We start from the raw sequence: 57,671 nt of genomic DNA, 5'->3' as shown, positions 1-57,671 counted from the left end.
CGTTTTTCTTTTTCTTGGTACGAAAAGAGAATGTGATATATGATATTTCCCTTGGATTTTAGTTAACTAACAATAATCATTTGAGAAATAAAGGAGTGAACACTTGTGCGGATTTATTGAATTGAATAATGATTGGGGAAGTTAGTCGGTCTTTGAATTTTTTGAATCTGTAAGTGATTGATTATTAATGCGCAATAAATGTACATTTTTCCTTTAAAACCAACGGGTCGTTCCTTTAAAAGAAACGACCCGTTGTACACCGAGAAACACACTGTTGCTTTTAAAGGAACGTGCTTTTTCATCTTCGGATGCGTAGATTAATATAATAATGTTTATATTTATTGTTTTATATCTACGTTGCAAACATTATTTTAATGCTTCGATAACCTGTGGCATCATTGTCCAAATGGTGTTTTCATCTTGAGCAGTAAAAAAGTTGCCATCTATCTCTGATTTCTTATCGGTAGCTGTTCCGTTTTGAATAGCTGGTTTAGCTAATGGGTGAACTGCTACTTTCTTCCCTTTGGTAATTCCGGTAAAGTCAAACATCATTGCACCGGCACAATGTCCGATCATCATTTTCCCTTTAGCTCCGAAAGTTTTAATGACTTGCATCAAATCTACGTTATAGGGTTTATCGGCATTCTGCTGAAATACAGGTACTGCATCCCCACAAGAGAAAACGAGTGCATCGAATTCATCTTCGTGTCCCTTCAAATTAGCGATCACATCGTCTGCTGTCAGGCTGATTCCTGAATTTGTTTTAATCTCCTTCGTATCCGATACGGCAAATACTTTATATGAAATGCCATTCTCGAAAAACGCTTCCAAATATTGGAATAATCCACAACCATTTACCGGATTCACTGCTAAAACTGCAACTTTCTTTGCCATAATCATAATTATTTAAATGAAACAATAGTTATTATTAGTAAGTTTATTACTTTTGTGATGCAAATGTATCTTTCTAGTTTGAGAAATGCAATAACGTACTTGAAAATAAGGAAGTTACATAGAGGTAACTATTGTTGGAACTCAATAAAATACAAAACGTTAAAGAATGAAAAACTTTCATCCGATAGGAAATTGTCCGATAAGAGATGTGCTTAGCCGCTTGGGAGACAAGTGGTCGATGCTGGTGCTTATTACGCTGAACGCAAACGGCACCATGCGTTTTAGTGATATTCATAAAACGATAGAAGATGTTTCACAAAGAATGTTGACTGTAACATTGCGTACTCTGGAATCAGATGGATTGGTTGAACGGAAAGTATATGCTGAAGTACCTCCCCGTGTGGAGTATTGTCTGACAGATACGGGTGGCACTTTGATTCCTCATATTGAAGGACTGGTGGGATGGGCTTTGGAGAATATGGATACTATTTTGGACCATAGACAAATGAGTCGGTAACATTTTTATTTTATGATAAAATAGATAATATGGAGATAAAGCTAGTAACTTCAGATAAAAAAGAATTTCTCGAATTATTACTCTTGGCTGATGAACAGGAAAGTATGATTGACCGGTATTTGGAGCGCGGCGATATGTTCGTTCTTTATGATAACGGATTGAAAGCTCTTTGTGTAGTGACTCGTGAAGGGGAAGGTATTTATGAAATCAAGAATATTGCTACCGTTCCTTTCTTTCAACGGCAGGGGTACGGAAAACGTTTAATCGAATTTTTATTTGAATATTATCAGGGAAAGTGTTCTGAAATGTTAGTGGGTACAGGCGATGTACCTTCTTCCAGATCTTTTTATGAACACTGTGGTTTCACGGTTTCTCACCGGATAAAGAATTTCTTTACTGACAACTACGATCATCCGATGTATGAGGATGGTGTGCAGTTGGTGGATATGATATATTTGAAGAAAACATTTTAGTGTGTAGTGAGTGAAGGAAGTTCAATCGTTTGGATGAAATAAAGAATTTTGTTTGTTTATGTTACTGTATGAATGAACGGCTTATTTATAACCTCCTATTGTATGAAAACGTGTTTGTCAATTTTTACAATTAAAGACTACGTTCTTAATAAACGTACTTTCGGTTTATAATAAACTTTTTGATAGTTTATTATAAACGGTATCAGAGTTTATTAAAAACTATTTTGAGCATTTTTAGAGATTCTATAGAATGAGTTAAGTAAAAATATAAACAAAATAGGGCAATGATCGTTAGATCATTGCCCTATGATATATCTGTATTAATACTAAAATGTATCAGTTTAAAGGTCCTTTATGTCTCTATTTTTCCTAGATTTTTCATTTCTCTTATTGCTTTTGTTTTCTCAAAGATACAAAATAAAAAGCCATTTGTCAAGCGTTTCAATAGAAAAGCCGATTATTCATTAAACCAGTCTATTTTCTTTGAAAAATACATCACTATTGCCAGAATGATAAACAGTCCTAAGCTGCCTGCCAATAATGCGAAAGTCTCTAGTTGGATAAGAACAAATATATAAATATAGAGTATACCTAACAATCCGGACATGATTAATGACGGTTTCTTTTTCTTGGTGATTCCGAACATATATCCGCCTACCAGTGTAATGGTCAGTGCGGAAGATAATAAATAGGCAGGGTTGAAGCCGATGTGTTCGGAGAAGGAGAGGAGCAAACTGTAGAATAGACAGAGTGCCAGTCCTACCAATAAATACTGCAAAGCATGAATACGAGTCTTATTCATTATTTCGGTGAAGAAGATCACTCCGAAAGTCAGTAAGATAATCAGGATTGCATATTTTGCAGAACGCATGGACTGCTGGTACTGTTCCACCGGAATTTTGAAATTCACACCGAAACTGGAGTTTTCAATATCTTTGATGTTCAAGGTGTTGTAGTCAGCCATCACCTGCGAATAATTCCGATTCAAGTTTAAAACCTGCCATTGCGCGGAAAATTCCTTCTCCGTAATATTCCGGTTGTTAGGCAGATAGTTTCCGGTAAAGCTCGGTGTATTCCAGTTGGCTTTCAGATCTACACGGGTTGTTTTACCCAACGGAATAAAGTTGAGTGACTGTGAACCTTTCAGTTTGATTTTTATTTCATAAGGGAGTTTTTTATTCTGCTTCAATTCCGACAAATTAGCGATCGCATGAACTCCGGTATTATCTATGCCTCTGTTGTCCATACCCGGCTCGAAGATGTAAACTGAATCTCCCAAAGTGATGCTGATTTGTTCGCTGATGCCACGCATATCGGTCAGATTCAGGCAAATAGCTGCCCTGTCAAACTGCAGCTGTTCCATATCTATTCTGCTCTTTTTCAATTCTTCCGAACTGAATGACCCTTTCAATGTCAGTTCCGATTGATATACATTGACCTCATAGATACTTCTTTTCAGGATTTCAGTCTTCAGTTGCCCGTTGACCATAAGCTCGTCAGGAAAAAGTATCAGGTCTTTGATGGAAACTTTCTTCTCGCCGTTGTTTTCAGTGACAACCGGATACTGGAGATTCAGGTAAGGGCCAGTGATGGTCTGTGCAAGACTCCATTTTTCACTTACCTCGTCGATAGCTTCTTCCTGGGTTCGTCCCCGTTCGGAAATAAGATTCTCAATCATGAACATGGGGATCATCAAGAGAAGGATTAATAATCCGATGATGACAACCTTGATTGTTTTGGAGAAACGGTGGAGACATCCCATAGGTTGCTGCGCCTGTTGCTCATTTGAATTTTCATTGAAAGCGTCCATAAGCCAGTAGTGTTTTGATGAATTATTTATTTTGATTTTAGAAATTTCTCTAAAGCTTCAATATGAGATTTGAAAGCTTCTCTGCCTTGCGGGGTTGCTTGAAAAACAGTTCGTGGCTTTCGTCCGACAAAACTTTTGTTACATACGATATATCCCAGTTCTTCCAGGGAACGGGTATGGCTGGCAAGATTGCCGTCTGTCAGAGAGAGCTGCTCTTTCAGAAAATTGAAGTCGGCTTCCTCATTTACCATCAGAATAGCCATGATACCGAGCCGGACCTTGCTTTCGAATGCTTTATTAATATATTGGAATGCTTCTATCATTTATGATCTCTTTCTTTCGTAGTGTAAATAGAACAATATGCCATAAAGAATATGGAAACCGCCGAAACCGATGGTCCAGAACAGCAGTGAATGACCTTCCCAAAAACAATCTACGACTCCCAGGCAAATGAAAGCATATCCTAACCATACGATACTGGAGTAAGTGAACTTGGATACGTTGACCAGTGCCAGTCCGTAAAATAAAAGCATGACGGAAGCCAGGATGTCATAATACTCATGCATCATGATGGAGATGCATAAAACACCTCCGGTCAGCATCGGAAGAGAAAAGTTCCACAATGCCCGGTAGGTGAGGCGGCTGAAAAATTTCTGTCCTGTCTTCTTGGATTTATAATAGGACAGGATGCAGGCGGTGACCGCAGCTGCTACCAATACGAGCGAAGCTATAATAGCCATTAGTTCGAGAGCAACAATTAAATGTGTGCCCGGGGTAATAACTTGTGTAGCGATGTATGCGCCAGCTAATGCGTAAATGCCCGCCATGATTGCAGCGAGACCACTTAGAGAGATAAACTTGGACGACTTTTCCATCAACTCTTTTATCTCATTTACCGATTCTAATGCTTTATCTTTATCCATATAAAAAGTACTTTGTGATACAAAGTAAAATAAAAGATTTCAGATGAACAAACTTTTTGCCTGAATATTTTAATGATAAATATTTGAATGGTATGATAAGGCGTTAATATACAGTTGTTTAATGGGTGAATGAACGAATAGTCAGAAATTATATAAAGAGGGTTTGAAAATGAAATTAGTCAAACGTTTGACTAATTCGGAGGAAATACCTAACTTTGCCGCCGAAACGAAACAGGTAAAAAGAGTATAGAAAATGAGAGAAGGAGCAGAGTTTAGAGAACTCATGTTGCAGATTGTTCGTACCCGTATGGCTTTCCGCCGGTCTATGCAACGGACATTGAGAAAAAATAATGCGGGTATTACGTTTGAGATGCTTCAGGTATTAAGTAGTTTATGGCATGAGCAGGGAATTAGTCAGCAGATATTGGCGGAACGCATTGCAAAAGATAAGGCATGTCTCACCAATTTGATGAATAATCTGGAAAAGAAAGGGTATGTTCATCGGAAAGAAGATCTTGCCGACCGTCGTAATAAACTGGTGTTCCTGACTCCCGAAGGGGAAGAATTTAAAGAACAGATTCGTCCGATTCTCGATCAGGTTTATGTATATGCAGAAAAAATTGTTGGTATAGAGAGCATTGAAACTATGTTGTCTGAATTAAAGAGTGTATGCGATGTACTTGAAAATGTATAAGAAGTATGGGGCGGTTTTATCTAGCCTGTTTTTGGCTGCTCAATCCATAAATGCACAAACAGATTCTTTGTTTCTCACTATCGATCAGCTTTTTGAACGGGGGGTACAGCATAGTCTGCAACTTCAGGCGGATGTAATGAAAGAATCTATGGCGCAGGAGCGGATACGGACCGCACGGTCTGCACAGTTACCGGAACTGCAGATCGGACTGAAAGGGGGATTTGTAGGGCAGCCTGTTGTTTGGGAACGGGGATTATCCGATCCTTCATATCCGGAAGCACCGGACTGGTCACAAAATTATGCGATTGATCTGGCACAGCCTCTCTATCAGGGTGGTAAAATCCGAAGTGCTATTCATAAAGCGGATATAGAAAAACAAGTTGCCGAACTACAAACGTTGACCGATGAGGCGGAAATAAAGTTACGGTTACTCAATCAGTATATGAACTTGTTTAGTCTGTTTAAGCAGCATGAGATACTGACACGGAATATTGAAGAGTCGGAACTCCGGTTACGCGATATCCGGCGAATGAAAAAAGAGGGGCTGATTACCAATAATGATGTATTGCGGAGCGAAATGCAGCTGACTAATGACCGACTGTCTTTGGAGGAAGCGGAAAATAGCATTGCGCTTGTATCGCAGCAACTCAATATCTTGTTGGGGCAGGATGAGAACTTGTTATTACAACCGGATACAACCATTCTCTATCAGGCAGTTGCTTTGCAGTCCTATGATGACTATATTGTTCAGGCGTATGAAAATGATCCGGCGATGAGGCTGCTTCGCGCACAGACAGAATTGGCAAGGAATGAAATCCGTTCTGCCCAATCCTTATCTCTTCCCAGTGTGTCGCTATATGCATCGAATACATTGGCACGTCCCGTTTCACGTACATTGGCGGATATGTATAACAATAACTGGAATGTGGGAGTATCGGTTTCCTATCCTTTATCTTCACTGTACAAGAACAATCATAAAGTAAAAGAGAGCAAACTGATGGTGTCTTTGCGGAAGAATGAAGAAGAACAGAAAATGCAGGGAATCCGCATGGATGTACGTTCGGCATTTTTACGCCACAGGGAAGCGTTGCAGAGGGTAGAGGCTCTAAAACTGTCTGTCCGGCAAGCGGAAGAAAATTACCGTATTATGCAGAATCGTTATCTGAATCAACTGGCTATCCTGACTGATTTACTTGATGCGAATTCCGTCCGTTTGAATGTGGAATTGCAGTTGGTCACTGCACGCACTCGTGTGATTTATACTTATTATCAACTTCAGAAGGCTTGTGGACGTCTTTAATAAACAGAACAGATATGGCAATTGAATGGAAAGAAAAACAGAAGAAACTGAAAAAAGTAAGAGTTCGTAATATCGTTTTAAATTTAGTATGTGTCTGTTTGGCTGTCTCCGGACTTTGGTGGACTGCTAATTACTTCTGGCGTTATGTGAATTACGAAGTGACTAATGATGCTTTTGTAGATCAATATGTAGCTCCTTTGAATGTCCGGGCTTCGGGTTATATCAAGGAGGTTCGTTTTAAGGAACATCAATATGTCCATCAGGGAGATACTCTGCTGGTGCTTGACAATCGTGAATATCAGATTAAGGTAAAGGAAGCGGAAGCTGCATTGTTGGATGCACATGGCTCGCAGGATGTTCTTCATTCGGGTATTGAAACTTCCCATACGAATATTGCCGTACAGGATGCCAACATCGCTGAAGCGAAAGCGAAACTCTGGCAATTGGAACAGGATTATCATCGTTTTGAACGTTTGTTGAAAGAAGAATCTGTTCCGGAACAGCAGTATGAGCAAGCGAAAGCTGCTTATGAGGCAGCAAAGGCACGTTATCAGGCATTAGTTGCACAGAAACAGGCGGCATTATCACAATATGCGGAGACAAGTAAGAAAACAACCGGTACGGAGGCTGCCATTTTGCGTAAAGAAGCAGACCTGGATTTGGCTAAGCTGAATCTGTCTTATACGGTTCTCACTGCTCCTTATGATGGATATATGGGTAGGCGTACGCTTGAACCCGGTCAATATGTGCAGACCGGACAGACTATTTCTTATTTGGTGCGTAACAAGGACAAGTGGATTACCGCTAATTATAAAGAAACGCAGATTGCTAATATCTATATTGGCCAGCAGGTGCGTATTAAAGTAGACGCAGTGCCCGGAAAGATTTTTCACGGGGAAGTCACTGCAATTTCCGAGGCAACCGGGTCTAAATATTCCTTGGTTCCTACAGATAATTCTGCCGGCAATTTTGTAAAGGTGCAGCAGCGAATCCCTGTGCGTATCGACTTGGAAGATGTTTCTCCGGAAGAAATGGCACAGTTGAGAGCCGGGATGATGGTGGAAACAGAAGCTTTACGCAAATGATTACCATGAAGGAATTGGAGGCACCTGTTCGTCAATGGGTGCCCGATTGGCTTGGACTTATCAGCATTTTCATCGTGATTCTTCCGGTCACTATGCTCAATGGCTCGTATACAGGCAGTATGCTGGAAGTGTCGAACACGCTGGGTACTAATTCGGAAGATATTACGATGGGGTATTACGCTGCTTCGGCAGGTATGGCTATCGCATACCCGATTATTCCTAAGGTGTTAGCAGCCTTTTCCGTGAAATCTCTGTTATTGATTGATTTAGTACTGCAATTCTTCTTGAGTTGGGTTTGTGCACGTACGCAAAACGCAGATATTTTGATTGTCTGTAGTTTTGCTGTCGGTTTCTTGAAAGGGTTTCTTATGTTGTGGTTTATTCGTTATGCCCAGAAGATTTTCAGTCCGAAGAATGTGCGTAGCGAGTTCTATTCTTATTTTTATCCGTTGGTTTACGGTGGGGGACAAGCTTCGATGCTGGTAACGGCTTTACTGGCGTATCATTATAACTGGAAGTATATGTACTACTTTATGATGGTATTGATCTTGATTTCCATTCTGTTTGTTATCATCTGTTTCCGGCATAATCGTCCCATAAAAGCTGTCGCATGGTCTGATCTGCATATCCGTGAGATGTTTGTTATTTCGGCCGGGTTGCTGATGTTGATGTACGTTATCAATTATGGCAAAGTGCTCGATTGGATGGCTTCCGGTAAGATATGTATTTATATTGTAATAGCACCTATGCTGATTGCGCTGTTCATCTGGTATCAGAGCCGTTTGGAGAATCCTTATGTAAGTCTGGCTCCTTTGTTCCAACCCAAAGCAATTGTGGGCTATTTTTATATGATGCTCGTGATGTTTTTCAGTACATCAACCACTTTGCTGACTAACTATCTGACTGTTATTCTGAAAGTAGATACTACGCATACCTATTCTCTTTATATTTATTTGCTTCCGGGATATGTAGTCGGCGCCTTTATTTGTTTTTGGTGGTTTCGCTGGCAACGGTGGCGTTTCCGTTTTCTGATAGCGGGAGGAATGAGTTGCTTTGTGATTTTCTTTGCCATTTTGTATTTTGGCATTTCTCCGGATAGTACGTATGAGATGCTCTACCTGCCTATCTTCTTTCGTGGTTTGGGTATGTTGACTTTGATTATTGCTTTTGCCCTGTTTGCCGTGGAAGACTTGAATCCGAAATACTTATTGTCGAATGCTTTCTTCCTGATTATTTTCCGTTCCGTGCTGGCACCTATCATGGCGACTTCTTTTTATAGTAATGTACTGTATCGACTGCAACAAAAATATATGTATTCTTTGTCGGAGACTATAACTGCTACTGATCCATTGTCGTCAGCACGCTATAGCCAGTCGCTGAACAATGCGATGACACAGGGATATCCGTATGATGAGGCTGCGCAGTTGGCAACCAACTCCTTATATAATACGTTACAACAACAAAGCCTGTTGCTGGCACTGAAAGAGATTCTGGGTTATTTGTTGGTTATATCTGTTGTCATAGCTGTGATTTCTCGTTTTATTCCTTTCCATAAAACAATCCGCGTTACGTTTAAGAAAACAGGCGATGATATGGTATAACAAAAAAAGAGTTGCTATCCTTCACTCAATGATAAGTTGAACGGGATAGCAACTCTATTGTTTTAACAATGTATCTTTTATCTTCGATATATTTGTTGTATCAGATAGCGACCTGTTTACAAGGTTACCCCTGTTTTAAAGATAGCAATTTCGCGATAGCCTTTCTTTTCGTTGTTTACGAATTCACCGCTTGCCACTTTGATGATATAATCAATGAAGCGTTCACAAGTCTTTTCCATCGGTTCGTTTTCTACGATCACACCGGCGTTGAAGTCAATCCATCCCGGTTTGTTTTTAGCCAAAGTTGAATTGGTGGAAATCTTCATGGTCGGAACAAAAGTGCCGAAAGGAGTACCGCGTCCGGTGGTGAAAAGTACCATGTGACATCCACTTGCTGCAAGAGTAGTGGCTGCAACCAGGTCATTGCCCGGAGCAGAAAGCAGGTTGAGTCCTTTTTTCTGTAAACGTTCGCCGTAAGGCATTACGCCGGATACATAACTCTTTCCACATTTCTGGGTACATCCCAGTGCTTTTTCTTCCAGAGTAGAGATACCACCGGCTTTGTTGCCCGGAGAAGGATTTTCACCTACAGGCTCTCCATGTGACAGGAAGTATTCTTTGAAGTCATTAATCAGATGGACAGTCTGTTCAAACAGCTCTTCGTTTTTACAACGGTTCATCAGGATTGTTTCTGCACCGAACATTTCCGGAACTTCAGTCAATACGCTTGTACCTCCCTGTGCAATCAGGAAATCGGAGAACATACCCAATAGCGGGTTTGCCGTAATGCCGGAGAAACCATCGGAACCACCGCATTTCAATCCCACACGCAGTTCGGACAAAGGAACATCGGTACGTTCATCTTTAGAGGCCTTTGCATACAAATCGCGGAGGATTTCCATTCCTTCTTCGTATTCGTCACCTACCTTTTGAGTAACCATGAACTTCACACGGTCTTCATCAAACTCGCCCAGGAACTCACGGAATACATCCGGCTGGTTATTCTCACATCCTAAGCCTACTACCAATACAGCACCTGCATTGGGATGAAGCACCATGTCACGAAGAATCTTTTTTGTATTTTCGTGGTCGTCACCAAGTTGCGAGCAACCGTAGTTGTGTGGGAAAGCAACAATGGCATCCACTCCCTTGCCTTCGGTTTCGCGACGCAGTCCTTCAGCCAGTTGACCGATGATACCGTTTACGCAACCTACCGTCGGGATAATCCATATTTCGTTTCTTACCCCTACATCACCGTTTTTGCGACGATAACCTTTGAATGTAAGATCTTTATGAGGAATATCCAAAGAAACCTGAATCGGGTTGTAAGTGTAATCCAACAATCCGGCGAGGTTGGTTTTGATGTTCGTTTCGTTCATCCAGTCACCCTGTTTCTTAGCCATTCGTGCATGTCCGATAGGATAACCGTACTTGATTACATTTTCGCCTTCAGCAAAATTCTTCAATGCGAATTTATGTCCGGCAGGAATGTCTTCGTTCAATGTAATTTCAATGCCATCTACAGAAAGATGCTCTCCTGCCGGGAGGTTAACAATGGCAACGGCAACGTTGTCGGCAGGATTAATTCTTAAATACTTTGTTTCCATGTAATGTACTTGTAAAGTTGTACTTTGTTGTTATTTGCTATGGTAATAGTCTATTGTTTCTACTGTTAACAAGTCGATGGGCATATAGTTGATGCAGGTCACTTCTTTCTTGAAAATAAGGTGATCGCAAAGAGCTTTGATGCCATTGGCGCCTTGCAGTTCCGGTTGCTGGGCAATGAGGAAAGAGATACTTCCTTCTTTCAGGCAAGTGACATTCCGTTCCAGAAGGTCATAACCTATCAGATTGAAATCTTTCTTTCCGCGACTTTGCAGGTATTCGCCGACGATATAGGCTTTAGAGTTGAATGTGATTCCGTTCTTCACTGTTGGATAGGTACGGAAGAATTCATCCAGCATCTCATTGTCTTCGTCGTTGCGTTCGGCATGCAAGTCGAGCTCCAGTATAGTACAAGACGGATGATGTTCTTTCATGTACTGCCTGAAACCGATTTCTCTGTTCTCTTGCTGGTTAGAACCTACAATTCCTTCATGTATTTTGCGGAAAATAACGATTTCCTTTTCATCCCGTGCCAGTAACATCATCATTCTGGCAGCGAAATATCCGCTTTGGCGTGAGTTCTGACCGAAGAAGGCGAGGGGAGGAACGTCTTTGATATTGGAGTCTATATATATATAAGGTATATCCAATGCTTGCAACTGATCGGTGAAACCTTTCGTATACTGCGGAGCGGTAGGAGCTACCATCACTCCGTCCGGCTGTAAAGCCAAAATGGCTTCGCTGGCATTTTCGAATGAATGATAGTCGTACGGATCGTAATAGTTGATTTTCACCGAAGTATTGAAATCCGAATAGGTGGCAATAGCTTCGTGGATACCGGTTTCTACCGCTGTCCAGTATTCGCCTTCCAGATGCTCCGGCAGCAGACAGATAAACGTATACTTCTTATTGGAAGCCAAAGCGCTGGCATACATGTTGGGCTGGTAGTCAAGCTGTTTCAGAATTTCTTCTACGCGTTTCTTGCTGGCTTCCGACACTCCGCTACGTCCATGGATAACGCGGTCTACTGTTCCCACTGATACATCTGCCAGACGGGCGATGTCTTTGATCCTGATCCTTTCGGGCAATTTATTCATACGATAACCTTTATTTATATAGGTTTTTGTGCTCGCACACAATAATAATCTTAATATTTTCGATACAAATATATAACAATTTTTGTAATTACGAAAATTGTTGTATCTTTGTGCCCGCACACGAAAGGTATGTGATGTTAGTCTTTTTATAGATTAATAGTCGTATTATCAGTGTGTTAACCCCTAAAATAGGGCTGAAATGATAAATTGAAAGTTCATAATATTAATAACTTAGAAATTGAAACATAAGATTATGGGAAAGAAAGTCGTTACATTAGGCGAAATCATGCTTAGATTATCAACTCCGGGTAATACTCGTTTTGTTCAATCTGATTCTTTTGATGTAGTATATGGTGGTGGAGAAGCTAACGTTGCAGTAAGCTGTGCCAACTACGGACATGAGGCCTATTTCGTAACTAAATTGCCGAAACATGAAATTGGACAGTCTGCTGTTAACGCATTGCGTAAATATGGTGTTAAGACAGACTTTATTGCTCGTGGTGGCGACCGTGTAGGTATCTACTACTTGGAAACTGGTGCTTCTATGCGTCCTAGCAAGGTTATTTATGACCGTGCTCACTCTGCTATTGCTGAAGCTGACGCTGCTGATTTCGATTTTGATGCAATCATGGAAGGTGCTGACTGGTTCCACTGGTCTGGTATCACTCCGGCTATCTCTGACAAGGCTGCCGAGTTGACTCGTCTGGCTTGTGAAGCTGCAAAACGTCACGGTGTAACTGTTTCTGTTGACTTGAACTTCCGTAAGAAACTGTGGACTAAAGAAAAAGCACAGTCTATCATGAAACCGTTGATGCAGTTTGTAGACGTATGTATCGGTAACGAAGAAGATGCAGAACTTTGTTTGGGCTTCAAGCCGGATGCTGACGTTGAGGCTGGTCACACAGATGCTGAAGGTTACAAAGGTATCTTCCAGCAGATGATGAAAGAATTCGGATTCAAATATGTAGTTTCTACTTTGCGCGAATCTTTCTCTGCTACTCACAACGGTTGGAAAGCGATGATCTACAACGGAGAAGAATTCTATACTTCAAAGCGTTATGATATCGATCCGATTATCGACCGTGTAGGTGGTGGTGACTCTTTCTCCGGCGGTATTATCCATGGTTTGATGACTAAACCTAATCAGGGTGCTGCTCTTGAATTCGCTGTTGCTGCATCTGCATTGAAACATACTATCAATGGTGACTTCAACCTTGTTTCTGTAGAAGAAGTAGAAGCATTGGCTGGTGGTGACGCAAGCGGTCGCGTACAGAGATAATTTGGAGAGTTGAAAAGTAAAGAAAATCAATTCATTTAAATAGTAAATAATAAGATGGCAAAATTCGATAAAATAGCCGTATTGAATAAGATCGGCTCTACAGGAATGGTTCCTGTATTCTATCACAAAGATGCAGAAGTTGCAAAGAAAGTAGTAAAGGCTTGTTATGACGGTGGTGTTCGTGCTTTCGAATTCACAAACCGTGGTGACTTTGCACAGGAAGTATTTACTGAAATCGCTAAATTCGCAGCAAAAGAATGCCCTGAAATGGCAATCGGTATCGGTTCTATCGTTGATCCGGCTACTGCTGCTATGTACCTGCAACTGGGTGCTAACTTCGTGGTAGGTCCGTTGTTCAACCCTGAAATTGCTAAGGTATGTAACCGTCGCTCGGTAGCTTATACTCCGGGATGCGGTTCTGTGTCAGAAGTTGGTTTTGCGCAGGAAGTAGGTTGCGATCTTTGCAAAGTATTCCCGGGTGATGTTTACGGAACTAACTTCGTGAAAGGTTTGATGGCTCCGATGCCATGGTCTAAGCTGATGGTAACAGGTGGAGTAGAACCTACTAAAGAAAACCTGACTGCATGGATTAAAGCCGGTGTATTCTGCGTAGGTATGGGCTCTAAACTGTTCCCGAAAGATAAGGTAGCAGCAGAAGACTGGGCTTATGTCACTGCAAAATGTGAAGAAGCTCTCGGCTATATTGCTGAAGCTCGTAAATAAGATTAGAGAGCGAAAGCTATCTACAATAAAAAGAGGTTGATGCGACAGTCTCTTTTAAAATATGCCTCGAGGGTTAGTTAGTTTAGTTAGTATATGAGGCATATTTTCATTTTGTTTAAAGGTGTTTAAAGGGGATAGGCCATCGGAATGAGTGACTCATTTCGGTGGCTTGTTTTTTATTTCCTTTTTATATGTTGTCGATGTTCGAATACATAAATGGGCAGGAATATTAACAAGAAGCAGAGAACACTGATGAGGAGCAGATAACGGTTGTAGAGATACTCTCCCTCCTGGGGAGGAGCACTTAACAGGCATCTTAAGCAATCGCAGTCCATATCCTGACTGTCGTGCTGGCAAAGCAAAAAGCAGAAAGTAATGAGAACGATACCTAATAACAGGCAGATGATTAGTAGATTTCTGCGATAATGTGTGTGTCTTTTGTCGGGTTTTGATAAAGAAGAAACCATGTTTTGTTCTGATAGTTATCAATGTAAAATGAAAGAAATAAAGGGCAGACAATGCCTGAATAGGATTGTCCTGCCCGATACTATTGATTATTGGTAGGAAATATACTTTTAATGGTTATTCCGGAACATAAATAATCTCACCGTTATCCAGTTCGTAGGCTATCCCTACTTTTCTTCCTCTTTTCCCTGAATCCTCCTCTTTCTGACCGGAAGGCTTGTAAGTGTTGATTTTCTTTCCTTCCTTGGAGATGATTTCCATATTTTCTTTACCAGGATTCTTCACGATGGTGAAATCTTCCTGTCCGAAAACTTCCGTCATATTCATGTGCATCACCATTGCTACCATCAATGCCACGGCAAATACCATCGCTACGTCGAACAAGTTTACTACTACACTTAGCGGGTCGGTATCCTCTTCTTTGAGGAATTTGCTGACTCTTCTATTTCTTTTCATTATTGGACTCTCCGGTTGTTTCGTTTAATACTCTTGATACATAATCGAGGTTGTTGACATCTTTGGCATACCAACGTTGTTTGAACTGCATGGATATCAGTCCCACAGCACTAATAACCAAACCTACAACAGTCGTTGCAAATACTACCTGCATATTATATGCCATTCCGGAGATATCTCCTGTAGAAAGTCCCACAAGTGCCGGACTCATGGAAATCAATGTTCCTATCAATCCGAGAACCGGACCTATCTTAGCCAGCATTTTAGAAAGAGACACATCTTTCTCTGCTTCATTCTCGAATTTTGTTATCAGGAAGTCAGAGTAATCTGCACTGGCCGGATGGTAGAGCAGATCGCGGAGATAACCCATATATAGTGAATTGTCTTTGTCGGGTAAAGCTGCTTTCAGATCGTCTATCCGTGCATCTTTAATGAGTTGGTCCAGTGCTTTGTCATTTTTACGTTTGGTCATGTACATGTTGTAGGTGCCTCCGATCAAAATAAGTGAACGAACGAACAGGCACAGCAAAATAATGATATCGGGTATAAGTAAACTGTTCGCTACCCAGAATAAAAGTTTAGAGATGAGTTCCATATAATATTTTATTGATTGATTTTACTTCTTTTTTTTAATTCTTTACGTTGTAATAAAGGCCATTTCAGCTTGTTCCAGGCAAATCCAATGAGAAACAGGACAACGAACAGACCGATGGACAAGATAATCGCTTTCCAGTTGAGTGCCTCCTCGGTGGCAGCATAGGTCGTTTTCCCATTGACAGTGGTCAGTAGTCCGAGGATACAGATGAATAAGCTGACAAGGAAATGAACTTCCAACCGGAGATCGTCTTCGGGTACAAGATACTTCATCAGCCGGCTTAATAATGGGATGGCGATAACCACTATCCCTGCAAGTGACCAGGCTGTCACTGAAAAGTCTACGCCAGGTAACCGGAAGATAGCTTCTGTGAGATAGTAGAATAATACGGGGAAGAGCAACAAGCTGGGATACCAGCGAAGTAATTCCGCCCACCATAAATTCTTCTTACCATAAAGTCCGCGCAGGAAAGCCACGCAATAGCCGAAGCAGAGTGCTGACTCAAGCGTTATGATAATAGCCATGTTTTGCAATGCTTCCGTGTTCTGCAGATAATCAGCAATCTGTGTCTTTGACTGGAGAATAGCATACTGCCAGGTGCCGGCTACAAAAAGACCGGCTATCAGGCTGTATATTACGGTTTGCCAAAGTTTCCAGAAACTGAGTTTGAAACTGCAGTTAATCACGATAAACAGCATTAATATGTGAATGATTAACTCCATATTACATTACTTTTTCCGTTTCTTTTTAAGTATTAGCAACATGACAACAAATGCTACCAGAACAATACCTGTGATAAGGCCTCCATTCAAAGAATTTTGCTCTTCCTGTGCCCCTTGTACGGCATCGCTCGATTGTTTCTTCAATACCATGCCTCCTTTGGTCGCTTCTCCGTCCAGGGTGGCTTGTTTCATTTGTTTCAGTTCCTTGTTGTAGTTGGCTGCGGTTTGCGCATCTACTTGAGAGGCGATGAACTGCTGTAATTTGGCATTGTCTCCGGTAAATCCGCTGCCCGAAGGACCGAATTGTCTGACAAGGTCTGTATGCAGTTTGGCAATATTGGAGAGTTGTTCCGGAGAAGCTTTCCAATATCCTTTGCGGGCAGTTTCCATCATAACGGCAGTCACTTCCTGTAAAGCTGCGGGATTCTGTTTTTCAAAGAAGTCTTTTACATTCAGTTTGTATTCGTCTTTGACATATACATCATATATATTATCCCAAAGTTCCTTGTCGATAGCGGCAGGTTTCATCACGTTCCAGCCATACGTATTGGTTACAGTCTGGGCAACTTCGCTTGCTGCAGAAGCACCGCCTTTCATTTTCTCTTTGATATAGGTAGGATTCAGAATCGTTGTACGGCTTTCTACACCGACTGCTTCTTTAAGTTCCTGCATTTTCATGTTGTTGCGGTTCCGGTAGTCGCTAAGATAAGCGTCCGGGTCTTTACCGGTAACATTGCGTACGGCAAGATTCATACCTCCCATGAATTCATATACGTGGTCGAGGCTCAATGCTCCCCAAGTGTTGCTTTGGCGGGGCTGAACGACAACATCAGTACTGTTCAATGCTGCTTCAAAGGCAAATTTCTGAAAGACTTCCCAGTGTTTTTCGTCACCGTAGAAGGCTCCCATATTGTTGAGGTAAGTATCTGCGATTTCCGATTCACTTTCCCAACGGTCGCCGGATTCCACCATTCCCTGAATTCCTGTACCATACATGCCATTAGCACCTCCGAATACTCGGAAAGAAGCCATTTCGCGGGCATTTTTCGGACTGACACCTTTTTCGGTCAACACTCTTTCAGCTTCTACCACACTGGCGGCTACCTGATTTTCAAACTTGTCGTCTTTCGCTGCCGCAGCCATTTCTACTGCACGGTTAATCAGGAAGAGGCGGGAAGCGGCGATATCACGGAGTTGTCCGGAAGTCTGGACCACTACGTCGATACGTGGACGTCCCAGTTCGGCTGAAGGAATCAGTTTCAAATCGCTGACACGACCGAATGCGTCACGAACAGGTTCTACTCCCAGCATATACAGTACTTGAGCAATAGTAGCCCCACCGGTTTCTATAAATTCGGAAGACCAGAGAGTATAACTCACTTTACGTGGGATTGAATCATTGTGACGTTGCTTGTAAGTATCAATCGTTTGTTTGGCTAAAGCGATACCTTTTTCCCAAGCGGATTCTGTAGGAGTTGCTTCGGCATTGATAGCATACATATTACGTCCGGTTGGTAAAGCATTCGGATTAGCAATCGGATCACCTCCGGGAGTAGGAGCGGTGTATCCACCTTTCAATGCATTCATCAGACTGCTTAACTCTTCTTCGGGACTTGTCAGAAGTGCGTTCTTGTAGTTGCCTACATTCTTGATTGTACGCTCTACTTCAGCGATGGCAAGTGTCAGTTCGATTTCTTCTTTACTGTATTCTTTCGGAGCTTTTCCCATAGCGGCCATCATGGCAGCCATACCTTGAGGCTTTTCTTGCTTTCCACTGTTTCCCTGTTTGTCAGAAGATCCGGCAGCTTTTTCTTTATTAGCTTTCATTCCGGCTTCCATTTTCTTCAATGCTTCCGGACTTGCTCCCATAGACTTAGCCGTTTCCATTGCTTTTTCAGGATCCATGTTGGCGCCCATTTTCTTCATGGCCTCTTTCATGCTTTCGGGTATTTGACCATGAGGAGAACCCTCTTTGGAGACAGATGCCGGATGTCCTTTACCTGCTTTCTTTTTGTCGGATTGTTCACTCTTTGCCGATGCAGCCATCATCATTGCCATCATACCTTTCGGAGCATTGCGGTCTGCCTCTATTTGACGAGCCTTGGCTAGTTCCTGTGCGGTGATACCGGCTGTACGACAAATCAGTTCATCTGTGGCCAGTGCAGGATTAGCGAGCAACTTTTCTACCAGATGGCGAGCAGGAGTCAAGTACTGTTGTGTAAAGAGGCTGCGGTGCTTGCTAACGGCATCTGTCGCTTTACCACGTTGCTTGTCAAGAGCCAGCAGACTGTATGCGATAGGTTCTGTAGCCATTGCATAGACGGAAGAAGTGATCCGTTCCGCTTCATAAGGAACTCCCATTGTGTAGAGTTGTCCGGTGATTTTCTCGGTAGCCAGTTCTTCTGCGAAGTTTTCTACACGGGCGATTTCATCTTCCGTATATGGTTTGTTGGCAATGCTGTCCAAACCTAAATCACGGTGAATTCCCATTTTCACAGTCAGCGTTTTGACAGCTAATGATTCCTGATCTTTATTCTCTTTGTGAGAGTTATTGTAAATCTTGATTTTTTCCATCAGCTCCCGATAAATACCACGCACACTGCTTTCAAGGAAAGGAGGAGTGAGGTACGACTGTATGGTGGCATACGAACGGCGTTTAGCCATCATTCCTTCACCAACATTACCAATAGAGTAGATATAGAAGTGCGGAACTGCTCCAACCAGGCGATCCGGCCAGTCGTTGCTGCACAATGCCACTTGTTTTCTGGGAGTAAATTCAAGACTTCCATGTGTACCGAAATGGATCAGTGCGTCAGCCTTGAAACCATGTTGCATCCATAGATAGGAAGCAATATAAGTATGAGGAGGAGCCATATTAGTGCCATGAATCACTTGGAAGGAGTTGTCCCCGCTTCCGGCAGCATTTTGTGGCATTAAGACTACATTCCCGAATTGCAGACGGGCAATACCCAATTTACCGTCGTTAGTCGCCATATAGTTGCCGGGGAATTCGCCGAAAGCATCCACCACTTCCTGATATTTTTCAGGGCGGAGTGACTCTTTCACCCAACTTTCATATTGATCTTTGGTGATAAGTTCGGGATGTCCTTTTTGCATAAAGTCATTAAAGGCTCCCTCTGCGTAAGAGTTGAACACAGCGCCTTGAGCCTGTATCATTTTACCCAGTTCTTCAGCATTTGCAGGCAGACCGGATATGTTGTATCCTTCCTGTTTCATGCGGACCAGAAGATTGTATAGGGAAGGAACCACCTCCATACCGGCAGCGGTCAATGCATTTTGCCCCGGACCTTTATAATAGTAGATAGCTACCTTCTTCTCGCTGTTCGGCTTAGTATTCAGATTCAAATAATTATTGATTGTGGATACGAAAGTCTTCAAGCGTTCGGGTACTGCATACGAATGGCGCAATCCTTCTTCATCCTCATATTGTGCAAAGAGAGCGAAAGGACGGACGGCACCGTCGATTTCCGGAGTCACGATACTTTGTGACATAAATCCTCCTGCCATTCCCATCGGATCTTTCTCCCATTCGTCTACCAGGCTGTTGATGGTGAGCGGAGCAAACAAGAGGATATTCTTAGCTTTCAGATAATCCACCATTTTGTCTCCCATGCGTCCGTGTGCCATGTTGATGATTGCGTCTGGCTGCACTTCGTCAATAAATGACATGAATTTCGTCATTGACTGAACCGGATAAACATTGTAACCTTCTTTTTCAAGAGCCTCAATAAGTCTGGTGGCATCAGCCATTTGTCCGGTTATCATGATTTTACGTGCTCCTTCTTTATAAAGACGGTTGTCCTTCATGAATTTCTCATAATCTGCCACGGTGAGGAACTCCAGTTCATCATCCGGGTTGGTGAGTCCGGCGTGATAGAGCATGTCGCTGGGTCTTTCTGCCGGGTCTTCCACTTCCGGTATGGAAGAGATTTTACCGTCAATAGCTTTACGGATATAATTCAGCATATTCCGGTAGTTGGTCTTTCCTCCGTTGGTCAGATAACCTCGTATCAGATTCTGTTGTACGCTGTCCAGATTACAAATGTTGTTGGCCGGGTTGGTAGCCATGGAAGTATATACAGGAATACCTTTGTCGGCAGCCTGTTGTATCTGTTGACGTTGTTCCTCGACGATACGCAGACCCATTCCGTTGATGAATACCATGTCGTAACCGGTCAGACGGTCGAGGTTGCCGAGCGATACTTCACTGAGTTTGATGGATGAATTGTCGTTGGCTTTCGATATACTTCCCTGCTGTATGGTCTGGAAGTTGATGAAAGCAATCTTTGTAGGACTGAACCAGGTATTCCATACGGACATCCCTATCAGAGCTGCAGCAACGATGCATACACCTAAGATGATTTTACTTTTCTTTTTCATTTCTCTTATTTTTAGCTTTGTATGTAGTTTTATCTTTTCTATTTTCTGAAGAACCTGTCTACGTCTAATGCAAGTCCGATGGAGAAATTGGTTCCCCGGGTATAAGGAGAGTTTGCGTCATAATAGCTTGGAACATAATTAAATATGTTGTTGACGGCCATATTCAGGCTGACTCCTTTCCAGATCCCTTGTGTCAACGTCAGGTTCCACATCGTATATCCCGGATAAGTCACTCCGGTAGTCCCTTCATCCGGATTATTGCCCACATATTTATTGGTTTCTACTTTGGATAACGCACGTCCGTTCAGGGAAAGATTGAATTGATAATTATCCCATGATTTGCCGTATTCGATACGTGCGGTCGCTGAATGTGGGCGGGTACTGGAGAATTTCATTTGTCCGTCGCGCATAAACTCGTGGAGGTATCCGTAAGAAACACGTATTCCCAGACCACAAGGATATTTGGCGGAGGCGTTGATATCCACACCGGCGATGTCTACTTTCTCTGTATTGATATATAGCTGTGCCCATCTTCCGTCAGTGTCGCGGAATGAAGTCAGGTCGATCCGGTCATTGACAAGGTTGTAATATCCTGAAACGGTAAAATTGTAACGGTTCTTGGTATATTCCGCCGAGAGCGAGAAGTTGTGGCTCGTCTCCGATTTCAGGTCGGGATTACCATAAATCATCATGGCATTTGCCATGTCGAAGTTCATATACATTTCTTTGAGGGTAGGAGAGCGGAATCCCTGTGAGTATGAGCCACGGAGGGAGCAGTTGGCTATTTTGTACATCAGTCCGATGTGCGGAGATATATGACGTACGTTAGATTGTGAGAAATAGTCGAAACGTACCCCGCTGATTACGTTGAAATGTTCGGTCGGGTTCCAGTCGAACTGTCCGAATGCATCTGCCGAGTGCATGGTATAACTTCCATTGTTGGTAAATTGATAAGACAATAGATAGTCACGCATATAATCTCCTCCTACGGTCAGAATGTTTTTATCGTTGAAGGTGTAATTGTAGAGTGCGCGTACGCTATGTTGCACATTGCTGTAATCGCGGACATCGTATTTGTATGAGGTCAGATAATCACTTTTATCATATTGGTCGAATGTATAGGCAACTTCCAGATTACTCATGATGTTGAAATCATAGTTGGCTTTCAGACCTCCGCTGAAATCACGATAACGGTCTTTGCTGTCTCCGGTCTTATCCCGTTCGCGGAAATAATAACCTCCGCGTGCAGTCAGTTTCAACTGTTCAATCGGTCTGTAAACAAGACGTTCTTTCACATTCCATGTGCGGTTTCCGAAGATGGTTGTCACATCTCCTTCCGGTACGTCGTAAGAATCGGACATTGTATGTTGCACATTCGTCTGGCTGTTGAATTTACCGGCTTTGAAACTGAAAGTTCCGCCATATCGTTGGTCGTTATGTTCACCGAAGCGGCTGTTTACATTTAAATTCCATGGGTCCTCGGAATCACGGGTGATGATGTTGATTACGCCACCTACTGCACTGGAACCATAGAGAGTAGAGGCAGCCCCTTTTACAATTTCTACCCGTTCCACGTTATCGAGGTTCAATCGGTTGTAGTCGACGTTGTTTAAAGTTTCCCCTGCCAGACGTTCGCCATCTACCAGGAAGAGTACAGAGTTTCCTCCGAATCCCTGCATATTGATAGAAACCTGCTGATCCATTGAATAGGAAAATTCAATGCCCGGCAGTTCCGATTGTAATAATTGTCCTACGTTGGTTGCATCTACCTTCTTTATATCGTCTGCTGTGATTACACGAGTGATGATAGGAGCATCTTTCAGTAATTTGGGAGTACGTGTACCTGTGACAACCACTGTTCCCAGGTCAAACTGATCTTCCGATAAGCGGAAACTTAGTCTTTTCTCTTTCCCTACAGTCAGTCTTTTTTCTTGTGGCTGATAGCCTACATACGAGGCGGTGATGAGGTATGTACCGGTTCCGGGGAGTTGTAATGTATATGTGCCGTCGACGGATGTGACGGCTCCGGTTCCTTTACCTTTGATGGAAATCGTTGCACCGGGGAGAGGTTCCCCTTCTGTATCAGTTACACGTCCGCTGATGTGATAAGTTGAGTGTTGTGCTAATGTGGTGCAAGTTGCTATAAATGAAAAAAGCAATAATGAGATTATAAATGTAGGTTTCATTCTTGTTGATTGGTTTCATTGTTGTTGTCCTCGAACTCAAGCGGATACTGGAAATCGAAGTCAATATATCCTTTTATACCTCTGGCATTCATGTAGTTGGTAAAACGGATCGCGGCGTATGTATTGTCTTTCAAACGTATCAAAAAAACTTGGTTTGACATGGTGTATACCGGAGGCATCGTTGCGGTATTAACGTCCAGCCAGCTGGAAAGAACAGTATTACGGTAAGACTCTGTGTAGATAATGTTTCCGTCCATCATGCCCGACATGTCAATAGCTATTTTATCGGTTGTCCATTCATCTTCTACAAAATCTTCCGCTTTAGGCAGTTTACCTGTTGCTTTAAACTCGTCGATACTTGTGTAAGTTGTTTTGTAGGTAGCACCCTCGTTGGTTTTTATATCATAACGATGAATAGCGAAATCCCACTTATCAGGAATTTGACTCTCATATTCCTCTCCGATTTTAACGGTGGTAACCGTACGTTCCGAAAGGTTAATGTAGGCCCATTCTGTATATTCAACAGTCTTGACTTGTGAAAAGCTATTCTCCTTGATTTCCATCTCCGTTTCGATGGGGGCATCATAAATATTTTCAAATATTCCATTACAAGCAGAGAGCGACATTGCCGCTCCCAGTACTATAGTATATTTGAAAATAGCGTTCCTGCTTCTTTTCATTGCTATTTAATCGTTTATTGTGCGCTACTTTGAGTATTACTTCCCGTAAATTCTGCTGTAATTGGCATTGGCATACTTCCCGGTGAGAAAACGATACTAACAGTGGCTGTTCCGTCTGCATTAATTGTACCGTTCAGACTTGTGCCGTTAATAGCAAGAGCTTCACCTGTAGTTTTTTGGGTATCTGCTTCAAAGGCACCCAGACTGAGCGAGTAACTACCATTGTTTGCTTTAGTAACATTGACTCCGGTAACAGTGAATTTTTCAAAGTTACTCATTGAACCTCCTGCATTATTAAACCCGCTGATTGTAACATTTACGGTACTACCTGTTGGGTTTTCAATCTTTACTTGGCAATCTGTAGTAGAGCCAACTTCTCCTCCTTGTACCTTAAGGCTCAAATTAGTTTGGTATTTATAAGTGTCTTTTATATAATAACCAACAGGAGTTTCTCCTTGTATGAAATCAATCTCCATTTTTCCCATAGGTACAGGAATATCAACATTGGCTTTCAAACTTAACACTTTAGAACCATCTACACTACCTTCTAATGTGTAGTCGTAGCTACCGCCTGTGCTGCCGCCCATAGACATGGCAACTTCACCGGAACCGCTGAAAGACTTATTAGAAGAAAGTTTTAAATTATTCAGAGTGAAATCTCCAGATCCGGATTTATATACCAAATTGATGGTACCATCTTCGTTGGCAGTGATTGTTGCTGTGGATTCATCACCCAACAAATAATCAGAGAACATATTGCATGCGCTGACTGAATAACCTTTATAAGCTCCTGCTATTTCTTTGGCAAGGTTAGGTTCATCGTCGTCGTTGTCGCTACAAGAAACGAAAGTAGAAGAAAGAGATAGTGCCATAAGGGCAACCATCCAAAAGTTTAAGATTTTCATACTTAATTTTGATAGATAATGATTAATTAAATTTCCAGCTGCAAAGTTACGGGGATATATATACGGGGGAAATACCTAAAAGAAATGAAAAAATGAGAGGCTTTAATTATATGTAGGTATTGGGAGGAGTGGATTAACTCGTTATTTTTGCAGTCTTTTACTAAATTGATGATTAAAAAATTAAAATGAGAAGAAAATGAAAGGCGGCTACAGTAGAAAAAGTGTATTGACAGGGATTACTTCTTTCCTGATTGTATTGTTTACTATGCCGTTGGGGCATGCATTAATGATTTTTATGGAGCATGTGCTCTCATCCACAGCTCTTCACTATGCGGCTTTCACGATGGGAGCAGTAGGTCTGGTGATGGTGATTATTGGAGTGTTTGCAAAAGGAGATACACGACAGACATTATGGGGATTATTCGGAGGACTACTCTTCTGGACCGGATGGGTAGAGTTTATCTACGTATATTATGCACATCGTTATGAAGTACAACCATTGCTGAACGCTGCCGGTGAAGTCGTGACAAAACCGGAATATTTAATCATGCCTTCCTCCTTCGGCTTTTGGATGATGTTTATGCTGATTTACATTTTCAGTATAAAAAGCGGATGCGACTTCTTTACCTATCTTCAAAAAGTCTTTTTCCGTAAGAGTACCACCATTGTAGTACGGCCGATGACACGTCATACCTCGATTGTTACTTTTATGGAGTTAAATCTCATCATGTGGACGAGCTATCTCGTGCTACTCTTCTGTTATGATGAGAATTTTGTCGGCGAGCATAGCCCTGTTACTGCTATAGTTGCTTTCGGCTGTCTGGTAGGTTCATTTTTTATGTTTAAACGCCTGTTGAAAATCACTCAATGGGGATATGCCATGCGCTTTTCTATTGCTACGGTAGTAGTGTTCTGGACTTTTGTAGAAGTATTGGGACGCTGGAATATCTTTCATGAAATATGGGTAGAACCAATGGCATATACAACAGAGATGATTACGATACTTTTGGCTTTTTTAGCTCTGTTGGCATTTCTGTTCTACCAGTCTGCTAAAAAGAAGAATAGTCATAACTAAAATATAGAATCAGAAATTATGTTAGAAAAAGGATTGCAATTTATAAAGGAAGTAGTGGTCAAACCGGAAAATCTGGCAGTGGCAATGGGATCGGGTGATCTCCCTGTTCTTGCTACTCCCGCTATGGTAGCATTCATGGAAAATGCAGCTTTGTCTGCTGTTGAAGATCAACTGCCGGAAGGCAATACAACGGTAGGAGCAATGATTCAGACTACACATCTTAAACCCACTGCATTGGGAGACACGGTTCTTGTAACAGCCACACTTCTTGAGGTAGAGGGACGAAAGTTAACATTTTCCGTAGTAGCCTCTGATTCACAGGGTAAAATTGGTGAAGGAACACATATACGTTATGTGGTAGACCGGAATAAGTTTATGGAAAAACTAACCAGTCGTTAATACTGCCAAAAGTGGAAAAGGATGAACTAATCTCCGGGTAAGATGTTTTTTGTATATTAGATATAATAACAATATATAATATGGAACCTCATCATCACCACGAACATAGTCATCGGTTGACATCGCTCAATAAAGCTTTTATCATAGGCATTGCTCTGAATATAACTTTTGTCATAGTAGAATTCGGAGTAGGGTTTTATTATAATTCTTTGGGGTTACTTTCCGATGCCGGGCATAATTTGGGTGATGTAACCAGTCTGGTACTTGCCATGTTGGCCTTCCGGTTGGAGAAAGTTCACCCTAATAGTCGTTACACGTATGGATATAAGAAGAGTACGATACTTGTTTCTTTATTAAATGCAGTTATACTGTTGATTGCTGTTGGCATTATTATTGCCGAGAGCATAGACAAATTATTTCATCCGGTTTCGGTTGATGGTTCCGCTATCGCATGGACAGCTGGGGTGGGAGTGGTCATCAATGCGCTTACTGCATGGCTTTTCATGAAAGATAAAGATAAGGATCTGAATGTGAAGGGGGCCTACTTGCACATGGCAGCAGATACACTGGTATCTGTCGGTGTAGTTGCTTCCGGTATTATTATTACGTATACAGGATGGAGCATCATTGACCCGATTATCGGACTTGGCATTGCTGTTATTATTATTGTCTCTACCTGGGGATTGCTTCATGACAGTCTCCGGTTGTCTTTGGATGGAGTACCAGTGGGGATAGACGCTCAAAAGATACAGCAACTTATCGTGGAACAACCCGGTGTGGAGAATTGCCATCACTTGCATATTTGGGCGTTAAGCACAACGGAAACCGCTCTGACTGCCCACGTTGTCATTGATAATATCACACAGTTGGAGGAAGTGAAACATCATATAAAGGAAGCACTCGAAGAGGCAGGCATTCATCATGCCACTTTGGAGTTTGAAGACGAAAGAGCTACTTGCAGCAACGAATGTTGTGAGGATTAAATAAAATCCGTACCTTCGCGCCCTTAAACTAACTAACCTTTATTTTTATGTTTACTGACTTATTGCATTCCTCTTATTTTTCCCTTTTCCTGATTGTCGCATTAGGGTTTATGCTGGGAAGAATAAAAATCAGAGGATTATCTCTCGATGTGTCGGCAGTTATTTTCATTGCCCTTCTTTTCGGGCATTTTGGTGTTATCATTCCTAAAGAATTAGGAAACTTCGGTTTGGTGCTCTTCATTTTTACCATCGGTATTCAGGCAGGGCCCGGATTCTTCGATTCTTTCCGCAGTAAAGGAAAGACGCTTATTCTCATTACTATGCTTATAATTTGTTCCGCCTGCCTGACCGCAGTCGGGTTGAAGTACGCATTTGATATTGATACACCGAGTATTGTCGGTCTGATTGCCGGTGCGTTGACCAGTACGCCGGGTCTGGCGGTTGCTATTGACAGTACCAATTCTCCTTTGGCATCCATTGCTTACGGTATCGCATATCCGTTTGGAGTAATCGGCGTGATTCTGTTTGTCAAACTGTTACCTAAAATTATGCGGGTAGATTTGGATAAAGAAGCCCGTCGCCTGGAGATAGAACGTCGCGGACAATTTCCAGAACTGACTACTTGTATCTACCGTGTCACCAATTCGCATGTGTTCAACCGTAACCTGATGCAAATTAATGCACGCGGTATGACGGGCGCTGTTATTTCCCGTCTGAAGCACAATGATGAAATATCTATTCCTACAGCCCATACAGTGCTGCGTGAAGGAGACTACATACAAGCCGTAGGTAGCGAAGAATCATTGAATCAGCTTGCTGTGTTAATCGGTAAGAGAGAAGAAGGCGAACTGCCTTTGGATAAAACGCAGGAAATAGAATCTTTACTGTTGACCAAAAAGGACATGATAAATAAACAACTGGGTGATTTGAACTTACAGAAAAATTTTGGTTGTACAGTGACTCGTGTCCGTCGAAGCGGTATTGATTTGTCTCCATCTCCAGATCTCGCTTTGAAGTTTGGTGATAAATTGATGGTTGTCGGTGAGAAAGAAGGACTTAAAGGAGTAGCCCGCCTGCTGGGTAACAATGCGAAGAAACTGTCTGATACGGATTTCTTCCCCATTGCGATGGGTATTGTACTGGGAGTGCTGTTCGGCAAAATAAATATATCTTTCTCTGATAGTCTGTCATTCTCTCCGGGACTGACCGGCGGAGTATTGATGGTAGCCCTTGTGTTGAGTGCGATTGGTAAGACAGGCCCCATCATCTGGTCTATGTCCGGACCTGCCAATCAGTTGTTGCGCCAGTTAGGTCTGCTTCTTTTTCTTGCCGAAGTGGGAACTTCTGCCGGTAAGAATCTGGTAGCCACTTTCCAGGAAAGCGGATTGCTGATGTTCGGAGTAGGAGCTGCCATCACATTGGTACCGATGCTTGTAGCAGCTATTATCGGACGTCTGGTATTTAAAATCAGTCTGCTCGATTTGCTGGGAACGATAACGGGAGGTATGACGAGTACTCCGGGACTTGCAGCTGCCGATTCAATGGTGGACAGTAACATACCGAGCGTAGCTTACGCAACTGTTTATCCGATTGCCATGGTATTTCTGATTCTGTTTATTCAAATCATAGCTTCGGCAGTATATTAACAGAATATTGTATAATCATTGATTGTTAAATAAATAGTTCGTATCTTTGCCGCCTCAAAGAAAAAATGAGGTGAAACGATTGTTATTGAATATTACACGCTACTTCTTACCGATACTGTTTGTGTCGTATCTGGCAAGCTTCACATTCTTTGCCCACGTGCATGTGGTCAATGGCGTGACAATCGTCCATTCACACCCATTTAAGAAAGGGGCGGCACATAAACACTCTACAGTAGAACTGCTACTGATTCATTTTCTGTCTCATTTAACGGCAGACGGTGCAGCCGTAGTTTTTGCTCTTTCCCTTTTTATTCCTTTCTTATTGTATTTGTTGCTCGGCCGTTCGCCGTATGCTCACTATCACTGTCCGTATCATGGGGTAGTGGGACTTAGAGCACCTCCGGTTATTCGTTTCTCCATTCTTTGAATGATGATACCGTACCTTGCATGAGGTAGGGCATTATCTGTCTATCCATGTGAATACTTATCGAAAACGAATAACAAACGAAAAATGAAGAAATACATCTTTTCGCTTGTCTGCCTGTGCTGCACATTGTTGCCTGCCCTTGAAGGACAAGCTCATGAATATCCTAATCATCCTGAATTACGTAAGTCAGATGCCAATATCGTTGGCCATATTCTTGATAAAAACACCAAAGAACACTTGCCCTATATAACAGTCGCCTTGAAAGGTACTACCATCGGAACGGTAACCGATGCTACCGGGCATTATTTCTTGAAGAATCTTCCCGAAGGCAATTTTGTGCTCGAAGTTAGTTCGGTGGGGTATAAAACCGTCAGACGGAATGTGACGCTGAAGAAAGGGCGCACATTGGAAGAAGATTTCGAGATAGAAGAAGATGCAGTTGCCTTGGATGGCGTAGTAGTATCTGCCAATCGTAACGAGACTACCCGTCGCCTGGCTCCGACACTGGTGAATGTGGTGGATCTGAAAATCTTTGAGAATACCAATTCTACGACTTTGGCACAAGGATTGAGCTTTCAGCCGGGTGTCCGTGTAGAGTCTAATTGTCAGAATTGCGGCTTCCAGCAAGTGCGTATCAATGGACTGGATGGCCCTTATACGCAAATCCTGCTCGATTCCCGTCCTATTTTTAGTGCACTTTCCGGTGTGTATGGCATCGAGCAGATTCCTGCCAGCATGATAGAACGTGTGGAAGTGATGCGTGGAGGCGGATCTGCTTTGTTCGGCTCGTCTGTTATTGCCGGAACAATCAATATCATTACCAAAGAACCGATGCGCAATTCCGGTATGTTATCGCATACCATTACAGGTATTGGTGATGGCGATGCTTTTGATAACAGTACGGCGCTGAATGCATCACTTGTGACGGACGACCAGCGTGCCGGTTTGTATATCTTCGGTCAGAATCGCCATCGTTCCGCGTATGACCATGATGGTGACGGATATTCTGAAATTCCCAAGATACACGGCCAAACCATCGGTTTCCGTTCATTCCTGAAAACAACGACATATTCGAAACTAACTTTTGAATATCACCACATGGAAGAATTCCGTAGGGGAGGAGACTTGTTGAACCGTCCACCTCACGAAGCGAATGTAGCGGAACAGACCGAACACTCGATCAATGGTGGAGGACTGAAATTTGATTATTTCTCACCTAACGAGAAACATCGTTTCAATGTGTTTGCATCAGCGCAGCATATCAATCGTGACAGCTATTATGGTGGCGGCCAAGATCCGAATGCTTACGGAAACACTACCGACTTAAACTGGATGGCAGGATCGCAATATGTCTATAGTTTCGGAAAATGTATTTTCATGCCTGCTGACCTGACTGCCGGAATAGAATTCAATCAGGATAAACTGGAAGACAATATGTGGGGATACCACCGTACAGTAGACCAAAAAGTGAATATCGGTAGTGCTTTCTTTCAGAATGAATGGAAGAATGAGCATTGGGGATTTCTGATTGGCGGTCGTTTGGATAAACATAACCTGATTGACCATGTGATATTCAGTCCGCGTGCCAATCTGCGTTATAATCCGACGGAAAATATCAATCTTCGTTTCAGCTACTCATCCGGTTTCCGTGCTCCGCAGGCTTTCGACGAGGATTTGCATGTGGAGAATGTAGGCGGTAATGTGGCGATGGTTGAATTGGCCGATAATCTGAAAGAAGAAAGATCACAGAGCTTGAGTGCTTCGGCAGATATTTATCATCGTTTTGGTGCGTTTCAGGTTAACTTTTTGGTAGAAGGATTTTATACAAAGTTATCAGATGTATTTGCCCTTACCGACGGAGAGGTAGTGGATGGAATCCTGACACGTACACGCTACAATGCACCGGGAGCCCGTGTGATGGGACTGACATTGGAAGGAAAGATGGCGTATCTGACTAAATTCCAGGTTCAGGCAGGAGTCACCCTGCAACAGAGCCATTATAGCGAACCGCATGTATGGAACAAAGAAGCTCCGGCTGTAAAGAAAATGATGCGTACACCGAATACTTACGGTTATTTTACAGCAACCTATACCCCGATAAAACCATTATCTATCGCTCTTTCCGGTACATATACCGGTTCGATGCTGGTTCCCCACGAACCAGTTCCGGGATTCCTTGAAAAACCGATAACGGTGAATACGAAGGACTTCTTCGATATCGGTTTGAAGGCTGCCTATGATTTCAAACTTTACAAGTCGATGAACTTGCAGGTAAATGCCGGTGTACAGAATATTTTCAATGCCTACCAGAACGACTTCGACAAAGGGGCTGACCGTGACTCCGGTTATATCTATGGTCCGTCATTGCCGAGAAGTTTCTTTGCTGGAGTGAAGATAAGTTATTAAAATTCGGTTAAGATTTAAAATCGTTATAAATAGGGATTGTTTTGCATGGAGACAATCCTTATCTTTGCAAAAAACAAACTAAACCCTGACTTAGGTGCACAGAATAAATGTGCAAGATGACCGAATGAAACAATTGTACCTACATATAATGAAGTGGTTTCTGCCTGTACTGTTTATCTCGTACATGGCAGGAATCACTTTGTTTACTCACTCCCATGTGGTCAACGGAGTTACAATTGTCCATTCACATCCATTTAAAAAAGGCAGCGAACATAGCCATACGACGGTTGAATTCCAACTAATTCATCTCTTGAGCCATGTGTTGGTAACCGACAGCGGTTTGATACCAACATTCTCTGTTGCTGCTTTATCTCTATTATGCATCCTGTTTGTCCGCCCGCAAATTGAGCAATTTTACCGTTCTTGTTCGGGCGTAATATCTCTTAGAGCACCTCCTATCGCTTAGTCTATCTTTTTGGGGGAACAGTATTAATGTATTAGGATCAACGATTAACGATCGCTGCTTCCCTTTCCCTTTATTATTATTTTTCGAATTAAAACATTAAAAGACTAACGACAATGAAGAAATATCTTTTAGTCCTGGTCGGCCTGTGCTGTGTCTTGTCATACGCATTGGCTGAACGTCCGGACTACCCTGAACTGAAGAAATCCGATGCGAATATAATAGGTCATGTACTGGATAAAAAAACGAAAGAACATCTTCCGTACATCACTATCGCACTGAAAGGAACGACCATAGGAACCGTGACCGATGCTACCGGGCATTATTTTTTGAAGAATTTGCCGGAAGGAAATTTTATACTGGAAGTTAGTTCAGTAGGTTACAAGACAGTGACCCGCAACGTAACTCTGAAAAAAGGAAAGACACTGGAAGAAGATTTTGAAATAGAAGAGGATGCGATTGCTCTCGACGGAGTAGTAGTTTCCGCCAACCGGAGTGAAACGACACGTCGTATGGCTCCTACTTTGGTGAATGTTGTCGACCTGAAACTTTTTGAAACCACCAACTCTTCCACTTTATCACAAGGACTGAACTTCCAGCCTGGAGTGCGTGTGGAGACAAATTGCCAGAATTGTGGCTTCCAGCAAGTCCGCATCAATGGTCTGGACGGACCATATACACAAATTCTGATAGATTCGCGTCCCGTATTCAGCGCCCTTTCCGGAGTGTATGGACTGGAACAGATTCCTGCCAGTATGATTGAACGTGTAGAAGTGATGCGTGGGGGAGGCTCCGCCTTGTTCGGTTCTTCAGCTATTGCAGGAACGATTAATATAATCACCAAAGAGCCTTTACGTAATTCGGGTCAGCTGTCGCACACCATAACTTCTTTAGGAGGAAGCTCCTCATTCGATAACAACACCTCGCTGAATGCTTCATTGGTGACGGACGATCATCGTGCCGGATTGTATATCTTTGGTCAGAACCGTTATCGGTCGGGATATGATTATGACGGAGACGGATTTACCGAACTGCCCAAATTGAAGAATCAGACAGTGGGTTTCCGCTCTTATCTGAAAACAAGTACTTATTCCAAACTGACCTTTGAATATCACCACATGCAGGAATTCCGTCGTGGAGGGGATATGTTGAACCGTCCTCCTCACGAAGCGCATATTGCGGAGCAGTTGCAACATTCTATTGATGGTGGAAGTTTGAAATTCGATTATTTCTCTCCGGATGAAAAGAACCGTCTAAGTGTTTTTGCATCGGCTGCCAATACAGACCGGGACAGTTATTACGGACCGGGTAACGATCCTCTGAAAGCCTATGGAAAGACAACGGATTTAACCGCTATGGGTGGTGCACAATACGTACATACGTTTGACAAGTGCTTTTTTATGCCTTCTGATCTCACGGCAGGGCTTGAATATAACCGTGACCGCCTAAAAGATAACATGTGGGGATATAACCGTCACACGGATCAGACGGTGAATATTTACAGTGCTTTTCTGCAGAACGAATGGAAGAACGACCGTTGGGGGATTCTGATTGGTGGTCGTCTGGATAAGCATAATATGGTGGATAATGTGATCTTTAGTCCCCGTGCCAACTTGCGTTTTAATCCTACCCAGAATATTAACCTGCGTTTAAGCTATTCTTCCGGATTTCGTGCTCCGCAGGCTTTTGATGAGGATATGCATATTGAAAATGTGGGCGGAACGGTGGCTATGATCGAGCGTGCAAAGGATTTGAAAGAAGAGAAATCCCAAAGTTTCAGTGTTTCTGCAGATATGTATCATCGTTTCGGAGCATTCCAGACGAATTTGTTGATTGAGGGTTTTTATACAAGACTGACCGATGTTTTTGTATTGGGCAAACCTTACGACCGTGGTGATGGTATATTAGTGAAAACACGTAGCAATGGCTCCGGTGCTAAAGTGATGGGATTGACACTGGAAGGTAAAGTGGCTTATCTTTCTATCCTGCAAATACAAGCGGGATTAACTTTACAACGTAGCCGGTACGATGAACCGCATAAGTGGCATGACGATGCACCGGCAGAAAAGAAGATTTTCCGTACTCCCGATACATACGGTTATTTCACTGCTACTTGTACCCCCATCAAACCTTTATCTATTGCTTTGTCAGGAACCTATACCGGCAGGATGTTGGTGCAACGTATGGATATCACCGCCGAGAATGCCGAACTGGGTGAAATGCCTGAAAGAAAAGCGGAAGCAATCAGAACACCTCGTTTTTTTGATTTGGGAGTGAAACTGGCTTATGACTTCAAGTTATACAAAACGGTTGATTTGCAATTAAACGGCGGAGTTCAGAATATTTTTGAGTCTTATCAGAAGGACTTTGACAGAGGAGCTAACCGGGATTCCGGTTATATTTACGGTCCTTCTTTGCCGAGAAGTTTCTTTGCCGGGGTGAAGATTAGTTATTAATCGGTCATAAAAATAGTTTCCCGGCACGGTACTTTTTGTTTCCTGCGTTGAAACACTTTGTTTCAAATGGTGAAACGATTTGTTTCACACCGGGAAACACTTTGTTCCAAGCCTTGAAACTAAAAGTTTCAAGCGGCTGAAACTAATATGTCGTATAGAGACCTGTTCTTTTCTCCTTGTTAATCATTGATTGATCGGGCGGTGATAGGTGATAGATGCGGTGATAGGTTGCAAACAACCTGTCACCACCCCTGAAATCCCCATGAATAAGAGCTTTTGGAAGTGTCGGTGATAGGTGATAGAGGAAAGTGAAAAAAACTCTGTGTAGAGATGGATCAAACCATATCTTTATCGACCCCGAATTTTTCTCCTGTCTGACATTTACCGGCAGGTTCCACATGTACCAGAATGTCATATACATTATCTACCGAATTAATGATGCTCTTCTCCACTGCATCGGCAATCTCATGGGCTTGCGTGATCGTGATTTGTGGATTCACTTCTATATCAAGGGTAATCATATAGAGATTCCCTATCATTCGTGACCGGACGCGATGCGGATTACTGGCACCGGGCACTTTCTCTACAGCCTCGAATATCTTATTATATACATTGACATCTTTCACCCCGTCCATTAGCTCCACATTGGAATCAATGAAGATGCTGATGGAAGATTTGATGATAAAGAGACTGATTATCAATCCTGTTATCGAATCGAGTATCGGCAATTTGAAGATAAAAGTAAATATCAATCCTAACAAAACACTGGTTGAAATGACAACATCATTACGCATATTGATAGCGTTTGCCGTGAGCATGGAACTGTTGATCTTCTTTCCCTGTTTGTACTGGTATGAAGCCAGTAAGAGTTTACCGATAATAGAAAATATAGTGACATAGATGGCGATAGCCGATGGTATCTCTTTCACTTCATCTGAAAAGATGTTTTTAGTGGATGATAGCAACATTTGTACACCGGCATAAAATATCACGAGTGATAGAATCTTTGTTGCGATCCCTTCCGCTTTCTCATATCCGAATACATATTTCTTTGAAGGAGGGCGGTTGATGAGGCGTGCCGTAAAAATCATAACGATAGAGATAACGACGTCGGTTGCCGAGTCGATACCGTCGCCGACTACGGCTAAACTACCGGCAAATAAACCGATTATGATTTTGGATACGGACAAGATTGCATTGCCAATTGTGCTGATCCACGAGGTTGTGATTAGTATTTTCTCTCTTGACATTGAAGTGACTCTTTATAATTGTTTGTAATGGGATTGGGGAGCAAAGATAAACATTAATAGGAGTCTGTGATATGAAGTCGCAAAAAACTTTTTCTGCCTTTTTAGTAGTTTATACGTTTTAGTTGTATTATATATAGATGGTCAATTAAAAACAGGACAATTAATTTATTAAATAGTTAACCGCATGTTCAAAAAACTAAGTAGCTTTTTTCTCATTGTGTCAGCTTGTATTTTTTCTTCTTGCACGCCTACCGTCAAGCAAGAGATTGCAATCTTACCTACCCCCGTTAGTCTGACCGAGCAGTCTGGCTCGTTTGTTTTAAAAGATGGAATGAAGATTGGGGTTTCCGATCAGTCCTTGTTTCCGGCTGTCGGGTATCTGCAGGAGATTCTTCGGAATGTCATATCGTCTTCTGTTGAAGTCACTACCGATAAGAGTCAGGTAGATATGTATTTTCAGTTGAAGGATACTGTTGGAAAGCCCGGCTCTTATAAACTTGAGTCTACGCCGGAGTATATTCGGGTAGAGGCAACTGACTATTCGGGTATTATTTCTGCTATTACTACTATTCGCCAGTTGCTTCCTGCAACGATAGAAGTGCAGGGAGAGAAACAGAATTATTCTATCCCTGTCGTGCAAATAGAAGATGCGCCACGGTTTGAATGGCGTGGATTTATGTTGGATGCTTCCCGCCATTTCTGGAATAAAAAAGAAGTGAAGCATGTATTAGATCTGATGTCTTTGTATAAACTTAATAAGTTCCACTGGCATCTGTCCGACGATCAGGGTTGGCGTATAGAGATCGAGAAATACCCGTTGCTTACAGAAAAAGGGGCCTGGCGTAAATTCAATACGCAGGATCGTACCTGTATGGCACGTGCGAAAGAAGAAGATAATACCGATTTCCTGATTCCGGAAGATAAGATACGCATTGTGGAAGGAGATACGCTGTATGGAGGTTATTACACTCATGATGATATAAAAGAAATAGTAGCCTATGCTACGCAAAGAGGTATCGATGTCATTCCCGAGATCGATATGCCGGGACATTTCCTGGCAGCTATCGGTCAATATCCGGAATTGGCGTGCGACGGATTAATCGGGTGGGGGGAAACTTTCTCTTCTCCTATCTGTCCGGGCAAAGATACAACGCTGGAGTTCTGTCAGAATGTGTTCAAAGAAGTTTTTGAACTTTTCCCTTATGAATATGTGCACATGGGTGGTGATGAAGTGGAAAAAGCCAACTGGAAGAAATGTCCTCTTTGTCAGAAACGGATTCGTACGGAGAAACTGGGTTCGGTAGAAGAACTTCAGGCATGGTTTGTACGTGACATGGAGAAATTCTTCCTTGCCAACGGAAAGAAACTCATAGGCTGGGATGAAGTGGTATCCGACGGATTATCTTCCGATGCTGCCATTACCTGGTGGAGAAGTTGGGCGAAAGATGCATTGCCTACGGCAACTGCACAAAAGCAGAAAGTGATTGCTTGTCCGAATGAATATTTCTATTTCGATTATGCGCAGGATCAGAATTCAGTAAAGAAAATACTTGCGTATGATCCGTGTGCAGACGAGCGGTTATCGCCGGAACAGAAGAAATATATCTGGGGTGTGCAGGCGAATCTCTGGGCTGAATGGATTCCGACAATGAAGCGCATTGAATATTTGATTGTTCCCCGTATGATAGCGTTGAGTGAAATAGCTTGGGCGGAGCCGACAGCTAAACCGGGTCTCGAAGAATTTTATCGTCAGCTTGTTCTGCAATTTAAGCGGATGGATGTGATGAGGGTAAATTATAGGGTGCCTGATTTGCAGGGATTCTATAAAGTGAATGCATTTATTGATGAAACAACTGTGGAATTGACCTGCCCGTTACCCGGTACTGAAATACGTTATACGACAGACGGCAGTATGCCTACCAAAGAATCAGCTCTTTATAACGGTGCTTTGGAAGTTGGGAAGACTACGGATTTCGCTTTCCGCACTTTTCGTCCGGATGGTTCTCCTTCGGATGTGGTGCGTACCAAGTATGTAAAGGCTCCTTATGCGGAGGCGGTGACTGCTCCGGCTGCTTTGCAGCCCGGCTTGAAAGCAGTATGGCACGATTTCCGTGGTAATCTTTGTGCGGATATTGATGCAGCTCCTGTCAAAGGGGAGTATGTGGTGGAATCGGTATCCATTCCCGAAGAGGTGAAAGGAAATATCGGTCTGGTATTGACCGGCTATCTGGAAGTTCCTGCCGATGGTATCTATACATTTGCCCTTCTCTCGGACGACGGTAGCACATTAATGCTTGACGGTGAATTGTTGGGAGATAATGATGGAGCACATTCGCCGGTAGAGATTATTGTGCAGAAGGCTTTGAAAGCTGGGCTTCATCCGATAGAGGTACGTTACTTCGATTGTAACGGAGGCGTATTGCAGATGGAACTGGTGAATGAAAAAGGTGAAAAAGAAGTATTGCCAAGTGCATGGCTGAAACATGAATAGCAAATTTCATTATTTTTAGGTATTGTCCGTCTTGCCGGCGAGCTGTACCTTTGCAGAAAATATTTGAAAACTTATGCGAATCAGTGAGAGACAAGTCGAGATTAATCATATATCAAAGGTGCACATGCACCGGATTGAATGGGATGAAGAGAGCTTATAGAAATATAAGCTCTCTTTTTTTTGAACGATTTCGAATATTGTTCTTTTTTGAAAACAAGCGATAAGTTAAATGATTGTCGAACTTAATATAGATTGAACGTACGTTATGAGTACATTGAAAAAACTTCAGAACTACATGGGTAAACGGAAAGTGCTTTTGCCTGCGGCAATGCTGCTGTCTGCCCTAAGTGCCCTGGCGGGCATGTTGCCTTATATCCTTATTTGGCTGATTGTGAGAGAACTGCTTGAACACGGAGAGATAACCTCTTCCGGTAATGTGGTGACGTATGCCTGGTGGGCAGCAGGCATGGCCGTGGCGAGCATCGTCCTTTATTTTGCCGCATTGATGTCTTCGCATCTTGCAGCTTTTCGGGTTGAATCGAATTTGCGTAAAGAAGCCATGCGCCAGATAGTGCGTATGCCTCTCGGCTTCTTTGACATTAATACGAGCGGACGTATTCGCAAGATTATAGATGACAATGCAGGGGTTACCCATAGTTTTCTGGCACATCAGTTGCCCGACCTTGCGGCTACTTTTCTAGTGCCGTTGGTAGCTGCCATACTGATTTTTGTGTTCGATTGGATACTCGGTCTGGCATGTATCGTCCCTGTAATTATTGCCATGCTGGTTATGGGTTTTATGATGAATGCGGAGGGACGGCAGTTTATGAAAAGCTACATGACCTCTCTGGAGGAAATGAATACCGAAGCTGTAGAGTATGTGAGAGGAATTCCCGTAGTGAAGGTTTTCCAGCAGACTATTTACTCTTTCAAAAACTTTCACCGCTGTATCATGAATTATAATAAAATGGTATTCGGCTATACACGAATGTGGGAGAAGCCGATGTCGCTCTATACCGTAATAATCAATGGTTTTGTGTTTTTCCTTGCTCCGTTGGTTATTTTGCTGATTGGTTATTCAGGTAATTATGCATCGGTATTACTTAATTTCTTCCTGTTTGTTCTCATTACTCCTGTATTCTCCCAAAGTATCATGAAGAGTATGTATCTCAATCAGGCTTTGGGGCAGGCGAGTGAAGCTATCGGACGTCTTGAGAATCTGGTTGCTTATGAGCACCTGACTGTTGTAGAGCATCCACAACCGGTAAAGGAATTCAGTATTCAGTTCGAAAAAGTTTCCTTCAGCTATCCGGGAGCTAATCAAAAGGCGGTGGATGATGTTAGTTTCACTATTCCGCAAGGAAACACAGTAGCTCTTGTCGGAGCTTCGGGCGGAGGGAAAACAACGATTGCCCGTCTAGTTCCCCGTTTCTGGGAGGCAACGGAAGGGAAAGTTTTAATAGGTGGCATCAATGTAAGAGAAATCGCTCCCGAAGAACTGATGAAATATATTTCTTTCGTGTTCCAGAATACAAAGCTGTTCAAGACTTCTCTGCTCGAAAATATCAAATATGGTAATCCCGACGCGACAATGGAGGAAGTGGAACGGGCAGTAGATATGGCACAATGCCGGGAAATTATCAATAAACTTCCGCTCGGACTGAATACGAAGATTGGTACGGAGGGAACATATCTCTCCGGCGGGGAACAGCAACGGATCGTACTGGCACGTGCAATCCTGAAAAATGCTCCCATCATTGTACTGGATGAGGCGACTGCTTTTGCCGACCCCGAAAATGAGCATCTCATCCAGCAAGCCTTGAAAGAACTGACAAAAGGAAAAACCGTATTGATGATTGCTCATCGTCTTTCAAGCATCACTGATGCCGACAATATCCTCGTCATTGACAAGGGGAAGATTGCGGAACAAGGTACACATGCCAACCTGCTTGGAAAACAAGGCATCTATTATCATATGTGGAATGAATACCAGCAATCTGTTCGCTGGACAATAGGAAAGGAGGTTTCTAATGATTGAAGTAATAAAAAGACGTTTTGCCCTTTCAACTAAAGGAGCGAAAGATTTCTGTAAAGGTGTGTTTTTCACTACACTGCTCGATATTGTATTGATGTTGCCGGCGGTATTTGTTTTTCTTTTTCTTGAGGAATATCTTCGTCCTGTGTTTCAGCCTTCGGCTTCGGTGACGCATGGTATTCTCTATTATAGCATACTCGGTATTGTCTTTATGATAGTCATGTATATATTTGCGGTATTGCAATATCGTAGTACCTATACCACCGTTTATGATGAGAGTGCAAACCGGCGTATCTCATTGGCGGAAAAACTTCGCAAGTTGCCTCTGGCTTTCTTTGGCGAAAAGAATCTTTCCGACCTCACCGCCACGATTATGGATGACTGCACTGATCTCGAGCATACTTTCTCGCATGCGGTTCCCCAGTTGTTTGCTTCCATTATCAGTATTCTGCTTATTACCGTCGGCATGGCATTTTATAACTGGCAGTTGACGATTGCTTTGTTCTGGGTAGTGCCGCTTGCTGCCGCAATCCTTCTTTTCTCGAAGAAGGAAATACAGAAAAGCAATGAAAGTAATTATCTGAACAAGCGGATGGTGACCGAGCATATCCAGGAAGGACTCGATACCATTCAGGAGATAAAATCCTACAATCAGGAGAGAGACTATCTGGAAAAACTGGATGCGAGCATTGATACCTATGAAAAGGTATTGACTCGTAATGAACTGGTGCTCGGCATGTTGGTAAACGGTTCCCAGAGTGTATTGAAACTCGGACTGGCAAGCGTTATTATCGTTGGTGCCAATCTCTTGGCTTCGGGTACGGTTGATTTGTTTACCTATCTTATATTTATGGTTATCGGGTCGCGTGTGTATGCTCCGGTCAGTGAGGTGATGAATAATATTGCCGCTTTGTTCTATTTGGATGTGCGTATCAATAGAATGAATGAGATGGAAGCATTGCCGGTACAAAACGGGACTACCGAATTCACTCCTCAAGGTTATGATATCGAATTCAGACAGGTAGACTTTGCTTATGAGCAGGGAAAACAAATTCTGAATAACTTGTCTTTTATTGCCCGGCAAGGTGAAAAAACGGCTTTGGTTGGTCCTTCAGGTAGTGGCAAGAGTACGGCGGCCAGGTTGGCGGCACGTTTCTGGGATATCCAGTCGGGAAAGATTACCCTCGGCGGGCAGGATATCAGTCGGATTGATCCTGAAACTTTGTTGAAAAACTATTCCGTTGTCTTTCAGGATGTAGTTCTTTTCAATGCTTCCATTATGGATAATATCCGTATTGGCAAACGGGATGCTACGGATGAGGAAGTCCGGAGAGTTGCCCGCTTGGCACAATGTGATGAGTTTGTCACTAAAATGCCGCAGGGATACCAGACGATTATCGGTGAGAATGGAGAAACATTATCCGGCGGTGAGCGTCAGCGTATTTCCATTGCCCGCGCTTTGTTGAAGGATGCTCCGATTGTTCTGTTGGATGAGGCTACGGCTTCGCTTGATGTTGAGAATGAAACCAAGATACAGGCAGGTATATCTGAATTGGTACGTAACAAAACGGTGCTGATTATTGCGCACCGTATGCGCACCGTTGCCAATGCCGACAAAATTGTAGTATTGGAGAATGGAAGTGTTGCTGAAATGGGAACACCGGAGGAATTGAAAAAGAAAAATGGTATATTTGCCCGGATGGTGAACAGACAGGTTACAAATATGAATTGATAAATAGCAACGATACTATGCAATTTTTGAAAGGAGATATACAAGAGGGAATCTTGAAGGCAGCCGAAGAAGTGTTTCTGGAAAAGGGATACAAGGATGCCTCTATGCGTGAAATAGCTTCGAGGGCAGGGGTGACGGTGAGTAATATCTATCATTATTTCACCAATAAGGATGAGATATTCCGTACGATTCTGAAACCGGTATTGAATGATCTGTATGCTATGATTTATAATCACGATGCAGATCAGATGACGATAGACGTCTTTATGGATTCGGATTATCAGAAAATGTCTGTACGGGAATATATCAGATTGGTCTCTGAACATCGTGACCGTTTGCGGTTGCTGCTTTTTCAGGCACAAGGTTCTGTTTGGGAGAACTTCCGTTCTGAATATACAGATTTGATGACGCGTACGATTTCTGTTTTTTTTCAAGGAATGAAGCAGAAATATCCGCATATCAATATAGCAATAACTAACTTCTTTATTCACCTGAATACGGTATGGTTGTTTGCCCTACTCGAAGAGCTGGTGTTGCATCCTGTGAAGAAAGAAGAGATGGAGAAGTTTATAGCGGAGTATATCGCTTTTGAAACGGCTGGTTGGAAAGAGCTCATGAATGCATGAGCTCTCTCACTTTATTCTCTTACTGATATAAAAAAACGTCCGGCTTTCACAAGCCGGACGTCCTTGCCTCTTTTAGAATATGTCATCTATTCATATTCCAAAATGAATACATTATATGGTTTTTTCAACTTAACAACCAAATAAAAGAAATGCGGGTGAATCACTTCGGCCGATTTCTATGTATTTTTAATGTGGCTACGTAATATAATTATGACTAATTAATTTAATTCTGATACTGCAAAGATAGGGGCTTTCCGCTTTTCCCGCAATCCCCTAAAATGGGTATTCTTCTATCAATTACTAGCTATATATAGTGGTTCAGGCGTTTGCATAACTATGCATCCCTCCAAGAACATAATTTACCCCGAAATAGGTCATTAAGACGGTCAGGAAAGCAAGAATCATATAGATATGGAAGAATAGAGGCTTGCGGAAAATGCGCAGACTTTGTGAATGGAAGGCTACTCCATATACCAGAAAAGTAATCAGTGCCCATACTTCTTTCGGGTCCCACGCCCAGTATCGTCCCCAGGAAACGTTTGCCCAAACTGCTCCCAGAAAGATGCCTGCTCCTAAAAAGAAGGTGGCAGGGTAGAGTAGCAAGCGGCTGACTAGCGTCAACTGTTCTATCCGGTTGTCTTGTATAGCGTCGTTTCCGGAGACATTGTTTTCCGATTCTTTTTTCCGGAGGCATAATGCCAGTATTCCGTTTAGCATGATGAATGCCAATAGGGCATAAGACATCATAATCAATGAAACATGAATACTTAGCCATGGAGAGACGAGCACCGGCATTAATGGGGTTATCTGGGGATTCATTTGTCCCAGATAGGAAACCAACAAAGCAAAGCCGGAGAGGAGGAATCCGAATGGAAGTATAAATGGGAATCTTCGATGGAGCAGACAGGCTATCAAAAGAATACAAAGAGCCATAAACTGCATGGTTTCGTAACCGTTGCTAAGTGGAATACGACCGCCGATGTACCAGCGCAGGCAATACCCTGCTAAATGGAATATGAAAGCAAGATAGAGTGCAACAGAAAAGAAAGTTCCTGCTGTGCGGGAAATCGTTTTGGCTTTGGGCGAGAGGGTATTTCTTTGCAGGCTGTTATGAAGTAGAAGCAGGAAAGACAACACTCCCAATGACAGATTTATCATAAAAAGAATCTTGCTGAACGGAATCCGGTTGTAGAGTAATTCTGCTTTCACTTCCAGTTCGGAGAGAGGTTGCACGCTGCCATCAGTGGGTAATGGATGGATGAATGCTCCTTTTTCCAACATCAGGATCAGGCCTACTTTTTCATCTGTTTCCTGGATTGCTTTGGCGAGTTTGCTTTGTTGTCTTTGTTCACGTTGCCAATGTTCACGGAGACGGTAAACAGAACCGTCAAATAAATCAGTTAATCGAGCATAAGGTGTTTGTAAGTTTAATAAATGCTGTAATTCTGTATTTTTGATGTATATCAATGGCTCATTTCTCCACACTTCCGGATAAAGTAACCAGCCACCTATCACTTGTTCAGGTGTCAATCCTTTATATGAAGCTTCTCCTGTCAGTTTCTGAATGAAATCACGGGCTAATGTGTTGAAAGGTACTACCCGGTCGTGATAAATAACCTGTTCCTGTGCTAAACTGTCCGCTTGTGTTCGTTTCAATGCAGGAAGGAGTTTTTTTTGTGCTTGCATGTTACCTGCAAGGCAGAAAATAAACAGTATAAATACACCTCCTTTTTTAAGTAGCGGGTGGTTTAGCAGGCGTCGGAAATCACTACTGCGGGAAAATAGTAGCCAAATCATGGAGAGACCGAGCAGGATATATCCTGCATAAGTCACTCCTGTTCCCCATGGATCATAATTGACAGTCAGCCAGCTCCCTTTTCCGTCATCATCGAAAGATGACTGATAGAAACGGAAACCTTGTGATGTAAATATACGATTCATTGAAATCTGTTCGTGTAATAGAACATTTTTCTGTCCGGGAAGAGAGTAGGTGATATAGCTGATGTAGTCTGCCGGTGCTTCTGTTCCGGGATAGTATGCTATACAGAAACTATCTAGTTGTATTGTGAATGGCAGATCAGCTTTTCTGCCGCTTTCCGATTCCAGGAAACTGTCTATCGTTGCCCCCGGAAGCAAGTGTACGTATCCTTTTTTGCTTCCGATAAACGTAATCATGGCCCCCACCAAGATAACGAGGAGGGAGCCATGAAACAACAATATGGGGAACCGTCGCCATAAAGCGCGTCGGATGAGAGCAACAAGTGCAATGGTGGCAATTGTTCCCCACAAACAACAAAACCAACATGTATGATATATATTTCTTTCTACAAAATCTGTCCCATACGCTTGTTCTACGAAAGTAGTCACAGCGAGTAGTCCCACCAGACAGATATATAAGATAATAAGTAACCTTTTCAACTGTATAATCTTTTATGATATTAAAATGGAGCGTATTCCTTGTTCTTACATTCTTTCACTCCCATACATTCCATCTCAATCAACCATCCGGGACGGCATACCGGAGCATGAACAAATACTTTAGGAGTATGTGGGAAACGTTTGTCATACATTGCTTTAACAACTGTATAGTCGGCTATGTCACGCAGATATACAATCATTTGTCCCAAATCTTCAAACGTGCAGTCCGCTTCTTTCAACAGGGTTTCCACATTCTCCCACATTCGTTCTGTCTGTTTGCGGATGTTGCCGGGATATACCACATCGCCTTTGTTGTTGATACTTGCCGTTCCTGAAATAAATACCTGTCGGCGGTCTCCATAATCTACATACGTGCCACGTTCAAAGCTTACTCCATATTCATAAGTTGGGTTCAGATGGGTAGGAGCATAGAGGAAATGAATCTGTTCCGGTTGCAGTCCTGCTACGGCGTAAGTATCCATTTGTACCAGTACTTTCGGGTCGGCATGCCGGCCGTCGATGCCTGTGCTGGAAATATAATGTGTTTTTTCTGTCAGGTTTTGGGTGACGAAAACTTCATTACGTGCTTTCACTACTCCGGCATAATTCACATCTACATTTTGCACGAAAAACCATGTACGGATACAATTGTCTGCCAGTTTACAACCTTGTTCCATGAGTTGCATCACATAGTCGTTCAATAATAGACGGGTCTGGTATTCCGAATTGGCGGCACGATTGAATGCACTACCGCCCCAGAAGTGGCGATAGGCACTGTGTTTCACCTCAAAAAGCCCGTTATGTAAGACTTGTGTCTGTACATCTGTCAACAGGTAAACCCATAAGGCTATTTTTGTTCCGTCCAGCGGGGGCTGTTCCACAATGGAAAGTGCGCAGTCCGAACCTTCGGTTGTCAATGCCAGTAGTGTATCTGCCTGATTGGCAGCGTCACTAAGGAAATAACGTTTGAGGATGGCAACTGCTCCTTTCAATTCTTGGGTAAGTAAATAATCGTAGGTGTTTAATACTGCATTCAGCTGTTCTTCGTATGTATCTTCCGGTTTAGTAGAATGAATGATAATATGATACTCTGAAGCTTCTCCTCCTGCATTATATTTAAAAATCTCTGTTAGCGTCTTTTCAGACTGAATATTCTGTTGTTTTTTGTTGTTCATATCAGTTGGGTAAATAACTATTTATTCTTGCGCACCGTTATTGATCCAGTCGTCAATAAGGGTCAAAATCGGAGATGATACTATTTCTTTTGAGTGATCGTATCCCCAGGTTGAACTAATAGTGGTATTCAATAATGTGTGCAATACGCTTTCTTGCGCACTGCCCGGCTTGACGAGTAACATGCCATCTACTTTCTTCGACGGGCGGTTGACCAGTGCCTCGTAACTTTTGCCTTCTGTCAGATACAGGTTGGCTGCTGCCGAACTACTTCCGCCATGACAGTGTGCGCATGTCGTATTAAATACTTTTTCTTGAATGCCATGGTACATACCTACATTTACAGTTCCCACATCCATAAGGATGGTGTCGTCAACTGCTGTAAGGTCGTCCATTGACTGAAAACTGATAACTCGTTTTCTCAATTTATTAATAACGCACAATTCAATAGTGGTTACTTTATCACTGACTCCTGTCATCGTAACCTGGATCTCATCATCTTCGACCGCCGGAATTGTTTTGGTGACAACGGCATACTCGCTCTCATCATTGAAGCCTGCCACTACAACACTATAACCATCGGGCCATTTACTGATACCATTGATCTTACCGCTCATCTTCAGCGTGCGTCCTTCTTCTGATAGGGTCTCTGTCTTTTCGTAAATACGTCCGTCATCGCATGATGTGATATATGCCAATAACAGTAGATAACCTCCGAAAAGAATATATTTTTTCATAAACAAATCCTTTCTTGTGCTATTTAGAATGTATACTGAAGTAGAATACTGGCCGAATGTACTGCCAAACCTAAATCGTCGTTATCCCGATCAAGTTGGGTATCATGACCTTTACGGGCAATATACTGGTACATCGCTTGTAACTTCAGATTACAGTTCTTGAAAAAATAGTTCATACCCACGGCTGGCATATTTAGAAAACCATTGGTGTCCATTCCGTTACGGTTGAAGAAATCATAGCGTGCAGCTGCTTGCAGACGGGGGGCAACGAAGTAACCACCTTGTACATAGCCGCCCAGGTAATTATATGACTCGGAAATCTTTTGTCTTTTTGTGAAGCCAACATTCATATAATAGACTTCAGCACCCAGGTAAAGTTTGTTCTTTAGCATTGCAAACTCCAATCCGGCACGATAATCATTGGTACTTTCATTTTCACTTTCTACATTGATAGAGGTAGAAATACCAAACATGATTTTGTCTTCATTCAGCCTGTTCGGATTTCCCTGTGTAGCGGGCATCACTCCTTTAGGCATATAGGTGAAACGTCCGGCGTACAGTAAAGACGGAATGTGCCAGTCATCACTAAATGTTTTTGTTGCTGTATTTACCGCTGCACCCGTACCGTTGAATAAACCGATTTCATACCCGAATTTATCAGCTACCAAACCGTGAATCTCTACACCTAAATCGAATCCGGTGCCAATATTGGGTGTTACCGCATTCAAAGAATAGGGGAGGATAACGGGAGCAGTCAGTGATACTGGCAAACTAGGTAACAATGTTTCTCCCAGTGTTGTCAGGTAGGCATGTGAAAACGGAGTTTTGAATTTACCGACCCGGATGGCAAACTGCTTTTTCAGTTGAACATCAAACCAGGCTTGTTGAAGTAATGCGCCTCCACTGGCTGCCGCATTTATGGAAAGGTTGAAAGATACTTTATCGAAAGCCTTTCCGGTGAATCCGAGTACGGCGTAAGGAACTGAAAATCCGGAGTTGGCTATGTTATCTTGATTGTATGCTTTATCCAGTCCTTCATCGTCGTACCAATTGAAGTTTGCACTGGTCTGTACGAGCAGATAGGGTTTGAATACAAAATCTCCTTTCTTGGTTTCGATAGTGAATCCTTCTCTTCCAGCTAATGATACTACACCATTTTCTGTATCTTCTTCATGTTGTGCCATAGCGGCCAAAGGCATTATGGCAGTCAGCATGGCAATGATTATAAATCTCTTCATAATTACTTTATATATACTACTTTTAGTTTAAAGTGAATTTAAAAATGCAATCAGCGCATCCCGGTCTTCCTTACTCATATTCTTAAATAAGTTCTTTGATGCTTCTCCTTCTCCGCCATGCCACATGATGGCTTCTGTCAGATTGCGGGCACGTCCGTCATGCAAGAAATAAGTATGTCCGTTGACCTTTTCTTGTAAGCCGATTCCCCAAAGAGGGGTAGTACGCCATTCGTTTCCACGTGCCAGCCCGCTTATATAGTTGTCGTTCAGTCCGACTCCCATAATTTCAGAACCCATATCATGTAATAGATAATCAGAATAAGGGTGAATCGTTTGACCGCCTAACCACGGGAGTTGAGTATTATTTAATAAAACACTACCACGTGTCTTAGTGTGTAAAGTGGTCACATGACAGAGATGACATTTGGCTTTATAGAAGTTCTGTTCCCCTTTGATTACTTGCGGATCGTTTACATTACGCCGGGCGGGAACACCAAGACTTTGCATATAGAGATCTACGTTTTCCATCTCTTCTGTGCTGACATCCAGTTGGTCGTAAGAAAGCCCCATCATGCTACCTTGGTTTACTTGTATTTGTCCTTCACAGATTTCTTCCGGATAGCGGCTGTTGGTAACGCCCATATCACTGGAGAATCCCAATTCTACAGTTAAATCGGCATGTTGAGCTTTGTTGCCGGACAATCCCAGACTTCTCACTCCGCGTTCGGTGATGTAATTACATCGTCCGCTGATTCCATATTCGGGATAATTACTTTTTGCTGCAAGTGCTTCAATTTCAACAGGATCTAGTGCCATCATTTGCCCCATGCCTACATGGCGTAATGGAATACGTACGGTACAAAACAAATCTTCCGGTTTGATTTCTTCGGCATACCATTCAGATATAGTATAATTGGGTTTGCAAAGTGTGTAGGCTTCTCCATCAGGGAAAGAAAATGTCTCGTAAGTGTATTCCACAGACAGTTTGCCTTCCGGTTGCACTCCATAGATTGCCTGGTCATGAAGCACACGTCCATAATCTTGAAAGAAAGCTCCGTTTTTACGGGATATGTAGACTAGCATGGAAGAGAATCCATAGCTGCCCGATCCACCCTCTGTCCATAAAGAGGGTTTGGTACGTCCCGCATTCCGGTGGCAACTGCCGCACGAATAACCGGCATAAACGGGACCAAGTCCGCCGCCATGACCGTTGTTACTTGTACGTACATCGTCATATAGTCTGTCACCTCGGGTGAAACGTACATCGTATGCTCCTGTTATCCAATCTGCAGGCGTGTCATAAGCAACAGACGAATTCAAGAAAATAGTTGATGTTCCGGCTGATAGAGCATAGCCCTCCGGAATCTCGATATCCAATATGTCAATTCCGTCATCATTACAGGCAGAGCATGCCAACAGGCAAAAGAAAGAGAATGAATATTTTAGAAAGTGATTCATTGTTTATTGACTTTGTTTCAATAATATGTTTTAAACATACCAAAGAAGTAAAGGTGGATCATTGAATTCCAACCTTTACTTCTCAATAATATCTTAGCTAAGATAAAGCTTTATTGTACTTTACGTGGTTCACCGTTTTTGTAGAGAAGGAATTCCAATGTGTGGAAACCGCGTACATTTTGTGCCGATTCGACAGCAGCTTCATCATCACCTTCACTCCATTCGAGATCGCTCCAACTTTGAGAATTCAGTATTTGTACAATAGCATTCTGATCCAAAGGCCAGCTGTCCATGTTAGGATCAAGTCCCATTTCGTCTACCGGACCGAATAAGAAAGCTTCGCTCTTTTCCCATGGTTCACGGGCAGTGATCCAAGCATCACAAGCTGTTTCAAAAGCACTATTTGACGGATTGTCTGCAAGGGCTATTACTGCATTGTAGAGAGCGTCATTTTTTTCTTTCAAACTTTTGTAGGTAGGCACTACTACTGCATCTACATATTGTGTTACTACAGGATTAAGTACTGCGTCCGTATTGATATTGTTGCTATTATTTGCAATATAGGATTTTAAGTCATTCTTCAGTATACTTTCCAGCTCTGCACAAGCATCCATAGCTGCTACCGTTTCGTTACTGGGAATATGATTACGGAAAGGTTGCGGAATATCCTGAATGGCTTTTGCCGCTTTTTGGATAGCATTCTTTATCTTGGTATCTAATGATGAATTAGCACCGGCGATAACAGTAGATAAAGAATTAGCATTTATATTACCGTCTAAAGAACCGTAATATGCATTCCGGATGGAATAAATGTTATTGGTATAGTCATCACGAGAATGCCAGCTGTACCAGGATTCCACAGCATATAATGCTTCTTCAGTATTTCCGGCTTTATACAAGTTGTATGGGTCACCAATTTTGGCAGTACCGACTTCATTGGCAATTTCCGCGCATTTATCCACGATTTCTTCCACACAGCTCAAGGCGCTTGCGTAAGGAGAGCCACTATGAGCCTTGAACAGGGAAGCATAGCTTTCACCTCCTTTATAGCTTGAATTCCATGCGTTGTAGAGATTGGTTGCATCTGTTTTTAGAAGTGCTGCTACATTTCTCATGTAGTTATGCCAGCTTGATGCGTTTTCAGGAGTGTAATCAATATTGGCAGGATCTACTGTTGGGTTGTCATCATCACTGCTGCAAGAAGTTGTTGTGAATGCTAATCCCAATATTAGGGCTGCGACATAAAAGAATTTTGTTTTCATCATATAAAAATTAAATAATTGATTATTTGTTATTTCTTAATAAACCATCCTATATAGGCAATTCCAATAGAAAATTCGTTTTCACTGTTGTATGACTTTGATACGCCAAAAACTTTATTTGTACCAATCTGGCGGGTTGCATAGTCTGCTTTTATCACTAAGTTTGGCAAAGCGTACCAATTTAATCCCGCTGTCCACATACTTACTTGGCAACGTTTTTCCATCGTTTGCCCTTTTTCCCCTTTCTCTTGTGGGTTGTAGTATTCATAGCGGGCAAATGGATAGATTACCGGAATCTTTTTATTGCCTCCGAAGACCGAGCGGATATTAATGCCGGCTTCTGCTGCATAACTTACGGCATTCTTCGCTACCGGAGCCAGACGGCTGTAAGGCGATTTATTGGATAATTTGACATTTGCCTGACTTACTCCTAATGAATTTCCTAAATTTCCATATAAGATATTACCGCGTGCTGTTACATATTTATTGCGATACTGTGCATCTGCGGTGAAGATTCTTATCGGAATTTTTCCATAGTTTGCATAAGTCTGTTCTTTATCAGAGTTGGCTCCTGCATCTGCACAATAATAAAATGATGCACCTACACGTAAACCGGGAACTCCTTTATAATCTAAACGAAATACATACGCGGGAGAAGTGAAGTTGTCTTCCTCAAAGATTCCCTGTTTGCCACTACCTACCCATGTGTTACGATCGAATCCATTAGGGTTCAGGCCTGCTACCACCATAGCTTGGTAATCGAAGCTTGCATACCCTTTTCCGAAAGAACCAAAGATTTCCAGACCATTTTCATGCCAGGTAGAAGGCAAAAGGCTTGTTTCACCTTCCGGGCGTGAAGTTCCGAAGAAATTGATCGGTTCATGGTGTGCGTTAGTCAATCCTACCGGAACAATAATATGTCCGGCACGTACATTGAGGGAGCGGTGAATTAAACGTGTGATGTGAAATTGTTCGATAGCTACTTCACCTCCTTTTTCAACTTCTGTTTCGTATTCACCGTTTTCGGTGTTTTCTAATTCGAAAGCTGTACCTGTTCCACCAGATTCGAACTCAATCTCTGCACCGAGTATCCATTTGGAATTGAACTTATAATCAAAAGCTAAAACGAAACGGGGAATTGAAATGGTATTCCTGTTTTTCTTTGGATTACCATCGTTTCCTCCATAGAAACGGTTGATGCCATAATCTTTAAAATTAGCGACCATTTCACCGTATCCTCCAAAACGGAATTTTGTATATTCTTCTGTAGAAGAAGAATTACTACTTTTGGAAATTTCTTTTGTCTCCTGTGCTGGAATTGTAAGAGAAGATAGGAGACTAAGAATAACGATTGCTGTTATTTTTCTCATCTTTTTAATAATTTTATCGGCTGCAAAGTTAGATGAGGTTAAAAAATGTGGCAATACCTAATATTAGGCATAGTTGTTTCTTAAATTCAGTATATGTAGGTAATTTTAATCTAAAGAGTAAAAAAAATATAGTAGTAGATAAAATAAAACAGACAAAGGTGTATTTAAGTATGATAATTTTTACTGATATACACCTTTGTCTGTTGTTAGTGTGTAGGGTAGTCTTTATTATTTCATAGTGTCACCGATTTTGTTTGTAATTGAGCGAATCGTTTCTTCTACAACCAGTTTCCTTGAGTATATCTACCATCAGGAAACTACCTTTTCAGAAACGATTCAACTCAGACAAACTACATACAAACAAAGCTAAACTTATGCTAAGGTTATCGCTTAAACTGCCATCTTTATACCTTCTTTTTTACTGCAATATCGTTTGCATTGCTGGCAAAGGTCATATCCCAGCATGGCTCCTAAAATAAAATCTTCTTCGGCAGTCAGTTGGTTTAAAGGACGGATGATGATGTGCCGCATGGCTTCCATACATTCTGCCTTTCCAAAAAACAGGTTGATTTTATTGGTACCTACTTCCTGTATCATATAACTGATCTTTTGATTTTTCAATCGGCGGATGGCAAATTCTTCGTGCTCTTTACTCATTGTGTAAAGTACCATGTTGCGTACGCCTTTCTTAAACTCATAAATATGATTAAGAAAAATTCGGATTTCGCCGGGGATGATTCTTTCAGTTGCCATGATGCAAAGTATTCTTTTTATGTTAAGGTAAAATTAGCTAATTTCTTGTTTCACTTGTTCAGCCCATGCGCTGATACGTTCGTCTGTTTTGCTATCTTCGTTGACTTCGTCAAGTGGAAGACCTACAAACTTACCGTCTACGACGGCAATGGAAGAATCGAAGGTATAGCCTGCAGTATCTGTTGCTCCACAGAATTTGCAGTGGGTATCTTTCAGATCTTCATAAAGAATACCTATTGCGTCACAGAATGTGTCGCTATACGAGTCAGAGTCGCCGCAACCGAACAAGGCTACAGATTTGTGGGATAAATCACACTTCTTTAAAACTTTTACTCCATCGTACCAGTCGTCTTGAAGTTCGCCTGCTCCCCATGTGGAAGAGCCGAGCACCAATACGTCATATTCATTGACTAATGCCTCTGTTAGCTTGGATACATCAAATACATCTGCCGATGGTACATCTAATTTCTCTGCAATTCGACGGGCAAGGTCTTCTGTTGTTCCTGTTGTGGAACCATAAAATACACCAATTTTATTCATCTTTGATTCGTTTTTAAATGTAACGCTGCAAAGATAGAGGGTCTTAAAGAAATAGGAAATCCCCATTTATAATGGAAGATTTGTCTCCTTCTCATTATAAATGGGGATATATGGAATAAAAAATGGTCGATCTTTTTAATGGTGGAACAAGCGGATGCCTGTAAATGCCATTGCCATATTGTATTTGTCGCAAGTTCCAATCACATGATCGTCACGTACTGATCCGCCCGGTTGTGCAATATAGCTGACGCCACTCTTGTGTGCGCGTTCTATATTATCTCCGAATGGGAAGAATGCATCTGATCCTAAAGCTACGCCTGTCATCGTATCCAACCATGCCCGTTTTTCTTCGCGTGTCAGTATTTCAGGCTTTTCAGTGAAGAACTGTTGCCAGATACCGTCTGCCAGTACGTCGTCATAATCTTCCGAAATGTAAACGTCAATCGTATTGTCACGGTCTGCACGACGGATTTTTTCAATCCATGGCAAGTTCATCACTTTCGGGTGTTGGCGTAAATACCAGATATCTGCTTTATTTCCTGCCAGGCGCGTACAGTGAATACGTGACTGTTGGCCTGCGCCAATACCGATTGCCTGTCCGTCTTTGGCATAACATACAGAATTGGATTGTGTATATTTTAAAGTGATTAAGGCAATGATTAAGTCGCGTTTTGCATCAGCCGGGATTTCCTTGTTCTGCGTAGGCATCTCTTTCAAAAGACTTTCATCGATCTTCAATTCGTTTCTTCCTTGTTCGAAAGTTACTCCGAATACATCTTTATGTTCGATAGGAGCCGGGCGGTATGCAGGATCTATCTTTATTACATTATAGGTTCCTTTTCTTTTATTCTTTAGAATCTCCAGTGCTTCGGGAGTATAGTCAGGAGCAATGACGCCGTCGGATACTTCACGGTTGATGATGCGTGCTGTTTCTTCGTCACAAGTGTCGGACAATGCGATAAAGTCTCCGTAAGACGACATACGGTCTGCTCCACGTGCACGGGCGTATGCTGTAGCCAATGGAGATAGTTTCATGTCATCGACAAAATAAATCTTCTTCAGCGTGTCGCTCATTTCTACCGCAACAGCAGCACCTGCAGGGCTGACATGTTTAAAAGAAGCGGCAGCCGGCAGTCCGGTAGCTTCTTTCAGTTCTTTCACTAGTTGCCAACTGTTGAATGCATCCAATAGATTGATATAACCGGGACGTCCATTCAATACTTCGATGGGGAGTTCGCCTTCTTTTATGAAGATACGGGCAGGCTTTTGATTAGGGTTGCAGCCGTATTTCAGTTCGAGTTCGTTTGCCATTTTATTAATTACAAATTACGAGTTACTAATTACAAATTGATAGCGACAAAATTACTAAAAAAAGACTAGCTTGCCTAAAGTTACGCTACAAAATAGTAGCATATAATTAGTATTTGGCTATTTCCGGCGAATTAAAATACCTATAAATGATGATTGTATTTCAGCAAAATATTCCGTTCCTTTGCAGTCTCTAATATAAATAGGTATGATGGATAATTTACAAAAATATAAGCCAACTGATAAGATGATTGATCTCATCAGCGATAATTATTCTTTGTTGCAAGTGATGAGTCGTTTTGGGCTTTCGTTGGGGTTCGGTGACAAGACAGTCAAGGAGGTGTGTGAACTGAATGGAGTAGACTGCCGGACCTTTCTGATTGTAGTCAACTTTATGGCTGAAGGCTTTTCCCGGCTCGATGGAGATAAAGATGATATTTCCATACCTGCATTGATTGATTATCTGCGGCAGGCACATATTTATTTTCTGGATTTTTCTCTTCCCGCTATTCGTCGTAAATTGATCGAGGCAATCGACTGTTCGCAAGACGATGTTGCTTTTCTCATCCTTAAGTTTTTCGATGAATATACACGAGAGGTGCGTAAGCACATGGATTATGAAGAGAAAACCGTATTTAAGTATGTCGATTCATTGATTAAAGGAGTTGCTCCCAAAAACTATCAGATCAGTACATTTTCCAAGCATCACGATCAGGTAGGGGAGAAATTGACAGAACTGAAAAATATCATTATTAAATATTGCCCTGCCAAAACAAATGAAAATCTTTTGAACGCGGCTCTTTTCGACATATATGCTTGCGAAGCCGGACTGGAATCTCATTGCAAGGTTGAGGACTATATTTTTGTTCCTGCTATTCTGAATTTGGAAAGGAGGATTAGGGAGAATGAAAAATAACGAAGTAGTTCGAATAGCTATTGCAGAGACCTCTGTAATTATTCGTGGTGGGTTGACTGCTGCATTGAAGCGTCTTTCTAACGTAAAAGTACAACCAATAGAATTACTGTCTGTTGAAGCTTTGCACGATTGCGTCCGAACGCAATGTCCCGAGATGTTGATTGTCAATCCTACTTTTGGTGATTACTTTGATGTAGCTAAGTTTCGAGAAGAAATATCCGGTAAAAGAATACGTTTAATAGCGTTGGTTACTTCTTTTGTAGATGCTTCATTATTGGGTAAGTATGATGAGTCTATTTCGATATTCGATGATTTGGAAACTCTTTCTAAGAAAATTGCAGGTTTATTGAATGTGGTTTCCGAAGAAGAAGAGATGGATAATCAGGATACGCTTAGCCAGCGGGAAAAGGAAATCGTCATCTGTGTGGTGAAGGGAATGACAAATAAGGAAATAGCGGAAAAGCTTTTTTTGTCGATTCATACAGTGATTACACACCGAAGAAATATTAGCAAAAAATTGCAAATACATAGTGCTGCCGGTTTGACTATCTATGCTATTGTAAATAAGCTGGTTGCATTGAGCGATGTGAAAGATTTATAGCCTGCGGAAGTGTTATAAAATATAAAACCGTTTGCGCACACGAAAAATATTCGTACCTTTGCAAAGCAGTTGAGAAATTGCTGTTAGTTTATAAGGTAAAAGAAAATATTAAATAAGGTATTAGGTTAGACAGTTTAAGGTATTAAAAGTTTTTTAGTTTAGTTCAATAGGATAAGTTTTTAGTAGAAGGTAAAAGGATAACAATAGGTAAGACGTTTTTAGGTAAAAAGAAGATTAGTTTTCAGGAAATTTGAGGTACTATGGAAAAGCCTTTAGGCTTTTCTGATGCAGTGGCGAGTGGTTCTATAAAAAGAATTAGCTCGTTTTTTATTTATATGGGATTTAAGTCTGTGGATTGGATTAAGGTAATAAAAAACAAAATCCCGACGAAATCGCTTCGGCGGGACTCTATTTCATTTTTTACTTAAATGTGGCTACGTAATAAAATTATGACTAATTAATTCAATTCTGATACTGCAAAGATAATGCGTTTCAGAATGTGTCACAATCACCTTTATGAGGTATATTCTGTAGCTATTCTCACTATTTATGGTTAGTAGCAGGTGTTTTCTCTACTTTTTTCCACTCTTTAGTCTCGAAATCGTATGTTTTTATGATTCTTGCAGGGCATCCGGCACATATTGAATAGGGTGGGACGGAATGACTGACTACACTTCCGGCGGCCACTACGCAATGTTTCCCTAAAGTTACTCCCGGTAGAATGACCGAATTGGCACCTACCCATACATCATCTTCGATGACAACAGGCAGTGTGCTGACACCTTGTTCGTCAATCATCTTTTCTGCATCCTGATAATTATGGTTGAGTCCTGTGACCGTTACATTCTGTGCCAGGTTGACATGATTGCCAATATTAACCGGACCTATGATTGTGTTTCTCAATCCGATGCGTGTATAATCTCCGATTGTCAAGTCGCCAACTGCATTATTCAGACAAGAGAAGTCTTCGACAACAGAATATTTACCCAAAGAGAATCGGTTGAAAGGAGGGAGGTCTTTGCGTACACTCCGATAGATGACAGAACCCTTTCCGCGTTTCAGGTATATGAAATCGAAGAGCCGTATCCACCAATTAGGGCGAGTTTTAACGGGGTGCATGATAAAACGATGTACAGCCTGTTTTAAGCCGGGGTTTTCTTTAATTCGCTGTTTAAGTGTTTTCTTCTCCATATTGAATGTTTTTTCTTCTTTTTGTCCTCTACCAGATAATCAGGAATTGCCAGGCTATAAGTGATTAATAGACCGAAAAGTGCAATCCACCATCCGAATGATAAGGTCCAATTATATACGGTAATCAACGAAGTCCAAATACTTACGAAGATACATAATTTAAGTGGAGAAGGCGTTAATTGTTGTACGATCCGGTTGCAGAAACTCCAGTTTCCTTCAAATATGGAAGGGAGTAAGTAGGAAGTTGTTTTCCGGATACGTTTACGGTAAGGACAGGCGGGTGCGGACTGGCAATAAACAATCACA

The 57,671-nt window shown here is 42.1% G+C and carries 47 protein-coding genes and 2 pseudogenes (1 of these 49 only partly in view); 23 read left to right on the top strand and 26 right to left on the bottom strand.

What is annotated here, in order from left to right; all coding sequences use genetic code 11:
* Positions 1-366: 366 nt before the first annotated feature.
* Positions 367-894, bottom strand: a complete 528-nt coding sequence (locus DXA54_RS11580) for a DJ-1/PfpI family protein (protein WP_032852981.1) — start codon at positions 892-894, stop codon at positions 367-369.
* A gap of 166 nt (positions 895-1,060) precedes the next feature.
* Here DXA54_RS11580 and DXA54_RS11575 point away from each other — a divergent pair, with 166 nt between their 5' ends.
* Both DXA54_RS11575 and DXA54_RS11570 read left to right on the top strand, forming a co-directional pair.
* On the top strand, positions 1,061-1,411 hold the full coding sequence (locus DXA54_RS11575; RefSeq protein WP_004300166.1) for a winged helix-turn-helix transcriptional regulator: 351 nt from the start codon (positions 1,061-1,063) through the stop codon (positions 1,409-1,411).
* A gap of 29 nt (positions 1,412-1,440) precedes the next feature.
* Entirely contained in the window at positions 1,441-1,884 is a 444-nt protein-coding gene (locus tag DXA54_RS11570; protein ID WP_004300165.1) for a GNAT family N-acetyltransferase, read from the top strand.
* Positions 1,885-2,341: 457 nt separating this feature from the next.
* Here DXA54_RS11570 and creD read toward each other — a convergent pair whose 3' ends face one another.
* The 3 genes from creD to DXA54_RS11555 are packed head-to-tail and all read right to left on the bottom strand — an operon-like array spanning position 2,342 to position 4,617.
* On the bottom strand, positions 2,342-3,694 hold the full coding sequence (gene creD, locus DXA54_RS11565; protein ID WP_008651782.1) for a cell envelope integrity protein CreD: 1,353 nt from the start codon (positions 3,692-3,694) through the stop codon (positions 2,342-2,344).
* Between the two features lie 26 nt (positions 3,695-3,720).
* The gene (locus tag DXA54_RS11560) at positions 3,721-4,017 is read right to left on the bottom strand and encodes a winged helix-turn-helix domain-containing protein (protein ID WP_004300162.1); all 297 of its coding nucleotides are present in this window, start codon (positions 4,015-4,017) and stop codon (positions 3,721-3,723) included.
* Entirely contained in the window at positions 4,018-4,617 is a 600-nt protein-coding gene (locus tag DXA54_RS11555; protein ID WP_004303838.1) for a hypothetical protein, read from the bottom strand.
* A 253-nt stretch (positions 4,618-4,870) separates the two neighbouring features.
* Here DXA54_RS11555 and DXA54_RS11550 point away from each other — a divergent pair, with 253 nt between their 5' ends.
* From DXA54_RS11550 to DXA54_RS11535, 4 genes are read left to right on the top strand one after another with little or no spacing between them, the layout of a single operon-like run.
* A complete protein-coding gene (locus DXA54_RS11550) occupies positions 4,871-5,311 on the top strand; it encodes a MarR family winged helix-turn-helix transcriptional regulator (protein WP_004300160.1) in 441 nt (146 codons plus the stop codon).
* A complete protein-coding gene (locus DXA54_RS11545) occupies positions 5,292-6,611 on the top strand; it encodes a TolC family protein (RefSeq protein WP_004300159.1) in 1,320 nt (439 codons plus the stop codon). The genes DXA54_RS11550 and DXA54_RS11545 overlap by 20 nt, the downstream gene beginning before the upstream one ends.
* A 14-nt stretch (positions 6,612-6,625) precedes the next feature.
* Entirely contained in the window at positions 6,626-7,696 is a 1,071-nt protein-coding gene (locus tag DXA54_RS11540; RefSeq protein WP_008651778.1) for an HlyD family secretion protein, read from the top strand.
* Positions 7,693-9,297, top strand: a complete 1,605-nt coding sequence (locus DXA54_RS11535; RefSeq protein ID WP_008651776.1) for an MFS transporter — start codon at positions 7,693-7,695, stop codon at positions 9,295-9,297. The genes DXA54_RS11540 and DXA54_RS11535 overlap by 4 nt, the downstream gene beginning before the upstream one ends.
* Positions 9,298-9,413: 116 nt before the next feature.
* On the opposite strand, the gene DXA54_RS11530 is transcribed toward DXA54_RS11535, so the two are convergent.
* On the bottom strand, positions 9,414-10,904 hold the full coding sequence (locus tag DXA54_RS11530) for a UxaA family hydrolase (RefSeq protein WP_004303833.1): 1,491 nt from the start codon (positions 10,902-10,904) through the stop codon (positions 9,414-9,416).
* A gap of 30 nt (positions 10,905-10,934) precedes the next feature.
* Positions 10,935-11,999: a LacI family DNA-binding transcriptional regulator gene (locus DXA54_RS11525; protein WP_004303832.1), complete on the bottom strand. Its 1,065-nt coding sequence runs from the start codon at positions 11,997-11,999 to the stop codon at positions 10,935-10,937.
* Between the two features lie 253 nt (positions 12,000-12,252).
* On the opposite strand from DXA54_RS11525, the gene DXA54_RS11520 reads away from it, so the two are divergent.
* Positions 12,253-13,278: a sugar kinase gene (locus DXA54_RS11520; RefSeq protein WP_004300154.1), complete on the top strand. Its 1,026-nt coding sequence runs from the start codon at positions 12,253-12,255 to the stop codon at positions 13,276-13,278.
* 54 nt (positions 13,279-13,332) lie between these two features.
* The gene (locus tag DXA54_RS11515; protein WP_008651773.1) at positions 13,333-14,001 is read left to right on the top strand and encodes a bifunctional 4-hydroxy-2-oxoglutarate aldolase/2-dehydro-3-deoxy-phosphogluconate aldolase; all 669 of its coding nucleotides are present in this window, start codon (positions 13,333-13,335) and stop codon (positions 13,999-14,001) included.
* Positions 14,002-14,583: 582 nt separating this feature from the next.
* Here DXA54_RS11515 and DXA54_RS11510 read toward each other — a convergent pair.
* From DXA54_RS11510 to DXA54_RS11480, 7 genes are read right to left on the bottom strand one after another with little or no spacing between them, the layout of a single operon-like run.
* Positions 14,584-14,922: a DUF2149 domain-containing protein gene (locus tag DXA54_RS11510; protein WP_004300151.1), complete on the bottom strand. Its 339-nt coding sequence runs from the start codon at positions 14,920-14,922 to the stop codon at positions 14,584-14,586.
* The gene (locus DXA54_RS11505; protein ID WP_004300150.1) at positions 14,909-15,517 is read right to left on the bottom strand and encodes a MotA/TolQ/ExbB proton channel family protein; all 609 of its coding nucleotides are present in this window, start codon (positions 15,515-15,517) and stop codon (positions 14,909-14,911) included. The genes DXA54_RS11510 and DXA54_RS11505 overlap by 14 nt, the downstream gene beginning before the upstream one ends.
* 8 nt (positions 15,518-15,525) lie before the next feature.
* Positions 15,526-16,239, bottom strand: a complete 714-nt coding sequence (locus tag DXA54_RS11500) for a hypothetical protein (RefSeq protein WP_004300149.1) — start codon at positions 16,237-16,239, stop codon at positions 15,526-15,528.
* Between the two features lie 6 nt (positions 16,240-16,245).
* Complete coding sequence (locus tag DXA54_RS11495; RefSeq protein WP_008651769.1) at positions 16,246-20,640, bottom strand: cobaltochelatase subunit CobN; 4,395 nt, start codon at positions 20,638-20,640, stop codon at positions 16,246-16,248.
* A 38-nt stretch (positions 20,641-20,678) separates the two neighbouring features.
* Entirely contained in the window at positions 20,679-22,826 is a 2,148-nt protein-coding gene (locus DXA54_RS11490) for a TonB-dependent receptor (protein WP_004308060.1), read from the bottom strand.
* Positions 22,823-23,506: an HmuY family protein gene (locus DXA54_RS11485; RefSeq protein ID WP_008651768.1), complete on the bottom strand. Its 684-nt coding sequence runs from the start codon at positions 23,504-23,506 to the stop codon at positions 22,823-22,825. Before DXA54_RS11485 ends, DXA54_RS11490 begins: the two co-directional genes overlap by 4 nt.
* A gap of 14 nt (positions 23,507-23,520) precedes the next feature.
* Complete coding sequence (locus tag DXA54_RS11480; protein WP_120079518.1) at positions 23,521-24,411, bottom strand: calycin-like domain-containing protein; 891 nt, start codon at positions 24,409-24,411, stop codon at positions 23,521-23,523.
* A gap of 196 nt (positions 24,412-24,607) precedes the next feature.
* Here DXA54_RS11480 and DXA54_RS11475 point away from each other — a divergent pair, with 196 nt between their 5' ends.
* The 9 genes and pseudogenes from DXA54_RS11475 to DXA54_RS11440 all read left to right on the top strand — a co-directional run bounded on the left by DXA54_RS11475 (position 24,608) and on the right by DXA54_RS11440 (position 34,266).
* Positions 24,608-25,486 (top strand): hypothetical protein, encoded by an 879-nt coding sequence (locus DXA54_RS11475; protein WP_008651763.1) that lies wholly within the window; start codon positions 24,608-24,610, stop codon positions 25,484-25,486.
* A gap of 18 nt (positions 25,487-25,504) precedes the next feature.
* On the top strand, positions 25,505-25,885 hold the full coding sequence (locus DXA54_RS11470) for a thioesterase family protein (protein WP_004303823.1): 381 nt from the start codon (positions 25,505-25,507) through the stop codon (positions 25,883-25,885).
* An 80-nt stretch (positions 25,886-25,965) separates the two neighbouring features.
* Positions 25,966-26,868: a cation diffusion facilitator family transporter gene (locus tag DXA54_RS11465; protein ID WP_120079516.1), complete on the top strand. Its 903-nt coding sequence runs from the start codon at positions 25,966-25,968 to the stop codon at positions 26,866-26,868.
* A 47-nt stretch (positions 26,869-26,915) separates the two neighbouring features.
* The gene (locus DXA54_RS11460; protein WP_008651761.1) at positions 26,916-28,514 is read left to right on the top strand and encodes an aspartate:alanine exchanger family transporter; all 1,599 of its coding nucleotides are present in this window, start codon (positions 26,916-26,918) and stop codon (positions 28,512-28,514) included.
* 46 nt (positions 28,515-28,560) lie between these two features.
* Entirely contained in the window at positions 28,561-28,941 is a 381-nt protein-coding gene (locus tag DXA54_RS11455) for a hypothetical protein (RefSeq protein WP_120079514.1), read from the top strand.
* Between the two features lie 84 nt (positions 28,942-29,025).
* Positions 29,026-29,688 (top strand): annotated as a pseudogene (locus tag DXA54_RS28800) (TonB-dependent receptor); the annotation flags it as partial.
* A 342-nt stretch (positions 29,689-30,030) separates the two neighbouring features.
* Positions 30,031-31,347 (top strand): annotated as a pseudogene (locus DXA54_RS28795) (TonB-dependent receptor plug domain-containing protein); the annotation flags it as partial.
* A gap of 124 nt (positions 31,348-31,471) precedes the next feature.
* Entirely contained in the window at positions 31,472-31,813 is a 342-nt protein-coding gene (locus tag DXA54_RS11445; RefSeq protein ID WP_008651754.1) for a hypothetical protein, read from the top strand.
* Between the two features lie 113 nt (positions 31,814-31,926).
* On the top strand, positions 31,927-34,266 hold the full coding sequence (locus DXA54_RS11440) for a TonB-dependent receptor (protein ID WP_008651753.1): 2,340 nt from the start codon (positions 31,927-31,929) through the stop codon (positions 34,264-34,266).
* 335 nt (positions 34,267-34,601) lie between these two features.
* On the opposite strand, the gene DXA54_RS11435 is transcribed toward DXA54_RS11440, so the two are convergent.
* The gene (locus tag DXA54_RS11435) at positions 34,602-35,516 is read right to left on the bottom strand and encodes a cation diffusion facilitator family transporter (RefSeq protein ID WP_004300135.1); all 915 of its coding nucleotides are present in this window, start codon (positions 35,514-35,516) and stop codon (positions 34,602-34,604) included.
* A 184-nt stretch (positions 35,517-35,700) separates the two neighbouring features.
* Between DXA54_RS11435 and DXA54_RS11430 the strand changes: the two genes are divergently transcribed.
* The 4 genes from DXA54_RS11430 to DXA54_RS11415 all read left to right on the top strand — a co-directional run bounded on the left by DXA54_RS11430 (position 35,701) and on the right by DXA54_RS11415 (position 42,400).
* Entirely contained in the window at positions 35,701-38,007 is a 2,307-nt protein-coding gene (locus tag DXA54_RS11430) for a family 20 glycosylhydrolase (RefSeq protein ID WP_120079513.1), read from the top strand.
* Between the two features lie 265 nt (positions 38,008-38,272).
* The gene (locus DXA54_RS11425; protein ID WP_120079511.1) at positions 38,273-40,045 is read left to right on the top strand and encodes an ABC transporter ATP-binding protein; all 1,773 of its coding nucleotides are present in this window, start codon (positions 38,273-38,275) and stop codon (positions 40,043-40,045) included.
* Positions 40,038-41,774: an ABC transporter ATP-binding protein gene (locus DXA54_RS11420; RefSeq protein WP_004300132.1), complete on the top strand. Its 1,737-nt coding sequence runs from the start codon at positions 40,038-40,040 to the stop codon at positions 41,772-41,774. The genes DXA54_RS11425 and DXA54_RS11420 overlap by 8 nt, the downstream gene beginning before the upstream one ends.
* A 17-nt stretch (positions 41,775-41,791) precedes the next feature.
* A complete protein-coding gene (locus DXA54_RS11415; protein ID WP_120079509.1) occupies positions 41,792-42,400 on the top strand; it encodes a TetR/AcrR family transcriptional regulator in 609 nt (202 codons plus the stop codon).
* Positions 42,401-42,718: 318 nt separating this feature from the next.
* Here DXA54_RS11415 and ccsA read toward each other — a convergent pair whose 3' ends face one another.
* The 10 genes from ccsA to DXA54_RS11365 form a co-directional block, all read right to left on the bottom strand.
* Positions 42,719-44,818, bottom strand: a complete 2,100-nt coding sequence (gene ccsA / locus DXA54_RS11410; RefSeq protein WP_032852976.1) for a cytochrome c biogenesis protein CcsA — start codon at positions 44,816-44,818, stop codon at positions 42,719-42,721.
* Between the two features lie 20 nt (positions 44,819-44,838).
* Complete coding sequence (locus DXA54_RS11405) at positions 44,839-45,993, bottom strand: Rid family hydrolase (protein WP_004303734.1); 1,155 nt, start codon at positions 45,991-45,993, stop codon at positions 44,839-44,841.
* A gap of 21 nt (positions 45,994-46,014) precedes the next feature.
* Positions 46,015-46,728, bottom strand: a complete 714-nt coding sequence (locus DXA54_RS11400) for a hypothetical protein (protein ID WP_004300128.1) — start codon at positions 46,726-46,728, stop codon at positions 46,015-46,017.
* 23 nt (positions 46,729-46,751) lie between these two features.
* The gene (locus tag DXA54_RS11395) at positions 46,752-47,966 is read right to left on the bottom strand and encodes a porin (protein WP_004303732.1); all 1,215 of its coding nucleotides are present in this window, start codon (positions 47,964-47,966) and stop codon (positions 46,752-46,754) included.
* A 27-nt stretch (positions 47,967-47,993) separates the two neighbouring features.
* Entirely contained in the window at positions 47,994-49,424 is a 1,431-nt protein-coding gene (locus DXA54_RS11390; RefSeq protein ID WP_004300126.1) for a di-heme oxidoredictase family protein, read from the bottom strand.
* A gap of 110 nt (positions 49,425-49,534) precedes the next feature.
* Entirely contained in the window at positions 49,535-50,689 is a 1,155-nt protein-coding gene (locus DXA54_RS11385) for an imelysin family protein (RefSeq protein ID WP_008776579.1), read from the bottom strand.
* A gap of 26 nt (positions 50,690-50,715) precedes the next feature.
* Positions 50,716-52,056 carry a hypothetical protein gene (locus DXA54_RS11380; RefSeq protein ID WP_120079507.1) on the bottom strand — a complete coding sequence of 447 codons (1,341 nt, stop codon included), beginning with the start codon at positions 52,054-52,056 and terminating at the stop codon, positions 50,716-50,718.
* A 390-nt stretch (positions 52,057-52,446) separates the two neighbouring features.
* On the bottom strand, positions 52,447-52,809 hold the full coding sequence (locus tag DXA54_RS11375) for a DUF2023 family protein (protein ID WP_004300123.1): 363 nt from the start codon (positions 52,807-52,809) through the stop codon (positions 52,447-52,449).
* A gap of 33 nt (positions 52,810-52,842) precedes the next feature.
* On the bottom strand, positions 52,843-53,349 hold the full coding sequence (fldA, locus tag DXA54_RS11370; protein ID WP_004311873.1) for a flavodoxin FldA: 507 nt from the start codon (positions 53,347-53,349) through the stop codon (positions 52,843-52,845).
* Positions 53,350-53,484: 135 nt separating this feature from the next.
* A complete protein-coding gene (locus DXA54_RS11365) occupies positions 53,485-54,660 on the bottom strand; it encodes a phosphoribosylaminoimidazolecarboxamide formyltransferase (RefSeq protein ID WP_004300121.1) in 1,176 nt (391 codons plus the stop codon).
* 208 nt (positions 54,661-54,868) lie between these two features.
* On the opposite strand from DXA54_RS11365, the gene DXA54_RS11360 reads away from it, so the two are divergent.
* A complete protein-coding gene (locus DXA54_RS11360; RefSeq protein WP_004311871.1) occupies positions 54,869-55,573 on the top strand; it encodes a hemerythrin domain-containing protein in 705 nt (234 codons plus the stop codon).
* Positions 55,563-56,174: a helix-turn-helix transcriptional regulator gene (locus tag DXA54_RS11355; protein WP_004300118.1), complete on the top strand. Its 612-nt coding sequence runs from the start codon at positions 55,563-55,565 to the stop codon at positions 56,172-56,174. The genes DXA54_RS11360 and DXA54_RS11355 overlap by 11 nt, the downstream gene beginning before the upstream one ends.
* A gap of 543 nt (positions 56,175-56,717) precedes the next feature.
* Here the strand turns inward: DXA54_RS11355 and DXA54_RS11350 are convergent.
* Together DXA54_RS11350 and DXA54_RS11345 are read right to left on the bottom strand one after the other, a co-directional pair.
* Positions 56,718-57,365: an acyltransferase gene (locus DXA54_RS11350; protein ID WP_004303727.1), complete on the bottom strand. Its 648-nt coding sequence runs from the start codon at positions 57,363-57,365 to the stop codon at positions 56,718-56,720.
* Positions 57,317-57,671, bottom strand: partial view of a glycosyltransferase family 2 protein gene (locus DXA54_RS11345; RefSeq protein WP_120079505.1) — the end only. 593 nt of this gene lie beyond the right edge of the window; only the last 355 of its 948 coding nucleotides appear in the window; the start codon falls outside the window, past its right edge; its stop codon occupies positions 57,317-57,319. The genes DXA54_RS11350 and DXA54_RS11345 overlap by 49 nt, the downstream gene beginning before the upstream one ends.

Origin of the sequence: Bacteroides sp. OF03-11BH (assembly GCF_003604005.1) — a bacterium.
Classification (GTDB): Bacteria; Bacteroidota; Bacteroidia; order Bacteroidales; family Bacteroidaceae; genus Bacteroides; species Bacteroides ovatus.
Note: the sequence above shows the minus strand (reverse complement) of the source record. Positions and strands in the feature narration are given on the sequence as shown.

Bases quoted from the DNA above. Each gene is read 5' to 3' on its own strand.
- DXA54_RS11580 (WP_032852981.1), bottom strand. From the start codon at position 894: ATGGCAAAGAAAGTTGCAGTTTTAGCAGTGAATCCGGTAAATGGTTGT.
- DXA54_RS11575 (WP_004300166.1), top strand. From the start codon at position 1,061: ATGAAAAACTTTCATCCGATAGGAAATTGTCCGATAAGAGATGTGCTT.
- DXA54_RS11570 (WP_004300165.1), top strand. From the start codon at position 1,441: ATGGAGATAAAGCTAGTAACTTCAGATAAAAAAGAATTTCTCGAATTA.
- creD (WP_008651782.1), bottom strand. From the start codon at position 3,694: ATGGACGCTTTCAATGAAAATTCAAATGAGCAACAGGCGCAGCAACCT.
- DXA54_RS11560 (WP_004300162.1), bottom strand. From the start codon at position 4,017: ATGATAGAAGCATTCCAATATATTAATAAAGCATTCGAAAGCAAGGTC.
- DXA54_RS11555 (WP_004303838.1), bottom strand. From the start codon at position 4,617: ATGGATAAAGATAAAGCATTAGAATCGGTAAATGAGATAAAAGAGTTG.
- DXA54_RS11550 (WP_004300160.1), top strand. From the start codon at position 4,871: ATGAGAGAAGGAGCAGAGTTTAGAGAACTCATGTTGCAGATTGTTCGT.
- DXA54_RS11545 (WP_004300159.1), top strand. From the start codon at position 5,292: ATGTACTTGAAAATGTATAAGAAGTATGGGGCGGTTTTATCTAGCCTG.
- DXA54_RS11540 (WP_008651778.1), top strand. From the start codon at position 6,626: ATGGCAATTGAATGGAAAGAAAAACAGAAGAAACTGAAAAAAGTAAGA.
- DXA54_RS11535 (WP_008651776.1), top strand. From the start codon at position 7,693: ATGATTACCATGAAGGAATTGGAGGCACCTGTTCGTCAATGGGTGCCC.
- DXA54_RS11530 (WP_004303833.1), bottom strand. From the start codon at position 10,904: ATGGAAACAAAGTATTTAAGAATTAATCCTGCCGACAACGTTGCCGTT.
- DXA54_RS11525 (WP_004303832.1), bottom strand. From the start codon at position 11,999: ATGAATAAATTGCCCGAAAGGATCAGGATCAAAGACATCGCCCGTCTG.
- DXA54_RS11520 (WP_004300154.1), top strand. From the start codon at position 12,253: ATGGGAAAGAAAGTCGTTACATTAGGCGAAATCATGCTTAGATTATCA.
- DXA54_RS11515 (WP_008651773.1), top strand. From the start codon at position 13,333: ATGGCAAAATTCGATAAAATAGCCGTATTGAATAAGATCGGCTCTACA.
- DXA54_RS11510 (WP_004300151.1), bottom strand. From the start codon at position 14,922: ATGAAAAGAAATAGAAGAGTCAGCAAATTCCTCAAAGAAGAGGATACC.
- DXA54_RS11505 (WP_004300150.1), bottom strand. From the start codon at position 15,517: ATGGAACTCATCTCTAAACTTTTATTCTGGGTAGCGAACAGTTTACTT.
- DXA54_RS11500 (WP_004300149.1), bottom strand. From the start codon at position 16,239: ATGGAGTTAATCATTCACATATTAATGCTGTTTATCGTGATTAACTGC.
- DXA54_RS11495 (WP_008651769.1), bottom strand. From the start codon at position 20,640: ATGAAAAAGAAAAGTAAAATCATCTTAGGTGTATGCATCGTTGCTGCA.
- DXA54_RS11490 (WP_004308060.1), bottom strand. From the start codon at position 22,826: ATGAAACCTACATTTATAATCTCATTATTGCTTTTTTCATTTATAGCA.
- DXA54_RS11485 (WP_008651768.1), bottom strand. From the start codon at position 23,506: ATGAAAAGAAGCAGGAACGCTATTTTCAAATATACTATAGTACTGGGA.
- DXA54_RS11480 (WP_120079518.1), bottom strand. From the start codon at position 24,411: ATGAAAATCTTAAACTTTTGGATGGTTGCCCTTATGGCACTATCTCTT.
- DXA54_RS11475 (WP_008651763.1), top strand. From the start codon at position 24,608: ATGAAAGGCGGCTACAGTAGAAAAAGTGTATTGACAGGGATTACTTCT.
- DXA54_RS11470 (WP_004303823.1), top strand. From the start codon at position 25,505: ATGTTAGAAAAAGGATTGCAATTTATAAAGGAAGTAGTGGTCAAACCG.
- DXA54_RS11465 (WP_120079516.1), top strand. From the start codon at position 25,966: ATGGAACCTCATCATCACCACGAACATAGTCATCGGTTGACATCGCTC.
- DXA54_RS11460 (WP_008651761.1), top strand. From the start codon at position 26,916: ATGTTTACTGACTTATTGCATTCCTCTTATTTTTCCCTTTTCCTGATT.
- DXA54_RS11445 (WP_008651754.1), top strand. From the start codon at position 31,472: ATGAAACAATTGTACCTACATATAATGAAGTGGTTTCTGCCTGTACTG.
- DXA54_RS11440 (WP_008651753.1), top strand. From the start codon at position 31,927: ATGAAGAAATATCTTTTAGTCCTGGTCGGCCTGTGCTGTGTCTTGTCA.
- DXA54_RS11435 (WP_004300135.1), bottom strand. From the start codon at position 35,516: ATGTCAAGAGAGAAAATACTAATCACAACCTCGTGGATCAGCACAATT.
- DXA54_RS11430 (WP_120079513.1), top strand. From the start codon at position 35,701: ATGTTCAAAAAACTAAGTAGCTTTTTTCTCATTGTGTCAGCTTGTATT.
- DXA54_RS11425 (WP_120079511.1), top strand. From the start codon at position 38,273: ATGAGTACATTGAAAAAACTTCAGAACTACATGGGTAAACGGAAAGTG.
- DXA54_RS11420 (WP_004300132.1), top strand. From the start codon at position 40,038: ATGATTGAAGTAATAAAAAGACGTTTTGCCCTTTCAACTAAAGGAGCG.
- DXA54_RS11415 (WP_120079509.1), top strand. From the start codon at position 41,792: ATGCAATTTTTGAAAGGAGATATACAAGAGGGAATCTTGAAGGCAGCC.
- DXA54_RS11405 (WP_004303734.1), bottom strand. From the start codon at position 45,993: ATGAACAACAAAAAACAACAGAATATTCAGTCTGAAAAGACGCTAACA.
- DXA54_RS11400 (WP_004300128.1), bottom strand. From the start codon at position 46,728: ATGAAAAAATATATTCTTTTCGGAGGTTATCTACTGTTATTGGCATAT.
- DXA54_RS11395 (WP_004303732.1), bottom strand. From the start codon at position 47,966: ATGAAGAGATTTATAATCATTGCCATGCTGACTGCCATAATGCCTTTG.
- DXA54_RS11390 (WP_004300126.1), bottom strand. From the start codon at position 49,424: ATGAATCACTTTCTAAAATATTCATTCTCTTTCTTTTGCCTGTTGGCA.
- DXA54_RS11385 (WP_008776579.1), bottom strand. From the start codon at position 50,689: ATGATGAAAACAAAATTCTTTTATGTCGCAGCCCTAATATTGGGATTA.
- DXA54_RS11380 (WP_120079507.1), bottom strand. From the start codon at position 52,056: ATGAGAAAAATAACAGCAATCGTTATTCTTAGTCTCCTATCTTCTCTT.
- DXA54_RS11375 (WP_004300123.1), bottom strand. From the start codon at position 52,809: ATGGCAACTGAAAGAATCATCCCCGGCGAAATCCGAATTTTTCTTAAT.
- fldA (WP_004311873.1), bottom strand. From the start codon at position 53,349: ATGAATAAAATTGGTGTATTTTATGGTTCCACAACAGGAACAACAGAA.
- DXA54_RS11365 (WP_004300121.1), bottom strand. From the start codon at position 54,660: ATGGCAAACGAACTCGAACTGAAATACGGCTGCAACCCTAATCAAAAG.
- DXA54_RS11360 (WP_004311871.1), top strand. From the start codon at position 54,869: ATGGATAATTTACAAAAATATAAGCCAACTGATAAGATGATTGATCTC.
- DXA54_RS11355 (WP_004300118.1), top strand. From the start codon at position 55,563: ATGAAAAATAACGAAGTAGTTCGAATAGCTATTGCAGAGACCTCTGTA.
- DXA54_RS11350 (WP_004303727.1), bottom strand. From the start codon at position 57,365: ATGGAGAAGAAAACACTTAAACAGCGAATTAAAGAAAACCCCGGCTTA.